The following is a 56,695-nucleotide window of genomic DNA, read 5'->3' as shown; positions in this document are numbered from 1 at the left end:
TCCGTCTCCGGAACGCCGTGCTCCTCGTTGAGGTCGGCGAGGAGGGCGTCGACCCGGGCGGCCACGTCGGAGAGCTTCTCGCCGCCGGGCACGCCGTCGCGCCAGATCAGCCAACCGGGGTGGTCGGTGGCCCGGATGTCGGCGCCGGTGCGGCCCTCGTACCGGCCGTAGTCCCATTCCATGAGCTCCGGACGCTCGACGGCGCGGTCGCCGAAGCCGGCCAGTTCGCAGGTCTCCTTGGCGCGCCCGAGCGGGCTGGTGTAGACGAGCGCGTCCGGCAGTCCGTTCCACGGCGCCTTGGCCAGCCGGGCGCCGAGCGCCCGGGCCATCGCGCGGCCGTCCCCGGTCAGCGGGATGTCGGTGCGGCCGGTGTGTTGGCCGGTGGCCGACCACTCGGTCTCGCCGTGGCGGACCAGCACGATTCGGGCGGGCATGGAGAGCTCCTCGCAACAGGCGGTCAACGGTCGGTCTCACCCTTGAGCACCGGGCCTCCATGATCCCCCACCGGGGCGGCCGCCACGACGCGGGCCCGGGTAGCGCTCGGAAGCGGGCACCACCGGCCGCTCCCCGGGCCGGTCCGCACCGCGTTGTCGGACCCGGATGCGACACTGGGCCGCACCATGAACGTCTCGACGAACGTCCCGCCCGGCGGGTCCGCTGAGCCGCTCGCCCAGCGGCTCGCCGAGCTGCGCGGACCGGCCCCGCAGCGCAGTCTGAACGCCCGCTCCCTCGCCGCGCTGGCGGCCAACCCGGGCTGCCACCGTCGCGCCGTGCTGGACGCGGCCGGGGTGGACAAGACCGTGCTGGCCGCCCGGCTCGGCCGCCCCGCCCCCTTCGGCCAGTCCCCCTTCGCGATCGCCCGCGGCCTGGTCTTCGAGTCCCGGCTGAAGGCGGACGACTACGCCGCCCTGCTGGAACCTCTCCGCGACCACCTCGGCGTGCCCGCGGAGGAGCGCGCCCCGCTGCTGGTGCCCGACCTGCTGCACCGCTCCGGCCCGGCCGTCCGCGCCGACCGGACCGCCGAAGCGCTGGCCCGGGCCGCCGCCGACCCGGACTCCTGGACGCTGCTGGACCACCCGATGCTGCGTCTCGCCGTGGCCGGCAGCACTGCCTACCTGGAGCCGGACGCCCTGGTGGTGCACGGCGGACGGTGCACAGTGGTCGAGATCAAGTCCTTCCCGGTGCTGGACGGCAGCGCGGACCCGGCCAAGGTCGGCGCCGCCGCCCGGCAGGCCGCGGTGTACGTGCTGGCGCTCCAGCACGCCGCCGCCACGGCCGCCGGACTGCCGCTCGCCGATGACCCGTACACCGAGCAGCAGCTGCCGGGCAGCCCCCGCACCAGCGTGCTGCTGGTCTGCCCGAAGGACTTCGGCAACCGGCCGACCGCGGTCGCCGTCGACGTCCGCCGCGAGCTGGCCACCACCCGCCGCCAGCTGAGCCGGATGACCGGCATCGGCCGGCTGCTCGCGGCGCTGCCCCCGGGCACCGACTTCGACCTGGCCACCGACGAGGACGGCGCCCCGGCCCGGAGCACCGAGCAGCTGACCGCCTCCGTCGAAGCGGTGCCCGCCGCCTACAGCCCGGACTGCCTCTCCACCTGCGAACTGGGCTTCCACTGCCGCGCCCAAGCCCGCTGCGACGACCGGGTCGAGCAGCTCGGCCGCGGCGTGCGCGGCGAGCTGGGCAGCATCCGCACCGTCGCCGAGGCACTGGCCGCCGCCTCCGGCACGGGCAGCCCCGGCCCGGACGACCCGGACGACACCGACCACGCGAACGGCACCGACGGCGCACAGGAGGCGGCCGAGCGCCTGGCCTACGCGGCGGCCCTGCGAGCGGAAGCGCTGGGTACGAAGCGGCTGGGTGCGGGCGCATGAGCGAGCGCAGCGAGCGAATCATCGGGCGGTGTGCGTGGGCGAATGCCCCTGCCGAGCGGAGCGAGGTGGGCGCATGAGCGAGCGCAGCGAGCGAATCATCGGGCGGTGTGCGTGGGCGAATGCCCCTGCCGAGCAGAGCGAGGTGGGCGCATGAGCGAGCGCAGCGAGCGAATCATCGGGCGGAGCGAGGCGGGCGCATGAGTTTGCTGACCACCCTCGCCCGGTTGGAGGCCGTCCGCAGCGGGCGGGCCGAGCCGCTGGCCACCGTCCGGCACCGGCACCTCTCCGAGCGCCCGATGGTGCTCGTCCCGCTGACCGCCGCCGGTGAGTCGGGCGCGCCGTTGGCCGTCATGCTGGGCACCGACCGGGACGCACCCCGGCTGCACCTGGTGCCCCAGCCGCTCAACCGCACCCTGCGGTTCGACTTCCTGGCCGAGCTGGCCGCCGATCTGCTCCCCTACCTGGAGTCCTTCGGCGCCGAGGTCGAGCAGATCGAGGGCTCCGAGAAGGACCCGGAGACCGGCGAGAAGACCCAGGTGTTCCGCGAGCTGTGCACCGACGCGCCGCAGCTGATCGTGCCCAACGGCGCGGGTGTGCACCACCTCGCCCTGATCGGCCGGTCGACCCGCTTCCGCCGCACCGTCGAGGACGCCGAGCCGGGCCCCCACCCGGCGCCGCTACGGGTACCGCTGCTCGGTCGCTGGCTGACCCACCTCACCGACCGCGCCCAGGTGCCCGGTTCCAGCCTGCTGCTGCCGATGACCGGCCTGCTCGCCCGGCACTGGGCCACCGGCCAGAGCCATCTGGAGGACCAGCACCTGGCGGCCCGGTTGGCCTGGCACGACCCGCCGCCGGGGCTGACCGGCGCCCGGGCCGCCGAATTGGCCGAGTCCGAGCGCGACGAGCACGGGCAGCTGGTACACCCGCCGGCCGGTCCGGCCACCGACCCGGCCTTCGACACGGGGGTGCTCGCCCCGGCGATCGCCCGCTACGACGCGGCCGTCAACGCCCTGCAGCACAGCACCGAACAGGGCGACGAGGCCGCCGCCGGGCGCGCCCGGGCCGCCGTCCGTTCGGCCGTCGAACAGCTGGAGCAGGTGCTGTGGGCCGTCCTGCTGCCCACCTGGCGGGACGTCTGGCAGGGCCTGGAGCTGCTGCGCGCCCTGCCCCCGGCCGGGCACCTGGAGGAGCGCTGGACCGGTGACCGCTGGTCCTACACCGGTCACCGGGACCGCCTGGCGGCCGGCGAGCCGCCGCAGCCCCGGCAGGACGACGCCGTCACCGCGGCCCGCAAGCTCGCCCAGCGCGAGCGCGAGCAGGCCCGGCTGGACGTCCAGGAGGCGCTGGACGACCCGCTGGCGATGGCCGAACACCGGTTGTCCGGCGAGGCGTTCAGCGGGGTGGTGACCGAGGTGGTGCTGGAGTACGACACCACGGGCCGTTCGCCCAAGCCCCGCCCGCTGATCACCCTGCGCACCGCCGACCGCCCGCACGCCGACCTCGGCCGGGAGGCGCACCGGGTGCACGGGCCGTCCGCGCAGAAGGCGCGGATCGTGGCGGTCGACCCGGTCGAGGGCACCGTCACCCTGCGGGTGCTGTCCGGCATGGGCCGCAAGAAGGAGCCCGAGCCGGGCAGCCTGCCCGAGCCCGGCGAGCCGGTCACCTTCACCCTGTTCGAGTTGACGGTCCGCCAGTCCGCACCGCTGCCGGAGCCGGACGACACCCCGTGGACCCACGGCGGGCCGCCCGGCACCCCGCCCGCTGCCGGCCCGTCCGCCACCGCCGCCGTTGCCGTTGCCGTTGCCACCGAGGATTGGGAATGATGAGCGAGCAGCCCCCGGGCGCGGCGGCCGACGCCGCCGTGGCCCGCATCCTGGCGGCCACCGTCCACCCGTCGGCCGGGGCGCCGCGCGGCGTGGTGGTGGACTCCCCGCCGGGTGCCGGGAAGTCGACCCTGGTGGTGCGGGCCGCCCGCGAGCTGGTGGCGGCCGGCGAGCGGCTGATGATCGTCGCCCAGACCAACGGCCAGGTGGACGACCTGGTCGGCCGACTGGCCGAGAAGGCACCGGAGCTGACGATCGGCCGCCTGCACGCGGCGGACTCCCGGCCCGGGCCGGAGGTGCTGCGGCACGCCAACGTCACACCCTCCGACAAGGTCGCCGACCTGGTCGAGCAGGACGTGGTGATCTCCACCTCCGCCAAGTGGCAGTGGGTCCGGACCGAGGCGCCGTGGCGGCACGCGATCGTCGACGAGGCGTACCAGATGCGCTCGGACGCCCTGCTCGCGGTGGCCCGGCTGTTCGAGCGGGCGCTGTTCGTCGGCGACCCGGGCCAGCTGGACCCGTTCACCGTGGTCGGCACCGAGCAGTGGGCGGGCCTGTCCTACGACCCGTCCAGCAGCGCCGTGGTCACCCTGCTGGCGCACAACCCGCAGATCGAGCCGCACCGGCTGCCGGTCTCCTGGCGGCTGCCGGCCAGCGCGGCGCCGCTGATCTCGCGGGCGTTCTACCCGTACACGCCGTTCCGCTCCGGAACCGGCCCGGCGGACCGCGGGCTGACCCCGGCCGTCCGCCCGGACGGTTCGGCGCTGGACGCGGTGATCGACCGGGCGGCCGAGCACGGCTGGGCGCTGCTGGAGCTGCCCGCCCGGCACACCGTACGGACCGACCCGCAGGCGGTGTCGGCCGTCGCGGCCACCGTCCGGCGGTTGCTGGAGCGCGGGCTGACCGCGCGGTCCGAGCAGGGCGAAGCCCCGCTCACCGCGGACCGGATCGCCGTCGGAACGGCGCACCGGGACCAGGCGGCGGCCGTCCGGGCGGCCCTGCTCAAGGTGGGCGTACCGGTGGACGGCACGACCGGGCCGGCCGTCACGGTGGACACCGCCAACCGGCTGCAGGGCCGGGAGTACGACGTCACCGTGGTGCTCCATCCCCTCTCCGGGCGCCCCGACGCGACGGCCTTCCACCTGGAGACCGGCCGGCTGTGCGTGCTCGCCTCCCGGCACCGGCACGCCTGCATCGTGGTCGCCCGGGCCGGGATCGCCGAGCTGCTGGACGAACACCCCTCCACCGAGCCGGTGCAGTTGGGCGTCCCGGTGGCCTTCCCGGACGGCTGGGAGGCAAGTTTTACCACACTGGAGCACTGGATGCAGCACCGCGTCAGACTGCACTGATCAGGGCGGCCAACAGCACCGGCGCCCCGGCATCCACATGCCGGGGCGCGTCGGCTGATCACCGCTCGTCAGGTCTCTTGAAGACGGCCACGGGCCGCTTCGATCTCGTTTCGGGCTGCAGTACCGAACACGGCTTGGTCCCGCAGAGCGGCGAACACGCGGACGAAGTACGAGATGTTCTCGGGCCTGGCCGTCTGGAACGCCCCCGACCAGAACTCTTGCTTGAGCAAGCTCTCATCGAACAGGTAGAAGCCCTCACCGGGGTAGAGCGACCGTGGCCGACCTTGCGGGATGATCCCGATGGACACGTACGGGAGCCGGGACACTTCCAGGAGGTGGTCAAGTTGCCCGTTCATCACCTCAGCGCCGCCCGTATTGTTAGTTAGCGCCGAGGCTTCCAGGAGGAACGAGAATATCGGCGCCCCGGTGCCGAGGAACCGCTTCCGGGCCATGCGGTTCTGTGCCGCTTCCTCCACGTCATCCAACGGCAGGCCGTGCAGCTTGGCATGGATGGTGAACTGCGCCTTGGCATACTCGACCGTCTGTAGGAAGCCGGGGACGAACAGCGACTCATACACCCGGAGCAGCTTGGTCTTCGCGTACAAGTCCATGGCTTGGAACTGGAGACGCTTCATCCCCGGTCGGTGCCACCGCTTGTAGTCGGTCCACATCTGCTCGATCTCACGACTCATCGCGATGAGTTCGGGAGTCTGCCCCTCGACGGCACAGGCCGTTGCCCATCTCCGGATGTCTTCCTCGGTCGGGATCTGCGTCCCGTGCTCGATCTTCGACACCTTGGTCTTGTGCCAGCCACAGCGCTGCGCGAGCTCGACACCCGAGAGATGGGCATCCCGACGGAGTTCCTTGAGCTGAGTCCCGAAAGCGCGCCTTGCGGACTCGGATGGTTCCTGGTCGGACATGTCGTTACGGCTTGTACTCACCGTTGGGGACGCCGAGCGACCATGCTTGCTCGAACGCCTCGTTGCAGAACCGGACCACGTCCGGATCGGTTGAGAGCTGGATGTCAGTCTGTTGGTTGTCTCCTCCGATGAGGTTGAAGACCACCAGGTCATCCCGGATCAGGCAGTCGTTCCCCGGCAAGGGCAGCGCCGACACGAGCGGGCGCGGAAGCCACCGAAGACGTTCTGCGGGGTCAGCCAACTCGACCGCCATCCGCTGGTAGTCCGAAAGGGGTTCGGAGACGACCCGCACACGCCGGTAGGGGAATCCTGCAGCCGCCTTCCCGGTCAGGAACGCGCGGTGCCCACGCATCGTCTCCTCGACCGTCCCACGGTCGCCTGAGCGCCATGCCTCGAACAACGGGCGGTCCACCTCATAGAAGTCCCGTAGCTCAAGCTTCCGGACCTCTTGGGCGGGCTCACCGAACAGCAGCTCAATTCGGCGCGGTGCCGAGATCAATTCCATATCGCTCCCTGACGTACTTCCGAACGAACACATCCATGGTCCGCCCCGACATCTCCCCGAACGTCTCGTCATCGGCAAGGGCGACGAGCTGATCCCGAACCCTCGGCCCGCGCTTCTTGAGCTGCACGATCCATGAGTCACGATCGGTCTCATAGAACGTCTCGCACTCGACGCCGCCCTGAGAGTTGGGGTCCGTGCAGAAGAACGTAGCGGTCAAGTCGTCTTCGTCGCTGCTGTGTTGCCGCATGTTGCTCCTCCCATGATCCGGCCGCATGTCACCTCCGACCTTCGCCCTCTTACTACCCCAAGGTCAAGCGTTCGACAGTACCGAAGCTCACTCAGACGGGTTCCAGCAACTATGAGCAACTTCGTTGAGTGCTACTGGTCTTGGTTCGTACGGTCTACCCCACGTCCCTACGCGTCGGAGAAGGAGAGGGAGCCAGTATGTCCGCTGCCGTGAAGTCTGCCGGATCGCATCGGAGTAGAGAGCGGGCCAGTCCGCAGAAGATGGCCGCGCTCCTGAAGGAGTACCGGGTGGCACAGTCGGAGTCCCGGCCGGTGCGGTACCCGCTGCCGCCGGGGTGCAGGTGCCCCCGGTGTCGCACCGGGAGCACCGGTGGATGACGCGGTCGCCCTTCCCGCGCCGACCGAAGAGGGCGAGTCCTCGTCGCCCGCCGAGCCGCCCCACACCCCGGAAACGCCAGACCCCGTGAGCGCCGTTGTGGAGCGGCTCAGGGCCCAGCATGCCGAGCGCATGCGCCACCGACACCAGCACTGAACCGGCCGTCAACCGGTTCATGAGCAGAGCGGAGGCACCACTTGAACACCATCGACCTTCTCCGGTCGCCGAACACCGTGCTGGCCAACGCCGTTGACGACGCACTGGACGTGCTCCGGCCCCGCCTCCAGGACGCCGGAACGGAACGGATCGAGTTCACCGTCGGGACGCAGCTCAACGGCCGTCCACACATCGGCACGCACCTGGTGCAAAGCCTGTCGTTCCTGGTCGCTGAGCGGGCCCGCGACGAGTTCGGGGTCGATACGGCCGTGGACTTCGTGGCGCTGGACAACGCCCCGGCGGAGACCATCACCGATGGCGGCCGGATGTACCAGCTCACCTATCACCACCAGCTCGGAGACGACGGCATCCGCGCCCTGGTGACCGAGTACTACGCCCCTCTCCTGGACGCGATGACCAGCCGCACAGGCGTGGAGTACAGGGTCAGCAGCTACACCGACCAGCAGGCGAGCCCGGAGTTCCGGGCCGAGTTCCTGCGAACGCTGGAGTTCCTGGATCAGATCCGGTTCTGGCTGGCTCCGGCCAACGGCACCGCTCACATCCGGCTGCCGTGTCCGGCGTGCGGGTGGGCTCAGAAGTACGCCGACCACACGCGGCTGTTGGAGCTGGACGATTCGGGGGCGCTGTTCGAAGCGATGTGCCACGAGCACGGCCGTTACGAGGCTGACGTCACGCCGCTCGGCGGCGGGTACCTGGACCTCTCCACCTTGTACCGCAACGTGGTCAAGGAACGCTCCTACCGCCCCGACGACGGCACGTTGCACGTGATGGTGAAGGGCGGCGACTGGGCGTTCGGCTGCCAACTGGTGGACGGCGCTCACGTCGCGATCGGGGCGCCGGCCGCTCCGGTGCCGCTGCGCGTCTTCACCCCTCAGATCCTCGGCAACGACGGCGGGAAGCTCTCCAAGAGCCTCCTGCGCGCCTCTGCCGACGCCGGAGACGCGACGGGAGGCAGCACCGCGGAATGGCTGCTCGACCCGGCCGCCTGGCCCGGCACACAAGCGGACTACGTCGAAGCGCTGACGGGTGCCGGTGAGCTGATGCTCAGCAGCCCGAGGCACTTCTTCCGGTCCTACACCACGACCGCATTGGAAGCCCTGATGACCACCCGCCAGCCTGCCAGGAACCAATCCCAGGCGCATGGCCGTCCCCGCAACATCCAGATCTACAAGGAGTACTTCGACCTGATCGCCGACGGCTCCAAGACCGTCGAAGTCCGGGTCGCCTACGCCTCGATGAAGCGAATCAGGGTCGGGGACCTGCTCAACTTCACCTGTCGCGGTGAGGAGTGCCTGACCAAGGTGACCCGCATCGGCACGTACAGGACCTTCAAGGAGATGTTCGGCACCGAGGACGTGAAGGCGGTCAACCCGCACGCGACCGAAGCCGAGCAGTTGCGGGCGATCCACGCGATCTTCCCGCCGGAGAAGGAAGCCCTCGGCGTGATCACGTTCGAGATCGAGCGAGTGAACCCCGGTGAGTAGGCGCAGGCGGGTCCTGGTGGTCTGCAAGGGGAACCACTGCCGTTCCCCGATCGCCGCCCTGATCATCGCGGAGCGGTCCGGGGGCGCGCTGGACGTGCGCTCGGCGGGCACCCGCGACTGGCACGTGGGCAAGCCCGCGCACCCGCTGATGATCGAGGCCGCTTCCGCCTTCGGCTACGACCTGACCGGCCACCGGGGCCGGTTCCTGGACGAGGGGCTGCTCAGGTGGGCTGATGACGTGGTCGCGGTTGACGACGAAACGGCGCTCGCGGTCGAAGCCATCGTCGGCCCGGACCGACCGGTGAGAATCCTCGGTTCGGGCATCACCGACCCGTGGGGCGGCGGTCCCGAGGCCTTCGCCGCTGCCGTCCTGGAGATCCAGGAAGCCACGGCCTTGTTCTACGCGGTCTAACCGCCGTCCCCAGCATCTGAGTAAACGAAAGAACCGCCCCGGCCGAGCAGGCCGGGGCGGTTTGCTTTGCTTCGAGCGTTCAGAGCAGCGCCAGGAACGGGTTCCCGGATGCGACCGGCTGAGGGCGGGGGGCGGGAGCAGGCATGGGAGTCGGGGGCGTGGTCTTGGCCGGGCGGTAGGTGTCCATGCGGACGACCGTGGCCGGGCGTTCGTCACGCTGGGTTCGCGGCCGGCTGAGCGGAGCGTGACCGGCGTCCTCCTCGGCAAGGGTGTAGACCGTGGCCGGGCGGCCGAGGCCGGAGCGGTCGAGAGTGACCTTCACCCCGGGCAGTGCCTTGACCTCATCGGCGGAGGCACCCACGTAGGGCAGCAGTTCGGAGGACTTCGCCTTGCCCCCGTGCATCTCGATCCGGGCCCGGACCTTCTCCGCCAGCGTCGGCACCCGGCGGGCGGGTTTGGCCGTTCCCGCCGCGCCGCCGGTGATGCTCACCGCGCAGCGGACGCTGTAGCGCACGAGGGAGAAGGCGGCGGACAGACAGGCGTGGTCGATCACCTCAGACTGTTCCGAGGCAGCCAGGCAGGCCGCTACCCGGATGGTTTGTTCGGCCGTCCGCTCGACGTACACAGCCTGTGCCTCAGGAAGGTTCTCCGACACGATCCGGGCATACCGCCTCACGGTCTTCCAGAGCGGCCGGGCGTCCTCTCCGAGGCTGATCACGCGCCTAGCATCGGCGGCCCAGTAGTAGGCCTGAGTGAGATCCCAGCCGTTCACGTCCGGCAGGGTCGCGCCGTCGTCATCCAGCATCGGTACGGACGCCAGAGCAAAGGGCATGATCCGGTTGTAGCTGCCTCCGGCCGCTTCGGTCGGGCCGATGTACTTGGTCCAGTCGGAGGGGGTGATGTGCGCGTGGAAGACGACCGCCGGGTCTTCGACGCTCTGAGCCTCGGCCTTGGTCGTGTTCCGGATCGGAGCGCCGTCCCATGCACTCCGAAGCTTGGCGGTGAACGAGGTGTCCCGGCGAACTCGCCTCAGGACCTCCGACCATTCTTCTTCGATCACCAGGGCCCGGACGTCACGTCCGGCCTCGGTCTCCTCCGTGGCCTCCACCTGCTCAGCAAGGTAGTTGACCAGAGATGCACCGGACGTGATGCCGGAGGTGGTGTGCGTCTCCAGGAAGCGGCCAAGGGCAGGCTTCATGATGTGCTGCGCCGACCGGAGCGCAGTGCCCTTACCCTTGCCAGTGCCTCCAATCAACGCACTCCACACGAGTGCCGGACGGGCGTTGCCCCGGCTGGACACCTTCACCGTCTGGCCGATGGCCGCAGACCACATGCTCAGAGCGGCTACGTAGATACCGACCGGATCGCACTCGACGTACGGGCTGACCTTCTCAACGGCCCGACCGATGGGCCCGTACAGGGTGATGGTGCTCAACTTCTCTTCTCCTGAGACTGGTTGGGATCGGGTGGCCGGGCCGACCCCGGCCACCCAGGTTCATACCGCCGGTCACGCCGCTTGGCGGGTAGCGCGCTGGTAGGCCTCGACCACGGAAACAGGTATGCGCCCCTTGGACCGGACGGTCACCCCGTTGGCCGCAGCCCACTCGCGGATGGCCTGAGCCGCCTTGGCCTTGTCCTCCCGGACGGCCTGAGCGTCCTTCCTCACCGGTTCGGGAAGCGGGTCACCGCCCTTGAACCGTCCGGCGCACACGGCATCTCGGAAGGCACCCGGCTTGGTCGCATCGAAGCACGGGATGCTGAACTCAACTGCGTCTTGCAGCTTCTTAGTTGCCCGCTCCGCACCCTCACCGCAGATGATCAGAACGGTGTTGGCGTCCGCCCTTCCGACCACTTCGTAGCCCATGCGGCGGACGGCTTCCCGCGCGTCGTCCCACTCGTACCCGGGAATCTCGCCGGACACCATCACCGTGGGACGGACCTCCGGCTCAGCCTCGGTCACGTCGTCTTCGGTGTCGTCCTGGTCGTAATGCTCGGCCTCCGCCACGGGCGGCTCAGCAGCAACCGGCACGGTCGCAGCCTCACCAGGAACGCCCAGCGCATCCATTAGGTACCGAGTGAAGACAACGCTGTGCTCCAAGCACAGATCCCATGCGTGACCACCAATGGCCAGAGACTCGGTGGCCTCTTCCTCACTGCCATCACGGGCAATGTGGGCATCACAGAACGTCTTCTCAACGGGCACCAAGACAGTCGTGCGCATGGCTTTTTTCGTTCCTTAGTGGAGAGAGTGCCAGTGGTTCAGCCGGAGCGTCGCTTCTTACGGCTGCCATTCCCGCCCACCGGCCCGACCGGCGAACGTCTCCATCCTCCCACTAAAAACCCCGGAGAAGCCCCGTCATGCATCACGGATGCATTTCTTCTATGTAACTGAACGGTAAATACATATGGGGGTAATGCCTTATTCGAAAGAGATAGGACCCACCGGGGGTGCCGTCCTTCGACCGTGTACGGGTTTTGAATCTTCCGGCCGGCCAGCCCCGACAGGGGCAGATTGAGGGCAACTGTGGAATTTACAGGCCACACAGGGCTTCCGAGGGTCGGAAATAGCCCGGATACCCGTCCCCATGTGTGATCTGTACCTCAAATAAGGCTGGGATGTCCGGAATGAAGTTGCTGGACACATACTGTGCCGGTTCTCAAAGCAAAAAAGCGGGCCCCCGCCGAGAAGGCGAGGGCCCGAAAGGAGTAGATCAGGAAGTAGGCCACTCGACGGCGGCCTTGACGATTCCCTTGCTTGGAAGACTCTCGTCAAAGGTGTGGTCCGGCTTCTGCACGTCATGGCCTGGATAGCGGACGATCTTCCCGCCGTACAGATGCAACGTGTCCACATAGTCCGCCCGATAGTGCTCGCTCTGGCCGCTCCTAAAACCGGTGAACTGGGACGCGAATGTAGCGAAGTCCGGGTGCCCGGCAATAATGTCGGCGCCCGCAGGCATGGCCGTGGTGGACAGCACCGTGAACCCTGCCAGGCGAGCCACCACACCGTTGGCGGTGACGCCCGCATCCCCATAGGCCGCAGCGTTGGCAATGGCCGGATGCTCGATCAGGTACCGCTTCACCTTAGGCGAGACGACCACGTAACGGCCGTCAGGAACGTCGTTCTGATCCAGCGCAAGCATCATGTCCAGGATGGCGCCGTAGAGGCCCTGAGCGACGCTTCCAGGGGCCGCCTTTACGTTCGGCAGCGCGGTAGCCCCGGCCGAGACGATCCCTCCCATGAAAGTGTCGGCTGCACGGGCGAGAGAGCGGATCATCTGCTGATTGATCGGCGACGCCATGTCGCCGATCGCCTGCACGTGCTCCGCGTTCTCGATCAAAAGCTGAAGATATTTGCCCTCGGTAATGTAGAGATTTTGGTCAACCATTTCTGGGCGCTGAGCAGTCATGCCATCTGGGAGCTTGTAATCCCCGATGGACGGGCGAACGAGCGAGTTGATGTGGACCACATCGCCAGCCTTCGCGATGGTCCCCTCGTACTTGTTGTTCGAGACAATGGGAGATGCCCACACGAGAAGTGGATCGAACTGGACGAGAAGTTCGGCATCCCAAACCTCTGGCACGAAGGTGTGGGATGCCGGGGCCTGATAGGCGAAAACAGTCAAAGGAATCTCCTCAATTAGTGATGCGTCGAGACGGGGAAGCTCTCGGCCTAGGCCGCGCTGGCGATGTCCTCACGCAGTAGCCCAGCCACGGCTTCGGCCTTACGTCGCTCCTCGGTGTTCTCGTCCTTGATGAGAGACAGCAGCGGAGTGCAGAGGTGGCGACTAGCGATGACGAGCATGCGGAGGCTCGGACAGGTCTCGCCGGACTCCCACCGGCGAATAGTCGATGCCGCAATGACCATCTCATCGGCCAGGTCCTCAACAGACAGGCCCAGAACGATTCGGCGGGCAGTGAAAAAGTGACGATCAAACATGATGACCTCCGATCATCTCGTGCACTCATGCACGGTGATAGGCAACAAAAAAGCCCGGCCACGCAGGCCGGGAGTGACAGTGAGAAGAAACGATTCTCTAGATGCGAGGAGAGATTAGGAGCCCTGACCTCCAAGATGAGAAAGCCAGGGTCGATGCCTGAGCCCGCGCGCCAGACCCACCCGGGTTCAGCCCTCTAAAGCTCAGTTGAAAAAACTTCTTCTCTACTGAAGATGTATGTGTCAAACAGCCCCACTCTCGGACAGTGGGGCCAGAGGAGAGATCTAAGTCACAAGAGACTCTAGAAAGGCCGCCCCTTGAAGGCGGCCCTACTGGAGTAGCTACTAGAAGTTCCTGGGCCTCGCTCACTCGGCCCAGGCAAGAACCCCACTGTTAAGAAGGGCCGTGGTAGTCAGCCTTGGAGTTGAGCGGCCGAGGTATCAGTTTCGTTAAACCGCGGCTGCTCTCGGAGACCCCGGGCCCAGTCTGCAAAACTGAAGGCCGAACCGTCCCGGCTGACGTTGTCCGCCTCGTTCTCTGCCTTTCGCGCCTGCTCTGGCGTCGGGTGCAGCCAGTCGTTGGCCTCGCCGTCCCATGGGATGTTGTGGCCGTGGGTCGCACACTCCTCCCGCTTCCGCCGGGACGGCGCGTCCATGCTGGCCACCGTGTTGGGCACCAGCAGGCACCGAGCCGAGGCAGACGGGGCGAGCAGTCCGGCGTCCTTGAGGGCCGTCAAGGCCTGCGAGTACCGGCCTGCGGTGTACGGCCGGCCATCCTCCCGAGTCAAGATCAGTTGCAGCTCACCAGAGCCCAGTGGGGCGTGCCCACCCCGTTGCATGCGGTCCATCGCTAGGAGGAAGAGCTTGAGGTGGAGCTGAAGCCCCGGATCACCGATGGCCGGGTTTCGACGCTTGGGTCGGTAGAGCTTGGCGAAGTGGTAGCTCATCAATCTCCTAACTAACTCTGGGAAATGAAAAGCCCCCGAGTCGCCTCGGGGGCTGATGCTATGAAGTTATGGGATCGCGCGCGGCCTACTCTCAGTTGGTACTGCTCTCAGGTGCGCCCTCTATGCCCTTGATCTCCGAATCAAGAATCTCGCCGAAGATCTTCAGGGCTGCCAGATCCCAACTCTGCTGGTCAGTTGGCTCGATCGCTGGTCCGTCTCCCGTGTTGGCCTTCAACGCGATGTCCTTCGGCGGGATGACGTACACGGCAGCACCCTGATCCTTCTTCTTCGGGTGACCCCACACAAAGATCCTGAATCCGGCCTGCCGGAGGAAGGGTCCGCGTTCCTTCCAGCCATCCATTCGAGCCCACTTGGCAGCGTAGGTCTGTCCGGTCCCGCGCACCTCCCACCGGCCCGGGACAAAAGGTTCGGCCCTGAGGGTTTCGAGGGTAGCCGCGTGGCGCTCCATGGTCTTGGTGACGGTCTCGATGACAACCGGCGACGTAGCCAGAGCGATGGAGTTGGAGAGGTTTTCAATAGCACCCTCCAGTTCCTTGATCTGCCTCCGGTTGTCCTTTCCCGGCACATATATCCGCTCTGTTATCTCCTCCCCGCCAACTGTGGTCAGGAAGCCGTGCTCCGCGACGCTGTAGAGGAAGCTCTGCGGCCACGAGACCGAGAACGGGCAAGGCGTCCCGTTGGACCACGAGGAGCAGCGGAAGTACTCGTGCCGCTTCGGCTCACCGCTGGCCAGCGTGGTGTTCGAGCTGTTCTCGTACATCTTCTTGCCGCACGGGCAGAAGAAGACTCCTGCCGCTGGGGAAGCATTCGACTTGATCCCGGCCCGGAACTTGCCCAGCTCCGTGACCGTCGCCTGCAACTGGTCGAACTCCTCATCGGTCAGGATCGGATCGGCCCACCGGACCGGGATGCCATCCCTCAGCAGCGGCTCGCCCTTGTGCATCGCGATCCCCTTCAGCACCGGCTTCTTCAGGAGCTTGCTCAAGGTCGAGGTGAGCCACTTCGACCCCTTGATCTCGTACTTCACGCCGGCCTTGCCCTCAGCGGCGTTCACGCTCCGCTGGTGGTCCTGGGAGGTCAGGACCCCACGGCTGTTCCAATCGCTGCACAGTCGCCCCATGGTCCAGCCCTCCCCCACGATCCGCTCGTAGGCCTCCCGGACGAGAGGACCGGTGACGGGGTCGATGATGAGCTTGAAGCGCTGGCGGCCGTTGTGCTCCGCCAGGACCGCGCGGTAGCCGAACGGCCATGTCCCGCCGCCCCAAAGGGATTCGTCACGGTAGTACCGAGTCTGGTCCCGGCGCTTCTGCACGATGGCTTCCCTGTACTCCTGAGCCTGGGTGGCCTTGATGTAGGCGATCATCCGGCCGTTGCCGGGCCTGATGTCCAGTGAGGGGTCATCCAAGCAAATGATGTCCTTCCCGCCCTGGTAGCACTTGTCCGCGAACAGCTCCCAGTGGGTCTGGTTGCGGGTGATGCGGTCGAGCGAGGTCACCATGATGGCGTCCCACTCGTACCAGAGCGGTTCACGCATCCACTTCCCGAGGTTCGGCCGGTCCTCCGGGCTGATGGCACCCGAGACGAACGAGTCCTCTACTTCCCCGGCGGAGACGTACCTACCTGCCGTCATGGCGGCGCCCTGAGCCTCGGCCTGGCGGACCAGGGCAGAGCTGTCCTCGGAGTCCCGGCTGATGCGGCGCATCCTCAGGACCCGCGTGCCCGGGTGCGGCTGGTGTGGCATGTCGTTCTCTCCCTGGTCTCCTGCCCTCGACGCTATCACCATGGTCAAGCTGTTTTCCGAGGGCTGGGAGGCCAACCACCAGGTCCTCCAGCACCTGAGCGGCCACCGGGTGCACCTGCGCTAGCGGTCAGTCCTCGGTCTCGCACACCGCATAGGCGACCACGGACCCGTGCTCGGCCTGGGCGCTCCACCCGGTCGCGTCGGCGGTCGGCCCGCTGGCGCGCACCGGTCCGCTCGCGTCGGGCTGGAGCCGGTAGCCGCCGCCGGTCAGGTGGGTGCCGGCCGGGCAGGTCGCGGTCGAGACGCCGCCCGGGCCGCTCGGCGTCCCGGTGACGACCTTGGCGGTCTCGGCGGCGGAGGCCGGCGCGGCCGCGGCCGTCGAGGTCAGGACAGCGGCGGCCAGCAGGAGGCCGGTGGACAGTGCGCGCATGGAGGTGCTCCCGGTTCGGTGAGGACTGACGGACGACTGCTGCACCCGGCACAACCGCTTCGCATGCGACCGGGAAGCGCGGCGCCCGGAGCACTCCTCGGGCGCGCGCCGGGGAATAGCGCCCGCACGCGCACCGTTCCGCTACCGGCCGCCGCCGCGAGACAATGGACGACGGCCACAACCGGGCGGTGCGGCCCGGAGCAGCCCGCCCGCCTTCCCTCACCCGAGACCCCGGAGGTGTCCGTCCATGCCCGACTCCCCCGCCGAGACGCCCGAGCCCACCAGGCGCCAGCGCCCCGCGCAGCTCCTGTTCGAGCCGCAGTCCGCCGAACCGGAGCCGGAACGATTCTTCGACCTGGAGTCGATCGACGACCCGGCGGAGCTGCTGCGCCGTTCCACCGAACTGGCCCTGGCCTTCCGGGCCGCCGCCGAGCGGGCCACCGACTTCCAGGCCGTCGCCGCCGCCCAGCTCGCGGACCCGCGCCGGTTCGACGCGCTCTCGAACACCGAGATCGCCGAGCGGGCGGAGTGGACCCCGGACTACGCCGCCAAGATGGTCGAGTACGGTCGCGGCCTGCTCCAGCCGCGCCGTCACGAGGACTGACCCCGCCGCGGGGACCGGCCCCTGGCATATGCCAGCGGCGGAGGGTACGCGATCGCCCGCCGCCCTGTCCGGCGAACCCCGCTTTCCGCCCCACCGGGACGGCACACGGCGCAGGCTGCTGGACGTGGACATCTGGACGCAACAGTCGGTGGAGTACGTCTCCGTGGCCGGAGAGGCCTGGCTCGCCTCCGCGAGCGAGTACCCGCGCAGCATGCGCGCCCTCTGGGAGGCCCGGCCGTGGGCACCCTCGGTACTGCCCTGCGGGCGGGCCTTCGACGTGATCAGCATGCCGTCGCTGTTCGGCCGCCGGGTGCTGGACGAACTGTGGGCCTCCGGCCCCGGCTGCGGCCCCGTCGCGGGCTACCTGGGCCGCACCCTGCTGTTCGTCCAGCCCGGCGCGGCGCCCCGGCTGCGCCGGCTGCTGGCCTGGGAGGAGTGGGCCCGGGCCGTGCCGCCGCTGCTCTGCCACGGCCGCGGCGACGCGGTGACGGTGCCGCCGCTGCAGCGGATGGTGCACGGCCCGGACTCCCCCGGTCGGGGCTCGGGCCGCTGGATCGTCGCCCCGGAGGAACGCGACCCCTGGCTGCCCGGGGCCTCGGTGGTGCTCTGGGCCTGCGTGCGGGCGGCGCGCGAGCCCGGCGCGGGCGTCCCGGCCGAGCCGGTCGTCGTGACGGGCGGGTGAACGGGGGGCTACCGGTATTCGATTTTGGCTCGGACGCGGGCCGCTGCTAGAGTCTTCTCTGTCAGCAGGCGCCGCTAGCTCAGTTGGTTAGAGCAGCTGACTCTTAATCAGCGGGTCCGGGGTTCGAGTCCCTGGCGGCGCACAGACAGCCGGAAGGCCCTTCGCGAGAGCGGAGGGCCTTCCGGCGTTTCGCCCGAATGCGTCCGGACTCGTCCGACCGCGTTCGCGTCCGGAACGGACCGGGCCGCCCGCCGGAGCGAACGGCCCGGTCGGCGCTCAGCGGCCGCGCAGCGAGCGGTAGCGGGCGACCAGCTCGGCGGTGGAGCTGTCCAGCTGCTCGCCGCCCTCGCCGGTGAGCAGCACCGGCTCGATCCGCTTGGCGAGCACCTTGCCCAGCTCGACGCCCCACTGGTCGAAGGAGTCGATGTTCCAGACCGCGCCCTGGACGAACACCTTGTGCTCGTACAGCGCGACCAGCTGGCCCAGCACCGAGGGGGTGAGCTCGGCGGCCAGGATGGTGGTGGTCGGGTGGTTGCCCTTGAAGGTCTTGTGCGGGACGAGCTCGGCCGGCACGCCCTCGGCGGCGACCTCCTCCGGGGTCTTGCCGAAGGCCAGTGCCTGGGTCTGGGCGAAGAAGTTGGCCAGCAGCAGGTCGTGCTGGGCGACCAGGCCGGGGAGCAGGTCGGCGACCGGCTTGGCGAAGCCGATGAAGTCGGCCGGGATCACCTTGGTGCCCTGGTGCAGCAGCTGGTAGTAGGCGTGCTGGCCGTTGGTGCCGGGGGTGCCCCAGACCACCGGGCCGGTCTGCCAGCCGACCGGGGTGCCGTCGCGGGTCACCGACTTGCCGTTGGACTCCATGTCCAGCTGCTGGAGGTAGGCGGTGAACTTGGACAGGTAGTGCGAGTAGGGCAGCACCGCGTGCGCCTGGGCGTCGAAGAACGCGCCGTACCAGACGCCCAGCAGGCCGAGCAGCAGCGGGACGTTCCGCTCCGGAGGGGCGGTGCGGAAGTGCTCGTCGACCAGGTGGAAGCCGTCCAGCATCTCGCGGAAGGCGTCCGGGCCGATGGCGATCATCAGCGAGAGACCGATCGCCGAGTCGTAGGAGTAGCGGCCGCCGACCCAGTCCCAGAACTCGAACATGTTGGCGGTGTCGATGCCGAAGTCCTTCACGCCCTGGGCGTTGGTGGACAGCGCGACGAAGTGCTTGGCCACCGCCTCGGTGCCGGCGCCCAGGCCGTCGAGCAGCCAGGACCGCGCGGAGATCGCATTGGTGATGGTCTCGATGGTGGTGAAGGTCTTCGAGGCGACGATGAACAGCGTCTCGGCCGGGTCGAGGTCGCGGACCGCCTCGTGCAGGTCGGCGCCGTCCACGTTGGACACGAAGCGGACGTCCAGGTCGCGCTTGGTGTACGGGCGGAGCACCTCGTAGGCCATCGCCGGGCCGAGGTCCGAGCCGCCGATGCCGATGTTGACCACGGTGCGGATCGGCTTGCCGGTGTGGCCCTTCCACTCGCCGCTGCGGACCCGGTCGGCGAAGGCGGCCATCTTGTCCAGGACCGCGTGCACGCCAGGGACGACGTTGACGCCGTCGACCTCGATCACGGCGTCGCGCGGGGCGCGCAGCGCGGTGTGCAGGACGGCGCGCCGCTCGGTGATGTTGATCTTCTCGCCGCGGAACATGGCGTCCCGCAGCTCGGCGACGCCGGTGGCGGCGGCGAGGTCGCGCAGCAGCTCCAGCGTCTCGTCGGTGACCAGGTGCTTGGCGTAGTCCACGTACAGGTCGCCGACCTGCAGGGTGTGGGTGCGGCCGCGCTCGGGGTCGGCGGCGAACAGCTCGCGCAGGTGGGTCTCGCCCAGCTCGGCCCGGTGCTTGGCCAGCGCGGCCCACTGCGGGGTGCGGTCGAGCGGGGTGCGGGCGTCGGCGCGGGTCTCCGACATCGGTGGGTCCTCGATTCATCTGGGTGCAGAAACCGGCAGGGCCAGGCGTGAGGCCGGTCATCATCGAGCGGCTTCGCGAGGTCGTGGCGGTACTGGTGGTGCGCCGACTCCGTTGACGGCCTGCCCGGGTTCAGCCTATGCAACCCCGGAGGGGGTCGCGCACATTCCGAGCGGCGCGCGCGGACTGCCCGTCACTTCCGCCTGGTCGTCACTCCGGCGTTTCCGCCGCTTCCGGCTGCCCGTCACTTCGTCGTTCCCGTCACTTCCGTTCCGAGCGCAGGTCCAGCCCGCGCAGCACCTGGTCGACCAGTTCCGGGTCGGCGCCGAGTTCGCTGCGGGCGGTGAGCATCTCGCGCCGGGAGGCGGCGATCATCTCCTGCTCGACCTCCGCCGCGGTCCGCCACTGGGCGAGCCGCTGCTTCGCCTCGGCGGCCTCCTCCTCGGCGTAGTTCTCCGGGCAGAGCCGGGCCAGCCGGTCGTGCTGACGGTCCCGCAGGCGGTCGGCGACCTCGGCGGGCAGCCGGTCCTGTTCCTCCAGTTCGCCGAGCCGCTTGAGCCCGGCCTTGGCGGCCCGCCACCAGAGTTCGCGCAGGGCCTGCTCGTGCCGGTCCTGGTCGATGTCCAGCTGGAGGCGCTTGGCCAGCCAGGGCAGGGTCAGGCCCTGGACCAGCAGGGTGAACAGCACCACGCTGAAGGCGATGAAGACCAGCCGGCCGCGCTCCGGGAAGTCCGCGCCGGAGTGCAGGGTGAGCGGGACGGCGAGGGCCAGGGCGACGGTGGCCACGCCGCGCATGCCGGACCACCAGAGGATCACGCTCTCCTTCCAGCTGAACGGGGTGTCCTCTTCGTCGTCCTTGCGCAGCTTCTTCGAGAGCCAGCCGGCCGGCAGCAGCCAGAGCAGCCGGACCAGCACCACGACCGCGATGACCACGGCGGCGTCGCCGAGGAAGCCGGTCCAGCCGCGGCCGGCCTCCTTGAGCACGGTGGCCAGCTCCAGGCCGATCAGGCCGAAGGCGACGCCGGTGATCAGGATCTCGACCACCTCCCAGAAGGCGTTGCCGACCAGCCGGTAGGAGACGGCGTCGGCGTCGGCGGCCCGCTCGGCGAGGTACAGCGCGCAGATCACCACCGCGAGCACGCCGGAGCCGTGGATCTCCTCGGCGAGGGTGTAGGCGGCGAAGGGCAACAGCAGGTTGAGCGCCACCTGCTGGGTCGGGTCGTCCAGGCGTTCGGCGAGCCGGGCGTTCACCCATCCGAGCCCGACGCCGACGACCACGGCGAGCACCGCGGACAGCACGAAGCGCAGGGCGGCGTCGCCGACCGAGAAGTCGCCGCTGAACATCGCCTCGATGGCCAGCGAGTAGATGACGATCGCGGTGACGTCGTTGAACAGGCCCTCGCTCTCCAGGATCGCCACCAGCCGCCGGGGCAGCCCGATGCTGCCGGCCACCGCGACGGCGGCCACCGGGTCGGGCGGGGAGACCAGCGCGCCGACCGCGATCGCGGCAGCCAGCGGCAGCGCGGGCAGCAGCCAGTGCACGGTGGCTGCCACGGCGATCGTGGTGACCACCACCAGGGCGACGGCCAGCAGCAGGATCGAGCGGGCGTTGGCCTTGAAGTAGCGGACGGAGGAACGCCGGGCGACGGCGAAGATCAGCGGCGGCAGGACCAGCGGGAGGATCAGCTCGGGATCGATCTTGACGTCCGGGATCTGCGGGACGAGCGCCATGACGATGCCGAGCAGGGTCATCAGGACCGGTTGCGGCACGCCTGTCCTGCGGGCGAGTGGCATGGTCACCACGGAGGCGAGCAGCACCAGGAAGAACAGGGGCAGCTGGCCCACGGGGAGGTTCCTCTCGACGGCGGATCGGCGGCGGATCGAGGGCGGATCGACGGCGGTTCGACGGCGGAGCCGGCGGTGGACCGGCGACGGTCGGCTGAGCGCCGCCCAGGATAAATCTGACAATGCGCCCATAGGTGAAGACACGCCGAACGGGCGCTTGACCTCAAGCGCACTTCAGGTTCGAGGATCGGGAGCGTTCGAACGGCCGGTGCGGCGGTGCGGCGAGGCGGCGATGCCGCTCAACGGCGATACCGCGAGCCGGCGACACCGCGAGCCGACGAGACGGCGGAGCAGCGAGAGGAGCACCCCATGAAGGCGGTCACCGTACCGAGGCCCGGCGGTCCGGAGGTCCTGCGGGTCACCGAGGTGCCGGACCCCGAGCCCGGCCCGGGCGAGGTCCGGGTGCGGGTGTACGCCGCCGGGGTGCAGCCGGTGGACCTCGCGATCCGGGAGGGCTTCCGTCCGCCGGGGGTGGCGGCCGAGCCGCCGTTCGTCCTCGGCAACGAGTTCGCCGGGGTGGTGGACCGGCTCGGGCCGGGTGTCGACGCGTGGCGGGTCGGCGACGAGGTGCTGGGCTTCCGGGTGCTGGGGTGCCAGGCCGAGCTGGTCACGGTGGACGTCGCCCAGCTGGTGGCCAAGCCCGCCGGGATGCCCTGGGAGCAGGCCGGCGCGCTCTCCGCCTCCGGCCAGACCGCCCACGTGGCGCTCACCCTGCTCGGGGTCGGCCCCGGCGACACCGTGCTGGTGCACGGCGCCGCCGGCGGGGTCGGCACCGTCGCCGTCCAGCTCGCCCGGGCCTGGGGCGCCACCGTGATCGGCACCGCGAGCGAGCGCAACCACGGCTACCTGCGGGAGCTGGGCGCCGTCCCGGTCACGTACGGCGAGGGCCTGGTCGAGCGGGTCCGGGCGGTCGCCCCGCAGGGAGTGGACGCGGCCTTCGACGCGGCCGGGCGGGGCGCCCTGGCGGCCTCCGTCGAACTGGTCGCCGACCGGGACCGGATCGGCACCGTGGTCGACTACCCGGAGGCCGAGCGGCTGGGCGTCCGGGGGCTGCGGGGGCCGCGCACGGCCGGGCGGCTGGCCGAGCTGGTGCGGCTGTGGGAGTCGGGCGGGCTGCGGCTGGAGGTCGCCGAGGCGCTGCCGCTGGAGAAGGCCGAGGAGGCGCACCGACTGGTCGGGACCGGTCACGTCCGGGGCAAGGTGGTGCTCACCGCCTGAGCCCGCCGGGGCCGCCTGGCCGATTGTGTGTTTCGGCCGCTGACCAGGTAATGTTCTCCACGTCAGCAGGCGCCGCTAGCTCAGTTGGTTAGAGCAGCTGACTCTTAATCAGCGGGTCCGGGGTTCGAGTCCCTGGCGGCGCACAGACAGCCGAGAGGCCCTTCGCGAGAGCGAGGGGCCTCTCGGCGTTCCGGCGTTCCCCCGTCACGCGGTGGCAGAAAAGGTGGGAAACAGGTCATTGCTGCCACCCCGGCCCGCTGACAGGCTGACCGCATAAGAGCGCGCAGCGTGGTCGTCGTCCTCTACGACGGCGTGCAGAGCCTGGACGTCACCGGCCCGGTGGAGGTGTTCGCGGGGGCGGGCGCGGCCGCCCGGCAGCCGGGCGCGTACGAGGTGACCACGGCCTCGCCCGGCGGCCGGCCGGTGCGAAGCTGCAGCGGGCTGCGGCTGTTGCCGGACGCGGACCTGGCCGGGGTCGGCCCGGTGCACACCCTGCTGGTTCCCGGCGGGGTGCCGTCGGAGGACCGGGAGGACGTCCTGGTCCGACGGATCCGGGAGCTGGCCGACGGGGCCGAGCGGGTGGTGTCGGTGTGCACCGGGGCCTTCCTGCTCGCCGAGGCCGGACTGCTGTCCGGCCGTCGGGTGACCACCCACTGGGCGTTCTGCGAGGAGCTGGCCCGGCGGTTCCCGGACGTGACCGTCGACCCGGATCCGATCCACGTCCGGGACGGGAACGTCGCCACCTCGGCCGGGGTCACCGCCGGGATCGACCTGGCGCTGGCCCTGGTCGAGGAGGACTTCGGCCGGGAGGCCGCGCTGCTGATCGCCCGTCACCTGGTGGTCTTCCTGCGCCGGCCGGGCAACCAGGCCCAGTTCAGCACCCAGCTGGCCGCCCAGGTGGCGGCCCGGCAGCCGCTGCGCGAGGTCCAGCGGTGGATCGCCGAGCACCCGGAGGCCGACCTGTCGGTCGAGGCGCTGGCCCACCGGTCGGCGCTGTCGCCGCGGCACTTCGCCCGGGCCTTCGCCGCCGAGGTGGGGGTGCCCCCGGGCCGGTACGTGGACGGGGTCCGGCTGGAGGCCGCCCGGCGGCTGCTGGAGGACACCGACGACGGCATCGAGGAGATCGCCCGCTCCTGCGGCTACGGCACCCCGGAGGCGATGCGGCGCGCCTTCGTCCGGTCCCTGGCCGCCCCGCCCGCCGAGTACCGACGCCGCTTCCGTTCCGCACCCGCTGGAGGTCACTGATGCGCATCGCCGTCCTGCTCTACCCCGACTTCACCACCCTGGACGCGGTCGGCCCGTACGAGGTGCTGTCCCGGATCCCCGGCGCCGAGGTGGTGTTCACCGCCGCCGGGCGCGGGCCGGTCCGCAACGACCTGACCAGCCTGGCGATCACCGCGGACGCTGCCCTCGACGAGGTGGACTCGGCCGATCTGCTGCTGGTGCCCGGCGGGCCCGGCACCGGGGCGCAGCTGAGCGACGGGGCGGTGCTCGACTGGGTGCGCCGGATCGACGCGACCACCACCTGGACCACCTCCGTCTGCTCCGGCTCGCTGCTGCTGGGCGCCGCCGGACTGCTCAAGGGCCGCCGGGCCACCAGCCACTGGGGCGTGCTGGACCAGCTGCCCCGGTTCGGCGCCGAGCCGACCGGCACCGAGCGGATCGTGGTCGACGGCAAGTACGCCACCGCGGCCGGGGTCTCGGCCGGGATCGATCTCGCGCTGACGCTGACCGGCCTGATCGCCGGGGACGAGACCGCGCAGGCGATCCAGCTGCTCATCGAGTACGACCCCCAGCCGCCGTACGCGGCCGGTTCGCTGGCGAAGGCGTCCCCGGAGGTCGTCGCGGGGGCGCACCGGCTGCTTCAGGGCTGACGGCGCACGGCCGGGAAACCGTGACGGCGGGCGGCGAGGGCCACCGCGAGGACGGGCAGCAGCAGGGCGAGCACCGTCCAGGGCAGGGCGCCGGTGCCGAGCCGGCCGAGCACCAGGCCGCCGACCAGCCCGCCGCCCGCCATCGCGGCGTTCCACAGGGTGACCAGCATCGCCTGGGCGGCGTCCGCCCGTTCGCCGCCCGCGTCGCCGACGGCGGTCTGCAGCAGGGTCGGCACGCCGCCCCAGCCCAGGCCCCAGAGCAGGGCGGCCGGGTACACCAGCGGCGCGCTGTGCGACCCGAGGCCGAGGAGGGTCGCGGTCACCGCGACCAGCAGCGCGCCGCCGATCGTCAACTGCCGCAGCCGGCGGTGGATGTGGGCGCCGACGAACCAGATGCCCGCGAGCGAGGCCAGTCCGAAGACGAGCAGCACGGAGTCGGCCGAGCCGCCGAGACCGGCCCGGTCGAGGAAGGGCGTGACGTAGGTGAACAGGATGGTGTGGGCGAGTACGAACAGCACCGTCACGGAGAGCACCGGCACCACGCCGGGGACGCCGAGCGCGCCGCGGACCGGGGCGCGCCGGCCCTCCGGCCGTCCCGGCTGCTCGGGAAGCAGGGCCGCTATCCAGCCGATCACGCCGAGCGCCAGTGCCGTCATGGCCAGGAAGGGCACCCACCAGGCGAGCACCTGGCCGAGGAAGGTGCCGATCGGCACTCCCAGGGACAGCGCCACCGGCACGCCCGCCATCGCCACCGCCATGGCCCGGCCCTGCTGCTCGGCCGGCACCAACCGGCGCGCGTACCCGGCCAGCAGCGCCCAGGCCAGGCCGGCCGCGACGCCCGCGAGGAAGCGGGCGGCCAGGGTGAGGGGGTAGCTGGTGGAGGCCGCGGTGACGGTGTTGGCCAGCGCGAAGCCGGCCATCGCGGTGAGCAGCAGCCGCTTGCGGCCCCAGCCCGCGGTGGCGGCGGTGAGCGGGATCGCGGTGGCGGCGGTGCCGATCGCGTAGGCGGTGACGGTCTGCCCGGTGGCGGACTCGCCGACGCCGAGGGCGCCGCTCATCCCGGTCAGGACGCCGGCCGGCAGCGTCTCGGTGAGCGCGGTGATGAAGACCGCGGTGGCCAGGGCGAGCAGGGCCGGGAGCGGAAAGGGCTTGCGGGGTACCGGGGTCGTGAGCCGTGTGGTCGCCATGGGGGCCATGCTCGGACCTCACACAGGTGTCAGGTTCAAGCACGGCCCCCCGGCGGCCGGGTCAGCGGCGGAAGTAGCCGTCGAAGTTCTTGGAGAACTCCCGCCCGCCGAACTGGTCCCAGTTGATCGACCAGGTCATCAGCCCGGCCAGGTTCGGCTGGGCCCCCGAACGCGGCACGTACGTCCCGCAGTTGGCCAGCCTGGTGAGGCAGTCCAGCGCCTTGTCCACCTCGGCCGGAGCGACGTAGCCGTTGCCCGCGTTGGTGGTGGCCGGCATGCCGATGGCGACCTTCGAGGCGGGCAGCGGCGGGAACACGTTGTTGGCGTTGCCCGCCACCGGGAAGCCCTTGAGCAGCAGGTCGGTCATCGCGACGTGGAAGTCGGCGCCTCCCATCGAGTGGTACTGGTTGTCCAGGCCCATGACGGAGCCGGAGTTGTAGTCCTGGACGTGCAGCAGGGTGAGGTCGTCGCGCAGCGCGTAGATGACCGGCAGGTACGCCCCGGCGCGCGGGTCCTGGCCGCCCCAGGGGCCGGATCCGTAGTACTGGTAGCCGAGTTGGACGAAGAAGGTCTCCGGCGCCATGGTCAGCACGAAGCCCGGGCCGTACTTGGCCTTGAGCGTCTTCAGCGCTGAGATCAGGTTGACGATGACCGCGCTCTTCGGGTTCTTGAAGTCGGTGTCGCCGGTGTCCAGGGACAGCGAGTGGCCCTCGAAGTCGATGTCCAGGCCGTCCAGGCCCCACTTGTCGATGATCGCCGAGACCGAGCTGACGAAGGTGTCCCGGGCGGCGGTGGTGGTCAGCTGCACCTGGCCGTTCTGGCCGCCGATCGAGATCAGCACCTTCTTGCCCTGGGCGCGCTTGGCGGCGACGGCGGCCTTGAAGTCGGCGTCGGACTCGACGGTCGGGCAGTCGGTGGCCGAGCAGCGGTTGAAGCGGATGTCGCCGGAGGTCGGGGAGGTGGGCTCGCCGAAGGAGAGGTCGATGATGTCCCAGGAGCTGGGGACGTCGGCCATCCGGGTGTATCCGGCGCCGTTGGCGAAGCCGGCGTGGAGGTAGCCGACCAGGGTGTGGTTGCCGGAGGGGGTGCCGGTCGGGGTCCCCGTGGGGGTCCCTGTCGGGGTGCCGCTGGGCGTGGAGGTCGGGGTGCCGGTCGGTGTCGGCGTGGACGTCGGGGTCGGGGTCGGGCTGGGGGCGCCCGGGCCGTCCAGCGAGACGTCGTCCGCGTAGTAGGTGCCCTGCCCGTACCAGCCATGGGTGTAGACGGTCGCACTGGTCTGGGTGGCTCCGGTGGTGAAGCTGACGCTGAGCTTCTGGTAGGCGCCGCCGGTGCCGGGGGTCCAGGTGCTCGGGCCGCCGCCGTCGACACCCAGGTAGACGTACGAGCCGTTGACCCAGGCGCTGAGCGTGTACGTGGTGCCGGGCGCGACGGCGACGGTCTGGGCGCACTGGGCGGTGTCGCCCGCGGTGGCCGCGGCGGCGAGCGCGTGGCCGCCGCCGTGCACCGGGCCGGTGACGACGCTGCCGGAGCCTCCGGAGCAGTTCCAGGGGCCGAGCGAGCCGGACTCGAAGCCGCCGTTGACCAGGAACTCCCCGGCCGAGGCGGCGGGCGCCAGGCCCAGGGTGACGCCGACCAGGGTGGCGGCGGCGACGGCGGAGGCGGTGCCGGCGGCGAGCGCGGCACGGCCGCGGGGCCGGGTCCGGAGCGCCCGGAGGCGAGGGGGCGGGTAACCGGTTCTGAGCATGTGGGTGCTCCTGCGGTGGCGTGGTCGTGGGGGACGTCCGAGGGCACGCCGGAGCACGCGCCAGTGGGGGAGGAACGGCCCGGCCTGGCACCCAAGTTGGACTAGACCACTGAAGTGGATCGGCCAGTGCGCTGTCAATGGTCCAGACCGGTTCCCGACTTCTCCGGTTGCCAGGGGTGACACCCCGTCGAAGGATGGAGGGGTGACCCCGCCCGGCTACCTCCGCCACCCCCACCTGCACGGCGGCCTGCTCACCTTCACCGCCGAGGACGACGTCTGGCTCGCCCCGCTGGACCCCGACGACGCCACCACCGGCCGGGCCTGGCGGGTCGGCTGCGACCGCACCCGGGTGAGCCACCCCCGGTTCTCCCCCGACGGCACCACCCTCGCCTGGACCAGCTGGCTCGGCCTGAACCCCGAGGTGTGGACCGCCCCGGTCGAGGGCGGCGAGGCCCGCCGGCTCAGCTACTGGGGCAGCCAGGACACCCGGGTGCGCGGCTGGCTGCCGGACGGCGAGGTGCTGGCCGTCACCTCCTACCACGAGCCCTTCGGCCACTACACCTGGGCGCACGCCCTGCCACCCGACGGCTCCCCCGGCCGCCGGATGCCCTGGGGCCCGGTCGGCGACGCCCAGATGAGCCGGCAGCGAACCGTCCTGCTCACCGGCTCCGCCCCGCACGAGCCCGCCGCCTGGAAGCGCTACCGCGGCGGTGCGATCGGCCGGCTCTGGGTGGACGGCGAACTGGTCCTGCCCGAGCACACCGGTCACCTCGCCTCGCCCATGCCGGTCGGCGACCGGGTCGCCTTCCTCTCGGACCACGAGGGCATCGGCAACGTCTACTCCTGCCGCCCCGACGGCACCGACCTGCGCCGGCACACCGACCACGCCTCCTACTACGCCCGCGAGGCCGCCACCGACGGCACCCGGATCGTCTACCAGCACGCCGGCGACCTCTGGCTGCTCGACGACCTGGACGCCCCCGCCCCGCGCCGGCTGCACGTCCCGCTCGGCGGTGCCCGGGCCGGCCGCCGCCCGTTCCAGGTCAGCGCCGCCTCGCAGGTCAAGGACCTCGCCTGCGACCGGACCGGCCGGACCGGGGTGATCACCGTGCGCGGCAGCCAGTACTGGCTCACCCACAAGGACGGCCCGGCCCGCGTGCTCGCCGACACCCCCGGCGTGCGGACCCGGTTGCCGGTGGTGCTCGGGCACACCGGCGAGGCGGCCTGGATCACCGACGCCCGGGGCGCCGACGCGATCGAGGTGATGCCGCTGCCGGGGCACGACGCCCCCTCCGAGGTCACCGGCGGCACCCGGCACCGGCACCGGGTGCTCGCCGCCGGGAAGCTCGGCCGGGTCCTGGAACTCACCGCCTCCCCCGACGGCACCCGGCTCGCCGCCGCCGCCTCGGACGGCCGGCTGCTGCTGGTCTCCGCCGACGACGGCGAGGTCCGCGAGCTCGCCGCCTCCGAGCACGGGCCCGTCGGCAGCGCCCGGTTCTCCCCGGACTCGCACTGGATCGCCTGGTCCCAGCCCGCCGCGGGACGATCGCTGCGCCGGATCCGGCTCACCCGCACGGACGCGCCCGCACCGATCACCGACGTCACCGACGGCCGCTTCGAGGACGAGCAGCCGGTGTTCACCCGGGACGGCCGCTACCTGGCCTTCCTGTCCTGGCGCGGCTTCGACCCGGTCCACGACGTGCACACCGGCGACCTGTCCTTCCCGGTCGGCTGCCGCCCGTACCTCGTCCCGCTCACCGCCGACACGCCCTCCCCGTTCGCCGCGCCCGCAGAGGACGGCGCCCCGCGCGGGGACGGCGGCGGCGACGGCACCGTCCGGGTCGACCCCCGGGGCATCGGCGACCGGCTGCTGCAGTTCCCGGTGATCGCCTCCAAGTACTCGGCCACCGACGCGGTGCGCGGCGGACTGCTCTGGCTGCGCTGGCCGATCTCCGGCACCCTCGGGCAGACCTTCGCCAGCCCCGACGACACCTCCGGCCGCCCCTCGCTGGAGTACTTCGACCTGGCCCGGGGCAGCCGCACCACGCTGGTGGACAAGCTGGACGGCTACGCGGTCTCCGGGGACGGCGGCTCGATCGCGGTCTACTCGGCCGGCACCCTGCGGGTGATCCCGGTCGGCGCCCCCTCCGCCGGGACCGCCGTCGACCTGCGCCGGATCACCCACACCGTGCACCCGGCCGCCGAGTGGCGCCAGGCGTACCACGAGGCGGCCCGGATCGTCCGGGACCAGTTCTGGGACGAGCGGATGTCCGGCCTGGACTGGCCCGCGCTGGTCGCCCAGTACGAACCGCTGCTGGAACGGATCTGCTCACCCGACGACTTCGCCGACCTGCTGCGCGAACTCCTCGGCGAGCTCGGCACCTCGCACGCCTACGTCACCCCGTCCCGGCGCGCCGAGGGCCCCACCCTCGCCCAGCAGCCGCTCGGCCTGCTCGCCGCCAACGCCCACCGCTCCCCCGACGGCCGCTGGCTGGTCGACCGGATCCTGCCCGGCGAGTCCTCCGACCCGCGCGCCCGCGCCCCGCTCGCCGCCCAGGGCGTCCGGGACGGCGACGAACTGCTGGAGGTCGGCGGCCGCCCGGTGGACCCGGTGCGCGGACCGCTGCCGCTGCTGGCCGGCACCGGCGGTACGACCGTCGAACTGGCCCTGCGCAGCGACCCGGACGGCCCGGTGCGGCGGATCATCGTGACCCCGCTGACCGACGAGCGGGCCGTCCGCTACCAGGACTGGGTGACCAAGCGCCGTTCCCTGGTCCGGGAGTTGAGCGACGGCCGGTGCGGCTACCTGCACATCCCGGACCTCGGCGGCTCCGGCTGGGCGCAGTTCAACCGGGACCTGCGGCGCGAGCTCGACAAGCCCGCGCTGGTGCTCGACGTGCGCGGCAACGCCGGCGGCAACGTCTCCGAACTGGTTCTGGAGAAGCTCACCCGGCACGTCCTCGCCTGGGACTTCACCCGTGACCGCCAGCCCGTCCGCTGGCCCCGGCACGCGCTGCGCGGCCCCCTGGTGGCGCTCGCCGACGAGGCCACCAGCTCGGACGGCGACGTGATCATCGCGGCGATCAAGCTGCTCGGCCTCGGCCCGGTGATCGGCAACCGCACCTGGGGCGGCGTGGTCGGCATGACCGGGCGGCACACCCTGGGCGACGGCACCCAGATCTCGGTGCCGAAGAACGCCTCCTGGTTCAGCGGCGGGCTCGGCTGGTCGGTGGAGAACCGGGGCGTCGAGCCGGACGTGCACGTGCTGCGCACCCCGCAGGACTGGGCCCGGGGGCGCCATCCGGAGTTGGTCACCGCCGTCCAGCTGGCCCTGGAGCTGCTGGAGGACGTGCCGGCGGCGGCGCCCCCGCCGGAGTCCACGCCCCGGCCGGACCTGCGGCGCCCGCCGCTGCCGCCGCGGGCCGGGTGACGCGCGGGCGACGCACGGCGGGCGCCGGTCGCGGGCATCGGTCGCGGACATCGGTCCCGGAGGCCGGTCCCGGACGTCAGTCCCAGGGATCGCCCTCGGCGGTCATGTTCTCGGCGGCGCGCCGGTCGGCCTCCTCCTGGGCGCGCCGCTCCTCGGTCTGCCGGGAGCGCTCGACGTCGTCACCGAACGCGTCGGCCGCCTCGTCGTGGGCGAGGGCGGCGCGCTGGGCGGCACCGTCCCCCGTGCTCCCCTGCTGCGGCGGCCGGTGGAACAACCTGTCCATGATGCCCATGGCTCCTCCTTGTACGAACGGAATGCCCTTGCGGACGGACCGACGGAATTTCCGGGCTGCCCCCACTCTCACACCGGCCGCGCACAGCTGCACCTTGAGCCTTTGGTCCCGGTGGAAGGCGTCCAAGGACCGTGGCCGGGCGCGCCGCGCGGGCGCAGGGTGGGCCGTGAAGCGAACGCGTCGGAGGGCCGTGGTCGGGTCGCCCGACCGGCGGAAGGTGGGCGGTGTGAGGAGCTCGACCGAGGAACTGCACGACGGGCCGCGCCGGCGGGTCGGCCCGCTGGCCGCACTGGACGGGCGACTGCCCCGCGCCCATGACCTGCTGCTGATGCAGTGCCCCGGCTCGCTGCGCCCGCTGGCCGGCGGCGGGCTGCCGGACTGGGCCCGGACGGTCCTGCGGGCGCACCCGTGGGTGACGGTCGGCCGGGCGCCCTCGGTGGACGGCACCCCGGTGGACGTCCCCCGGCCGCGGCGCTGCACCCGCGACCCGGAGGCGGCGCCCGAGCACTGGATCCCGGTGACCGTCCGCGGCCCGCGCCCCGGGCAGCGGCTGGACGCCCTGGCCCCCTGGGCGGCGGTGGCCCGCACCCTGCGGCCCGAGCAGCTGGCCGAACGGCGGGCGCGGCTGGCCCCCGATCGGATCACCGACATCCCGGCGCTGGCCCTGCTCTCCGAGGCCGGCCGGCTGGTCGCGGACCACCGCCTCGTCTGGGGCCCGATCGGCGCGGTCGGCTACGAACTCGGCACCGGGATCCCGGTCGCCGGGCCGCTCAGCCCGCTGCGGCTGGTGCTGCGCGCCCCGCACCCGATCAGCCGGCGCGACGCGCTGCAGCTGCGCCGGGCACTGAGCAAGCTGCCGGTGCCGGTGCAGGCCGAGCTGGAGACCCGCTACGGCGCGGTCCAGCTGGCCGAGTACGCGGCAGGGGTGCACACCTTCACCCTGCTGACGCCGTACGGGCCCCGGGAGGTCCACGATCCGTGGTTCCCGCGGGGCCCGTACGGGTGAGCGGGGTCGGCCGCCGCCGTCAGCGGACGCCGGGTGAGCGGGCTCAGCCGCTGACGCTGGGGGCGCCCGTCTCCAGGTGGCCGGTGAAGCGCTGGGTCCAGCTGCTGTCGACGTCCACCGTGACGGTGAAGTCGTACCAGCCGTTGTTGTACGCGACCGCGTTGAAGAAGTCGCTGGTGCTGCCCCCGGCGGGCACCCGGTAGGTCCAGGGGCCGTCCGTCCGGTAGTTGTTGGAGGTGATGGTGAAGGTGATCGGGGTGGTGCCGGAGTTGGCCATCCTGAAGTAGACCGCCGGCTTGCCGCTGCCCGGCTCGACCGCGTAGGAGGCGGTGACGGCGGCGTTCTTCCCCGGCTGGGTGAGGTCGCCGGTGAAGCGGCGCAGGAAGCGGTTCGGGCCGACCACGGTCAGGTCGTACTTGCCGTTGCCGAAGCCGTTGGTTCCGCAGTTGAAGAAGTCGGTGACCGGGCTGCCGGAAGCGACGGTGTACTGCCAGGGGCCGCCGCTGCGGTAGGCGTTGGCGTAGGTGGCGAAGTGCGCGGACCGGGCGGCGCCGTCGTTGGACATCTTCACCCAGACGTGCATGACGCCGCCGGCGTCGGCGTCCCAGTGGTCCAGGTTGGCGTTGGGCTGGTACGGCAGGGCGCGGGCCGGCCGGGTGCCGGGCTCCTGGGCGGGCAGCGCGTTGTCGCCCGGCGAGGGGTTGGGCAGCGGCCCGCAGGTGGACAGGCCGATGGTCCGGGACGTGTCGGGCAGCGCGGGCATGCCGTACACCGGGTTGCCGAAGTCGAAGACCGAGGTGAGGTCGCCGCAGACCTGGCGGCGCCAGGCGCTGATGTTGGGACTGGTGGCCGGCTTGCCGAGGGCGGCGGTCCACACCTCCAGGAAGCGCAGCACCGAGGTGTGGTCGAAGGTCTCGGAGTTGACCCAGCCGCCGCGGCTCCACGGGGAGACGGCGATCAGCGGGACGCGGAAGCCGAGGCCGATGTTGGTCGAGTTGTAGAACTCGCCGGCGGTGCCGACGGGCGCGGCCGGCGGCGGGACGTGGTCGAAGAAGCCGTCGTTCTCGTCGTAGTTGATCAGCAGGATGGTGGAGTTGAACACGTTGGGGTCCGCGTTCAGGGCGTCCATCACCAGGTGGACGAAGTGCGCGCCGTCCTCGGGGGTGGCGTAGGGGTGCTCGGAGGACTGCTGGTCGGCGACGATCCAGGAGACCTGGGGCAGGGTGCCGTTCAGCACGTCGGCCCTGATCGCGGCGGCGATGTCGTCCGGGGTCCGGCCGGTGACGGCGGGGACGGAGCCCATGCCCTTGACGGCGAGCGGGCTGCCGGCCGCGGCGCCGGTGAACTGGCTGAAGTAGGCGAGGGCGTTGTCGCCGAAGTTGTCGTTGGCGTTCTGGTAGACCTTCCAGCTGACGCCCGCCTTCTCCAGCGCCTCGGCGTAGGTCTGCCAGCGCAGGTTGGACTCGGAGCCGCCGTCGTAGGCCGGGCCGCCCGCGGTGCCGGTGGGGTCGATCGTCCCGCTCCAGTGGTAGGTGCGGTTGGGGCCGGTCGCGCTCAGCACCGAGCAGTGGTAGGCGTCGCAGACGGTCCAGTTGTCGGCCAGCGCGTAGTGGAACGGGATGTCGGCGCGCTGCAGGTAGCCGAGGGTGCGGACCGTGCCCTTGGCGGACACCCAGGAGTCCATCTTCCCGCCGTTCCAGGCCTTGTGCTGGTCGGACCAGGCGTGCGAGAGGTCGCCGTTGCACTGTGCCTGGGTCTCCGCGGAGCCGCTCGCGCCCGAGGGGTTGAAGGCCCAGGGGTACTGCCGGGCGAACAGGCCGTTCGGCTGGTTGAAGACGCTGTAGCCGCCGGAGAGCTGGATGGTGGCCTTGTCGGCGAAGCCGCGCACGCCCTTGAGGGTGCCGAAGTAGTGGTCGAAGCTGCGGTTCTCCTGCATCAGGATCACCACGTGCTGCACGTCGGTGATGGTGCCCGTGGTGCTGAGCGCGGTGGTGGAGGCGGTCGCGGCGGCCGCGGACCCCGCGGCGCCGGTGCCGGCCGCCGCGAGACCGGCCGCGGCCGCTCCGGACAGCGTGACGAACTTCCTTCGACTCAACTCGGCCATCAGCCCGGCCCGTCCCTTCGCTGGCGATGTTGTGTACACAAGTCGGCGCTCATCGATCGCGGAGCAGTCTCCACCTCGGCCGGAGCGGGCCACCAGACGTGTGCAGCAGGATTGTCGGACTGTTCGGCCGGGTGTCACCGAGCGACACGGGGCTGAACGCCCGACGGATCCGCCGGGGAGGGACGGTGCAGGCTCAGCGGTCCTTCACCTCGATGCCCAGGGCGTGGGCGAACTGCGGTGCCAGTTCCAGCAGTTGGGTCGAGCTGATGACGGCTCCGCGGAGGCCCTGGTGGCCGTCCGCCAGGCCGAGCCGGGTGGCTCCGCGCAGGTCGGTCCCGCTCAGCACGGCCCCGCGCAGCCGGACCTCCTCCAGCGTCGAGCCGGGGAAGGACACCCCGGTCAGCTTGGCCTCGCCGAAGTCCACGTCGCGCAGCAGGCAGTCCTCGAACACGACGTCCCGCAGCACGGCCGCCCGCAGGTTGACGGCCTCCAGCTTGCAGCCGCGGAACACCACCCGGCGCAGCGCGGAGCCGTACCCGGCGACCCCGGCCAGAACGCCGCCGACGAAGGCGCTGTCCTGCCACTCGGTGTCGCTCAGGTCGCAGGCCACCCAGCGGCCGGCCTGCACCCAGACCTCGTTGAACCGGGCCTGACGCAGCTTGACCCCGCTGAGCGCCACCCCGGTGAAGGCGCACTCCAGGAAGACGGCACCGGCTCCCGACTCGTCGGTGTGCCCGTCGCCGTCGAAGTGCGTGGTGTCGTACCGGGCGTCGCTGCGCAGCGGGCCGGTGTGGGGGTGCAGCAGTTCGGCGTACGGGAGGTCGGCGAGCTGTTCGGGGACGGGGCGGGGCATGGCGGCGGCACCTCACGGGTCGGGGGCGAACGGGTCCGGGGCGAACGGGTCGGGGCGGAGCGAGCGGATCGGTCGAGCGGGTCTCGTCCGCATGCTCGCACGTACCACCGACAGGGCCCCGCCCCGGCGCGCCCCGGCCCGGCCGCTGCGGACGCGGCCGGGCCGGGGCGTTCGGCGGTGGCGGGTCAGCCGCGCGCCCAGAGCGAGTTGACCCGGCTGCGCTCGGTGGCGTTCGGGTACGGGTTGGTGCAGGACGTGCCGGGGCCGCCGCCCGACATCAGCTCGCTGCACGGGCCGGAGTAGTGGTCCGGGAGGCCGAGCACGTGCCCGGTCTCGTGGGCCGTGACCCGGACCGAGTTGTACTGCCGGTTCTGCTGGTAGTCGAGGAAGACGTAGCCGCGCCCGTGCCCGTCGGTGCTGGCGTAGGAGCCGCGACTGTCGTTGCCCTCGTAGTAGCGGAAGTCGGCGGCCGAGCCGGACCGGAGCTGGACGTTGCTGACCGAACTGTTCCAGATCTGGGCGGCGTTGGCGATCTGGGTGCGGAAGGACGGGGCGGAGCTGGCGTCGTAGGTGACCACGACGGTGGCCAGGCCCGGGCTGGCGGCCTGCTTGGCCTTGGCCGAGGCCATCACGGCCTGGAAGAACGCCTGGTTGTCCGCGGCCTCCTGCGCCGAACCGGCGTACGTCGAGGGGGTGTAGCCCTGCACGGCCGGGGCCGCCGGGGCGGCGGCCGCCGCGGTGGTGGGCAGCACGGCGAGGCCGGCCGCGAGGGCGAGACCGAGGGTTGCGGACAGCACGGATCGCTTCATGTGGGGGCTCCTGAAGGGGTCCTGGAAGTGGGGGTTTCCGGTCCCTGGTGCCACGGCCGGGTTGGGGGCCGGCCTCGGGGGGCACCTGGCGACCGGGTGTTCCCAGAGCTTCGGGCAGCCCGGCGGCGGTGCGGATGATGTCAACCCGCGATAGCCCGGTGCAATCCCCCCGGAACCCCCGGATTTGAGTCGCCTTTTACTCGTCTTGACTCGAACATGCCCCTGGCATTCCGTTCCGGGGGCGGCTAGGCTCCCCGTCGGGGAAGTACCCATGCGGCGACCCGCCCGTTTCCGGCCGGGCGGGCCGCCGCACCCGATCCGCCCCAGGGGCGGGTCAGTTGGCCGCTGCCACGCCGTTCGCCCAGAGCGCCTCGACCCGTGCGCTCTCGTTGGCGTCGGGGTGCGCGTTGGTGCAGGACGGGCCGGGGCCGTGGCCCGACATCAGTTCACTGCACGGGCCGGAGTAGTCGTCGGGCAGGCCGAGCACGTGCCCGGTCTCATGGGCGACGATCCGGAGCGAGTAGTACTCCTGGGCCTGCTGGTGGTCGATGAAGATGTAGCCGTGCCCGTGTCCGTCAGTGCTGGCGTACGAGCCGCTGCCGTCGCCCTCGGTGTACGAGAAGTCGCCGGTGCCGCTGGTCTCCTGGAGCTGGACGTTGCGCACCGAGCTGTTCCAGATCTGCGCGGCGTCGGCGATGTCGCCGGTGAAGGAGGGCGCGTTGGTGGTGTCGTAGGTGACGGTGACGGTCTGCAGCCAGGGGTCGGCGGCCTGCCTGGCCCTGGCCGAGGCCATCACGGCCCGGAAGAAGGCCTGGTTGTTCGCGGCCTCCTCCTGCGAACCGGCGTACGCCGGGCCGGCGTCGGCCCGGACGGCGGGGGTCCGCGCGGACGGCACCGCCGGGGCGGCGGGCGCGGCGACGGCGGTGGCGGGCAGGGCCACGAGGACGGCGGCGAGACCCAGGCCCAGGGTCGCGGACAGCACGGATCGCTTCATGCGGAGCTCCGATTCGCGGTGCGCCGGCCGGCCGGGACCGGTGGGGGCCGGGTCCGGCGGCGGTGGCGCGCGTGGGGGCCGTCCCGGCCTGGCCGGGGCGGTGTGGTGCCCCCGAGCTTCGACCCGCCCGGGCCCGTCGCGGATGATGTCAACCGGCGATAGCCCGGCCGCATACGGCGGCGGTCCCCCGGCCGCGTGCCCACCGCGACCGCCCGTGCGCAGGCCCGGGCGGCCGCCGGCGTGCCCGCGATCTCCTGTCATGTCCTTGGCGAGGTGGTGCGCCGACGTCTATGCTCCCGTCGTGGAGCTCGACGTGAGACACCTCCGGGTGCTGTGCGCGATCGCCGACACGGGCAGCCTCCGCAAGGCCGCGCTCCAGCTCGGCATGACCCAGCCCTCCCTCACCACCCAGCTGCACCGCATCGAACGGGCCATCGGCGGGGCCCTGTTCACCCGCGAGCAGACCGGCAGCCGGCCAACCGCGCTCGGCCACTCCGTGCTGTCCCGGGCCCGGCCGGTGATCAGCGAGATGGCCGCCCTGGTCGCGGCCGCCCGCCAGGAGGCCCGGGACACCGCCGGGCCCGGCCGCCACCGCCGGCTGCGGATCGGCAGCGTCGGCAGCCGGGCGGTCGCCGCCTGGCTGCGCCGGGTGCACGAGCGGCTGCCGGACACCGACACCACCATCCACGTCGACATCTCCGCCAGCGCACTGCTGCGGATGGTCGCCGCCGACCAGCTGGACGTGGCCTTCGTGCACGAGTGCGAGGGCTTCCCGCTGCGGGTGCCGCCGGACGCCGAGCACCGGGTGCTGATGGCCCGCGAGCCGCAGTTCGTCGCGCTCGCCGCCGGCCACCCGGCCGCCGCCCGGCCGGTCGTCCACCTGGCCGACCTCGCCGAGGACACCTGGATGGTCGACCCGACCGCCGACCACGAGTACGCCGCGATGCGCCGGGTGTTCAGCGAGGCCGGACTCAACCCCCGGGTGGTGCAGGTGCGGGACAACGCCACCGCCGCCGAGCTGGTCGCCTCCGGCGAGGCCGTCCGCCCCTGCCAGCCGACCTCACTGCCCGGGCCGGGCACGGTGGTCCGCCCGGTGCACGGGGACCCGCTGGCCGTCCGGCTGCTGTTCACCTGGCGCCCCCGGGTGCTCAGCCAGCCCGCCCTGGACGCGCTGTACGGCGAACTGCGCGCCGCCTACCTGGAACTGGCCAAGGTCAACCCGGCCTACCTGGACTGGTTGACCCGGCACGAACCGGTACTGCTGGAGCGGGTTCAGGCCTGCTGAGCCCCGGTGTCCCGGCCGTCCTGGCCCGCCCGGCTCTCCCAACCGTGGATCAGCACCCCCACCGCGACCATCAGCGCGCAGACCAGGCCCGCCGCGAGCACCCCCGAGCCGCCCAGCGCGGTGCAGGCCAGCACCAGCACCGCCCCGGTCGGGGCCACCGACTGGGCGACCGGGCCTCGCTTGGTGTGCCGGGAGTGCAGGTACCAGACGGTGAACAGGTAGACCGCGGTCGGCACGGTGACCGTCGCGGTGGCGGCCGTCCCGGAGATCCCCGCCTTGTGCACGGCCGACTCCACCGCCACCTCCATCCCGGCGCCGATCGCCGCCGCCGAGCCGAACACCAGGTAGTGCCCGTAACCCCAGGCGAAGGCCTGCCGGTTGGAGCGCAGGTGCTCGTGGACGGGCCGGGCGAAGTAGATCCACCAGGCCGCGAAGCAGATCAGCAGCCCGCCGACCGCCAGCGGCACCAGCCGGCCCAGCTCCTCGTGCTCATCCACCGCCGACTGCACCGCGACCGTCGCGGCGGCCACCGTCTCACCGAGCACGATCAGGGTGAACAGCCCGTACCGCTCGGCGATGTGGTGCGGGTGCCAGGCGGTCTGCATCCGCAGTTCGGCGACCACCGGAACGGCCAGCTCGCACAGCACGCCGATCGGGACGACCACCGGCCGGGCGGCGTCCGGCAGCAGCAGCACCACCACCCAGCCGACCTGGCAGAGCGTGATCCCCACCGCGTAGCGCAGGGCGACCCGGCGTGCCCCGCCCTGCTCGGCGCCCGCCGCGCGCAGCCACTGGGTGACCATCGCCAGGCGCATCACCACGTACCCGGTGATCGCCAGCGTCAGGTCCTGGGTGGCGAACAGCCGCGGCACCCCGGCGGCGAGGATCAGCACGCCGGCGATCTGCACCAGCGTGGTCACCCGGTACGGCACGTCGTCGCAGTCGTACGCGGAGGCGAACCAGGTGAAGTTCATCCAGGCCCACCAGATGGCGAAGAAGGCGAGCGCGTAGCCGCGCAGGCCCTCCCCGTAGTGCCCGGCCGCGAGGGAGTGGGCGAGCTCCCGGCCGGCCTGGCCGACCGCGACCACGAAGCAGAGGTCGAAGAAGAGTTCCAGCGGGGTGGCGACCCGGTGCGGTTCGTGGCGGTCGCGCGGGACCATCCGGCGCACCGGGGGCGGGTCGACGTGCTGCGCTCCGGGCGCGGCCGTGGCGGCGGGGTCGCTGGTCATCGGTGCTGCTCCGGGGATCGGGGAGGGGGCCGGGGGGAGGACGGGGCCGGGAAAGGGCTCGCCGTCCCGCATCCTGGCAGCGGCCCGGTCCCCGCGCACGCACCGGCGCGACGTGTGCGCCGCGCGGACACGGTGCGGCCGCCGGTGTCCGCACCGGTGCGGCAACTCCGTTCGATCCCGGGCCGGATGCCCCGCTGTGCCCCTTTTCTCCTTGGCGTCAGCGAGAGTTGACGCTCCGGTGCGCGAAGTGGGTGACAGCGCGGCGGGTTTCCGGGCGCGCCCCGCGCGCTGCACCGCGGCCGACCGCGACGCCCCGCTAGATTCTTCCCCGGTTGGAAGCGAGCACGGGCCCCTGGGGCCCCACGACACGGGCGGCCTGCGGGCAACGCGGAAGGTCAAGGCCGGTGGCAGGACAGCGGGGGCGGCGTAGTCGGCCCACCCGTGTCCGCACCACCGGCCTCGTGATCACCGCGCTGCTCGCCAGCGCCTGCCGTACGGTCGCCCTCGCCGCCTCGACGGCCCGGGTTACTTCTCCCAGCCGATCTTGGCGTAGTCCGTGCTCCCCAGGCCGAACGCGCCCTCGTTGGCCAGGCCCTTGCGGGTCGCCACCACGACCGGCCGCTGGTAGAGCTCGAAGGTGTGGCCGAGCTCCCAGATCTTCGCGTCCGCCTGGTTGTAGAGCTTCGCGGCCTCCACCGGGTCGAGCGTGCCGGCCGCCTTCTTCAGCAGCGCGTCGATCTCGGGCGTGCCGAGCTTCGAGTAGTTGCCGAAGACGTTGTCACCGACCGGCAGACGGAAGTTGCTGAGCGAGGTCGACAGCGGGAACGAGTCGGTGTTCCGCCAACTGGCGATCTCGAACTTGCCCGGGTTCACGTACTTGGTGAAGAAGTCGTTGGCGGGGACCTTGTCCAGGTCGACCTTCACCCCGGCGGCCTGCCACATCGCCGCCGCGGCCGTCGCCAGGTCCAGCTGCGCCTGCGGGGTGGCATCGTTGATCACCCAGTGCAGCTCCAGCTGCTGCCCGTCCTTGGTCCGCGGCTGACCACTGCCCGCGTCCTTCCACCCCGCGTCGTCGAGCAGCTTCCTGGCCGCGGCCAGGTCGAACTTCGCCCACTCACCGGAGTTGTCCTGGTAGCCGGTCTGGTTGGGCATGAAGATGTGGTTGCCGAGCGGCTTGAACTCCACCGGCACGCCGTTGTTCGCGATCTTGATCAACGAGGACCGGTCGAGCGCCTTCCCGAGCGCCTGGCGGACCTTCTCGTCCGCCAGGGCCCCGCCCTGGCCGAACGAGATGTGCACGTCGTCCCACGGACTGGCGGCCCGGATGACGGCGTCCTTGGCGCCCTTGAGCTGCCCGTACGCGGCGGCGGTGCCGGCCGTGGCGAGGTCGATCTCGTTGTTGAGGAACGCCTGCGTCGTCGCCGACTGGGACATCACCCGGAAGGTGACCCGGTCGAGTTTGGCCTTCGTGCCCCACCACGCCGGGTCCGGGACCAGGGTCAGCGTCTGCGCCGTCTTGTCCGCCGTCCCGATCTTCAGCGCCCCCGCCGTGATCGGGATCTTCTCCACCCAGCCCTGGTTGAAGTCCTGGGCCGTACCGATGCCGGCCGCCGGGATCAGCGGGCGGAACAGGTTCTGCCAGTCGGCGTACGGCTCGGAGAAGGTCACCTTGACCTCGGTCGGGTCCGCGCCCTGCTCGACGGAGGAGATCAGCTCGTAGCCGGAGGAGTCGGCGATGTTGTAGCCGTCCTTCTTGCCGTTGCTGGCCTCCCAGTCCGCCTTGAAGTCCAGGTAGCCCAGCGGCTTGCCGTCCGACCACTTCGCCTTGGGGTTGAGCTTGTAGGTGACCACCTGCGGGGAGGTCGAGGTGATCTTCGCCTCCTGGAGGTAGTCGGCGACGGGCTGGAAGTTCCCGGAGGCGTCGGTGGTGAAGAGGTCGGGCTCCAGCGCGCGCATGATCTCGACCGCGTCGCCGTACCGGCCGTCCACCTGGAACGGGTTCCACTGGGTGATCCACTGGTACAGCGGCAGGCGCACCTCCCCGCCGTCCTTGACCTGGTCCAACGGCTTGGCGTTGATGTCCTGGGAGTCCTGTCTCGGCGGCTCGCTCTTGGCCACGTCACCCGCCGGTCCGCCCCCGCCCGAGGTGCACGCGGTGACCGCGAGCGCGACGGCGACGGCGAGGGCGGTCGCCCGGCCGAGACGGCGGGCCGTGGTGGAAGCGTCCATGAGGGTCCCCCTGATGAGGTCTGTCGAACGGGAGTTGGGGCGCAGCAGGCATGACTTGGCTTGAGCATGGGCACTCAATCCGGCACCGAGCCAGAGGAACGTAACAGCGGATCAGATCCGCCACCAGGGGGAGGAGCGCACACCTGATCCAAAAGTCACGGGCCGCAACGCTGCCGCAACACCCCCGCCGTGCCCGGGTGCTTCACTCTGACCTGCGCTTTCCCGATTCGCCCGCTCCGCCCGCCGATTGACGCCCTGACCGGGCCCCGACCGAAGGCCACCACCCGATGCCCACCAGACGCGTCGGCCCCGCCCCCACCCCGGGCGGCCGTTGATGCTCCGCTACCTCACCAAGCGGCTCGGCTACTACGCGGTGCTGCTGATCGCCGCCGTCTTCCTGGCGTACGCGATCTCCGCGACCGCCCTCCAGCCCCGCACCTACTTCGACGCCAAGGTCCCGCGCCCGTCGGCCGAGTCGGTCGAGCACCAGCTCACCGCCCTCAACCTGAACGACCGGACCCCGGTGCTGGTGCGCTTCGGCCACTGGACCGGCGGACTGCTCCACGGTGACCTCGGCCGGACCATCCACGACACCCCGGTCTCCGACGACTTCGGCCGCCGGGTCTGGGTCTCGCTGCGGCTGATGCTGCTGGGCAGCCTGCTGGGCATGGTCCTCGGCGTCGCCGCCGGGGCGTGGAGCGCGGTGCGCCAGTACCGGATCTCCGACCGGCTGCTCACCGTGCTGTCCTTCGTGCTGCTCTCCACCCCGGTCTTCCTCGTCGCGCTGTTCCTCAAGAACGGCGCGATCGCCGCGAAGGACGCGGCCGGCCACGAGGTCGTCCCGTTCACCGGCTACGAGACCCCCGGACTGGCCGGCGGCCTCGGCACCCATCTCGCCGACTGGGCGCTGCACCTGCTGCTGCCCACCGTCTCGCTGGCCCTCGGCGGCCTCGCCACCTACAGCCGCTACCAGCGCGGCACCATGCTCGACGTGCTCGGCTCCGACTACCTGCGCACCGCCGAGGCCAAGGGCCTCACCCGCCGCCGGGCCCTGCTGAAGCACGGGCTGCGCACCGCCGTGATCCCGATGTCGACCATGTTCGCGTACAGCTTCCTGGCCATCTTCACCGGCGCGATCTTCACGGAGACGATCTTCGGCTGGCACGGCATGGGCGAGTGGCTGATCCAGTCCATCAACGAACAGGACGTCAACTCGGTGGTGGCGATCAACCTGTTCACCGCCGTCGTCGTGCTCGCCTCCGGCTTCCTGGCCGACACCCTGCACGCCGCCCTCGACCCGCGCGTGCGGTCCTGACCGGAGGAGACCGAGATGACCGCCATCTCCGTGGAACCCGCCGAACCCTCCGGACCCGTTGGTCCCACCGGTCCAGCCGGTCCCGCCGGTCCCGCCGGTCCCGCCGAGTCGCCCCTGCCGGCCCCCGCCCGGGCGGCCGGCCGCGGACGGCTCGTCCTCGCCCGACTGCTCGCCGCCCGCGGCGCCCTGGTCGGCGCCGTCGTCGTCCTGCTGCTGTTCGCGCTCGCCTTCGGAGGCCCGTACCTGACGCCCTGGGACTACGCCGCCCCCGACTTCACCGCGCTGCACCAACCGCCCTCCGCCGAGCACTGGTTCGGCACCAACGGGATCGGCCAGGACGTGTTCGCGCAGACCGTCCGCGGCCTGCAGAAGTCGCTGGTCATCGGCCTGCTCGTGGCACTGTTCTCCACCGTGCTGGCCTCCGTGGTGGGAGCCTGCGCCGGCTACTTCGGCGGCTGGGCCGACCGGGCGCTGATGTTCCTGGTCGACCTGCTGCTGGTCTTCCCCAGCTTCCTGATCATCACCATCGTCTCGTCGCGGCTGAAGAGCGCCGGCTGGATCGCCTTCGTGCTGCTGCTCGCCCTGTTCAACTGGATGATCACCGCGCGGGTGGTCCGCTCGATGACCCTCTCCCTGCGCGAGCGCGAATTCGTCCGCGCCGCACGGTTCATGGGAGTGCGACCGCTGCGGATCATCAGCCGGCACATCCTTCCGAACGTCGCCTCCTTCCTCATCATCGACGCCACCATCGCGGTCGGCGGCGCGGTGATGAGCGAGACCGCGCTCTCCTACTTCGGCTTCGGGGTCAAGGCGCCGGACGTCTCGCTCGGCACCCTGCTCGCCGCCGGGACCAGCGAGGCCCCGGTGTTCCCGTGGATGTTCTACTTCGCGGCCGGACTGCTGGTGCTGTTCGTGCTCGCCGTCAACCTGGTCGGGGACGGGCTGCGCGACGCCCTCGACCCGACCGCCGGGGACGCTCCCCGTCGGTCCTCCCGCTCTCGCCGTCCGTGGAGGAAGCACAAGTGACCACCGCCGTCGAGACCCCACTGCTCGCCGTCCGGGACCTGCGGGTGGACTTCGCCGGCCCGCACGGCCCGGTGCCCGCCGTGCGCGGGGTCGACCTCACCCTGCGGCGCGGCGAGACCCTCGGCATCGTCGGCGAGTCCGGCTCCGGGAAGTCCGTCACCGCGCTGTCCGTGCTCGGGCTGCTGCCGGGCACCGCCCGGGTCGGCGGCTCGGTGCGGCTCGACGGCCGGGAACTGGTCGGCCTGCCCGGCAGGGAACTCGCCGCGATCCGCGGCCGCAGGGTCGCCATGGTCTTCCAGGACCCGCTGTCCGCCTTCACCCCGGTCTACCGGATCGGCGACCAGATCGCCGAGGCGGTCCGGGTCCACCAGCCGGTCGACCGGGCCACCGCCCGCCGCCGGGCCGCCGAACTGCTCGACCTGGTGGGCATCCCGGCCCCCGACCGGGCCCTGGACAGCTTCCCGCACGAGTTCTCCGGCGGCATGCGCCAGCGCGCGATGATCGCCATGGCCATCGCCAACGAGCCCGACATCCTGCTCGCCGACGAGCCCACCACCGCCCTGGACGTCACCATCCAGGCCCAGGTGCTCGACGTGCTGCGCACCGCCCGGGAGGAGACCGGCGCGGCCCTCGTCCTGGTCAGCCACGACCTCGGGGTGATCGCCGGGGCGGCCGACCGGGTCGCCGTGATGTACGCGGGCCGGGTGGTCGAGACCGCCGGGGTGGACGAGCTGTTCGCGGCCCCGCGCCACCCGTACACGCTCGGCCTGATCGGCGCGCTCCCCCGGCTGGACGGGCGCGGCGGGCCGCTCGTGCCCATCCCCGGCGCCCCGGCGCCGATGGCCGAACTGCCGCCCGGCTGCCCGTTCGCCGCGCGCTGCCCGCTGGCGGAGGAGCGCTGCTCGACGGCGGAGCCCGCCTTGAGCGGGGACGACGCGCACCGGGCCGCCTGCGTGCGCTCGGCGGAGCTGGCAGAACGGCGGCCCGCGCCGAGCGAGGTGTACCCCGTGCCGGGGCTGCCGCCCGGACCGTCCGCCGGGGACCGTGCCGAGCGGACGCCGGTGCTGTCGGTGACCGGGCTCGGAAAAACGTTTCCGCTGCTCAAGGGCACGGTGTTCAAGCGCAAGGTCGGCGAGGTCTACGCGGTGGACGGCGTCGAGCTGGACCTGCGGGAGGGCGAGACCCTCGGCCTGGTCGGGGAGTCCGGCTCGGGCAAGTCCACCACCCTGTTCGAACTGCTGAAACTGGGCGCCCCCGAGACCGGCCGGATCGAACTGCTCGGCCACGACACCTCCCGGCTCACCCGCGCCGAGGCCCAGCGGCTCCGGGCCGAGCTGCAGATCGTGTTCCAGGACCCGATGGCCAGCCTCGACCCACGGATGCCGGTGGGCGACATCGTCGCCGAACCCCTGCGCGCCCAGCGTGCCCCGCGCGAGGAGATCGCCCGCCGGGTGCCCGAACTGCTGCGGCAGGTCGGCCTCGACCCGGAGCACGCCGCCCGCTACCCGCACCAGTTCTCCGGCGGGCAGCGCCAGCGCGTCTCCATCGCCCGGGCGCTCGCCGTCCGTCCGAAGCTGCTGGTCCTGGACGAACCGGTCTCCGCCCTGGACGTCTCGATCCAGGCCGGCGTGCTCAACCTGCTGCAACGGCTCAAGGCCGAACTCGGCCTGTCCTACCTGTTCGTCTCCCACGACCTCTCGGTGATCCGGCACCTCGCCGACCGGGTCAGCGTGATGTACCTCGGACGGACGGTCGAACAGGGCGAGGTCTCCGCCGTCTTCGACCACCCCCGCCACCCCTACACCCGGGCCCTGCTCTCCGCCGTCCCGCTGCCCGACCCGGCCGCGGAGCGCGCCCGCGACCGCATCCTGCTGGCCGGGGACCCGCCCTCCCCCACCGAGCGCCGCACCGGCTGCGCCTTCCGCACCCGCTGCCCGCTCTACGCCGGGCTCCGGGACGCGACGGCCCGGAAGCGGTGCGAGCGGGAGCGTCCGGCACTCGACGGCACCGGCGCGGTGGACCAGCAGGCGGCCTGCCACCACGCGCGGTGACCACGGTGGGTGTTCGGCCGAATACGATTCGGCGGATCGGGCCGGCGGCGTGTACTGTCTTCCAGGTCAGCAAGCGCCGCTAGCTCAGTTGGTTAGAGCAGCTGACTCTTAATCAGCGGGTCCGGGGTTCGAGTCCCTGGCGGCGCACATGGCAAGGTCTCAGGCCGCCCACTCCGGTGGGCGGCCTGAGGCGTTTCCGGAGCGGGTAGACCTTCCCACCATGACCTCCTCCGACCCCCGCCCACTGGCCGAGGAACTGCTGCTGCTCTGCGCCGACCCGGTGTCCGGGCGCCTACGGTCCCCGACCGCTTTCCCGACCGCGGTCGCGGGCGCCGTCCTCGCCGAGATGCAGCTGACGGGCACCATCACCGTGGAGGACCGCCGGATCACCGCCTTCGTGCCGTCGGGCGACCACGACGAACTCACCACCAGGGTGCTGACCGCACTCGAACGAGCGGGTACCGGCCGCCACCGGACCACCCTGGACCATGCGCTGGGCACGCTCCGTTACCGCAGTGGCCACCGGCGGCACCTGGACCGGCTGACCGACCAGGGCGTGCTGACCGTCCGCACCCCCGTCTTCCTCGGACTGCCCCGGCGCCGCTGGACCGCCGTCCGGCCGGACACCGGGGCGCTGATCGCCGAACGGGTGGCGGCGACGCTGGCCCGGACCGCCGGGTCCGGTCCGACCACTCCCTCGGAGCAGCGGGACCACCAGCTCGCCGGGCTGATCGGGGCGGCCCGCCTGGAGCGCCGGCTCTACCGGGGAACGGCGGGCGAGCCGACCCGGCGCGCGGTGCGGCAGCTCGCCCACAGCCTCCCCGTCCCCCAGGCCGTGAACCGGGCGGTGGCCCGGCGCAGGAGGGCGATGAGCAGTTGAGGGGCCGGGCCGAGCCGGGCCGGGGGCCGAATCCGCTCCGGACCTCAGGCGCTCCGGACCTCAGGCGCTCCGGACCTCAGGCGCTCCGGGCCTCAGCCGGTGTCGAGGACGGCGGAGGCCACCGCGTCCGGACGGTCGGACATCACCAGGTGCCCGGCCGGGGCCGTGGTCCGGTAGTCGGCCCCGAGCAGCGCCGCCAGTTCCCGCTGCCGGGCCAGCCAGGACTCTGTGCGGCCGGTCCGGCAGCCGTCGTCGGCGGCCAGCACGGTGACCGGCAGATCCTCGGGCAGCGGCCGGGTGCGGCGCAGCTCGTCCAGTTCGGCGGCCACGTCCAGGTAGCGGACGTTCTCCCGCAGCAGCGCGCGCAGGGACCGGCCGGTGCGGTAGCAGTGCCGGACCAGTGGCGCCGGGGCGAGGTCCTCGCGGCGGACGGTGGACAACCGGGCGGTCACCCGGCGGGCGGTCGGGCCGAGCAGGTACGGCACGGCGAGGGCGGTCGCGGCGCCCGCCACGACCCGGGCCGCGACGTCCCGCGCGGCCGGCGCGGGGTAGGGGCGGGGCTCCGGTTCGACGCTGCCGTCGACCAGGACCAGCCCGGCGGCCCGCTCGGGGTGCAGCCGGGCGAAGGCCTCCACGTGGAAACCGGCGAGCGAGTGGCCGACCAGGGTGCAGGGCCCGGCCAGCCCGAGGCCGTCCAGCACCGCGCGGATCCGCTCGGCCTCCCCGGCCGCCGTCGGGGCGGGGCGCCCGGTGGCGGGCTCGGCGGCGCTCAGCCCGTAACCGGGCCGGTCGAAGCGGACGACGGTGCGGTAGGGGGTGAGGAAGGGGACGACGAGGTCCCAGTCGAACCAGCTGGTGCCCAGACCGCCGGTGAGCAGGCAGACCGGGCCACTGCCCTCGGCGCGGACGTGCAGCGGGACGCCGTGGATGCGCAGGAACTGCACCCGGGGGGTGCGGTGCGGAGGACCGGCGGGGCCTGTCGGGCCGCTGGCGCCGGTGGGGCCCTGGGGGTTGCTCGGGCCGGTCGGGCCGGTCGGGCCGTTGGGGGTGGTCATGTCGGCCTCCGGTCGACGGTCGGCTCGCCGGGGGCGCCCGCTTCGCCCGGGCAAAGACGCCGCGGCACTCAGCTGCAGCAGCGCGGCGACCGTCGTCCGCGCGCGGTGGTGCCGGGGGTGGGGGCGTCGGGATCGAGGATGTCCGGGCTGCGGGCTGGGCGCCTTTCCAGCCTAGCCGTCGGCCGAAAGCCTCCCCAACCGGGAGGAATCGGGCGCGAGGGGAACCGGGCGGGGCGGGAGCGGTTCGAGGCACCCTCCGGAACCGTGTATTGTTTTCCAGGTCAGCAGGCGCCGCTAGCTCAGTTGGTTAGAGCAGCTGACTCTTAATCAGCGGGTCCGGGGTTCGAGTCCCTGGCGGCGCACAGACAGTTGGGGAGCCTCTCGCAGCAGCGAGGGGCTCCCCGATTTTTTGGCCTTCGATGTCCGTTTTATGTGTGATGTCGGTCTCGATTGCCGTTCCGGTGGAGCCATTGGGCCCGCCCGGCTCGTCCAGGGCAGTGAACCGGAATCGGGACGAAGGTCCCTAACCGCCGAAGTCCCCGTCTGTGCAGGCCGGCTCGGTCCGCCCGCAGGAAAGGCCGCGCCTTGTTCCGAAACGCCCAGAGCGGCCGGTCGCCGATCGGTCTCCGGCCGGTCAAGCGGCTCAAGCGCCCCACCACCACGGTGCCCGGCGGCAAGAAGCCGCGCCGCCCCAAGCGCACCGGCTGGCGCCGGCTGATACCCACCTGGCGGATGACCCTGCTGGGCTTCGCCGCGGCACTGCTGCTCGGCGTCGGCCTGTTCGCGCTGGGGGTCGCGTTGGTGAAGGTCCCGGACGCGCACGCCGCGGCGACGGCCCAGAGCAACACCTGGCTCTACGCCGACGGCTCGGTGATCACCCGCACCGGCCAGACCAACCGGCAGAACGTCGGCCTGGACAAGGTCTCCCCCGCCGCCCAGCACGCCGCGCTGGCCGCCGAGGACCGCAACTTCTACAACGAGGGCGCCGTCAACGTGCAGGGCCTGGTCCGGGCCGCCCTCAACACCGCCAAGGGCGAGGGCACCCAGGGCGGCTCCACCATCACCCAGCAGTACGTGAAGAACACGTACCTGAACCAGAAGCAGTCGATCACCCGCAAGGTGAAGGAACTCTTCATCGCGATCAAGGTGGACGCCACCGAGAGCAAGGACGACGTCCTCTCCGGCTACCTCAACACCTCCTACTACGGTCGCGGCGCGTACGGCATCCAGGCCGCCGCCCAGGCGTACTTCGGCGTCGACGCCTCCGCGCTCAACCCGGCCCAGGGCGCCTACCTGGCCACCCTGCTGAACGCCCCGAGCGCCTACGACGTCGCCACGGCGACCCCGGCGGGCAAGCAGAACGCCGTCAACCGCTGGAACTACGTCATGGACGGCATGGTCAAGGAGGGCTGGCTCCCCGCCGACGAGCGGGCCAGGACCACCTTCCCGGACGTCAAGGACCCGCAGCCCAACCCGGGTCTGTCCGGCCAGTCCGGCTACCTGGTGGACGCCGCCACCCAGTACCTCACCTCGAACAACGTCATCAGCGAGACCGAGCTGGCCAAGGGCGGCTACACGATCAAGCTGAGCATCGACCCGAACCGCCAGCAGGCCCTGCAGGACTCCGTCCAGGCCCAGCTGCACGACACCCTGAACCCCGACAAGCGGAAGAAGGACGCGGCCGCCCAGGCCGGCGCCGTCTCGGTGGACCCGAAGACCGGTGCGGTCGTCGCCCTGTACGGCGGCGTCGACTACGTGAAGCACTACGTCGACAACGCCACCCGGCGCGACTACCAGGCCGGTTCGACCTTCAAGGCGATCGCCCTGGCCGCCGCCTTCGAGAACAACGCCAAGACCCAGGACGGCCGGACCGTCACCCCGCACACGATCTACGACGGCACCAGCGGCCGCAAGGTCCGCGGCGGCAAGGGCACCCCGTACGCGCCGCCGAACGAGGGCGACCGGAGCTACGGCCAGATCAGCCTCCAGCAGGCCACCGACTGGTCGGTCAACTCGGCCTTCGCCCAGCTCGCCCAGGACACCGGGCTGCAGAAGGTCAAGGACACCGGCGTCGCGCTGGGCCTGCCGGCCAACACCCCCGGCCTGGACCCGGTGCCGTCCATCCCGCTGGGCGCGGCCACCCCGAGCGTGTTCGACATGGCCGGGGTGTACGCCACCCTGGACAACGGCGGCAAGCAGATCACCCCGTGGCTGGTGCAGTCGGTGGACCGCGGCGGCGAGTCCGTGGCCCTGCCCCCGCACAAGACCACCCAGGCCATCAGCGCGGACACCGCCAACCAGGTCACCTCGATGCTCCAGGGCGTGGTGAGCGACCCGGGCGGCACCGGCTGGCGAGCGAAGGCACTGGGCCGTCCGGTGGCCGGCAAGACCGGCACCACGGACGACCAGAAGTCCGTCTGGTTCGTCGGCTACACCCCCGAGCTGGTCACCTCGGTCGCACTGTTCGGCCAGGACCCGGGCACCGGCGCGCAGGTCAGCCTCAGCGGCGTCGGCGGGATCGACGGCGCGGCGGGCGGCCAGTACCCGGCGCAGATCTGGACCAGCTACATGAAGGCCGCGCTCAAGGGCCAGCCGGTGAGCGACTTCCCGACCCCGGCGGACGGCGGCGACTCCTCGGGCGCCACCGACCTGCCGACCGTCCCGAGCACGCCGAGCAGCACCCCGTCGGCCGGCAGCGCCACGCCGAGCACCGGCGCCGGCAACCAGCAGGGCGACGGCTCCGGCGCGAACTCCTCGGGCGGCTCGGGACCGGGTTCCGGCTCGGGAGCCGGATCCGGCTCGGGCTCCGGCTCCGGTTCCGGTTCCAGCTCCGGCTCCGGCTCCGGTGGGGGCGGCACCGGGACGGGCACCGACCCGGGCGGTCAGCCCACCAGCCAGCCCACCTCGCGGCCCACCGGCCGGCCGACCACCCGGCCGACGCCGACCACCCAGCCGACGACCGGACCGACCGGGCAGCCGACCAACCAGCCCACCGGCGGGACGAACGCGCTCACCGGGGCCGGGGCCGGGGGCTGATCGCCCCTCCGGGCGACGTCGTTCCACGCGGGCCGGATCACCGACAGGGGTCGGTGATCCGGCCCGTCGGCCATCACGCCGTTGCGGACAGTTGAGACCAGGACCAAATGACGAAATGGCGCCTTACCGAAGCGCTGGTAGGACTGCCACAATGCGCCAGTGCACAGATCAACGGCCTCGCCCACCCACCCTTCGGGCAGAACCCTCGGCCTCGGCCTCGCTCTGGTCTCCGCCATCGCGTTCGGCGGTTCAGGTACTGCGGCCAAACCGCTGATCGAGGCCGGACTCTCCCCGCTGCACGTGGTCTGGCTCCGGGTGACCGGAGCGGCCGTGGCCCTGCTCCCGATCGCCTACCGGCACCGTGACGCCGTCCTGCGCCGCCCCGGCCTGCTGCTCGGCTTCGGTCTGCTCGCCGTGGCCGGCGTCCAGGCCTGCTACTTCGCCGCGATCTCCCGCATCCCGGTCGGGGTCGCCCTGCTCATCGAGTACCTCGGACCGCCGCTGCTGATCGGCTACGTCAGGTTCGTGCAGCGCAAGCCGATCTCCCGCGGCGCGGCCATCGGCGCCGGCGTCGCGGTGGCCGGACTGGCCTGCGTGGTGGAGGTCTGGAACGGCCTCAGCTTCGACGCGCTGGGCGTGCTGTTCGCCCTCGGCGCGGCCTTCTGCCAGGTCGGCTACTTCCTGCTCGCCGATGCCGGCCGCCGCGGTGACCGGCCGGTCGACCCGCTGGCCGTCAGCGCGTACGGACTGCTGATCGGCGCCGTCCTGCTCACCGTGTTCACCCGGCCCTGGCAGGCCGACTGGGGCCTGCTCGGCGGGTCCGTGGTGATGAACGGGCACAGCCTGCCCGCCCTGATCCCGGCCGCCTGGATGGTGCTCATCGCGACCGTGCTCGCCTACCTGACCGGGGTCGTCTCCGTCGGTTACCTCTCACCGCCGGTGGCCGGAGTGGTCGCCAACCTGGAGGCCGTGGTCGCCACCGTGCTGGCCTGGGTCCTGCTCGGCGAGCACCTGGGGCTGCCGCAGGTCACGGGCGGTCTGCTGGTGCTGGCGGGCGCGTTCGCGGCCCAGACCAGCAAGCCGCCGGTGGTGGAGGCCGGTGTCGGCGATGGGGCCAGGGATGGGGATGGGGCCGGGGCCGGTGTCGCGGCCGGGGGTGGGGCGGGTTCCGGCGCGGGTGGTGCCGGCGGTTCCGCCCCTACCGGGGCCACCGCTTCCCGGGCCACCGCGGCTGCCCGGGGTGCCCGGGAGCGGGTGGCAGCCGCCGGCCGCGGGGTCAGCGACCGGTCCAGCCGAACCAGTCGAGGTGACTGACCGGCCACACCACGGCCGACACCGGGCCGACCACGTTGCCCACCGGCACGGCGCCGCCACCCGGCCCCTGCCGGTGCCAGCGGGAGTCCGCCGAGTCGCTGCGGTGGTCGCCCTCGACCCAGATGTAGCCCGAGGGGACCTTCACCGGGCCGAAGTCCATGCCCGCGCAGGAGTCGTCGCCGGGGTGCAGGTAGGGCTCGTCGACCTTCTTGCCGTCGACGGTCAGCGTGGTTCCCGCGCACTGGACGGTCTGGCCGCCGGTCGCGATCACCCGCTTGACCAGGTAGTTGTCGTCCTTCGGCGGCACCAGCCCGACGAAGCTCAGCACCGAGCTCACGGTGTTGGTGACCGGGTTCGAGTCGACCGGCTGCGGCGGCAGCCAGTTCCCCGGGTCCTTGAACACCACCGGCTGCCCCTGCTGCGGCGTCCAGCCGGTCAGCGGCGCGAGCTTGTTCACGCCGACCCGGTCACCGACCCGCAGGGTGTTCTCCATCGACCCGGACGGGATGGTGAAGACCTGGAACAGGCAGGTCTTGATCAGCAGCGCGACCGCCAGTCCGACCACCACCATCACCGGCAGCTCGACCCACCACGGCCGGGGACGGCGCGCCGACCGGCGGGCCTTGCGCCCGCGCGGTCCGCCGGCCCGACCCCGGGCCCCGGGCCGGGCCCCGGGCTCGTCCCCCGCCACAGGCCGGTCGTACGGGCCCTGCTGGTCGTGCCCGCCCCGCTGGGAGTGCTGGGCCTGCTGGGCGTACGGGTCGTACACGGCCTGCTGGTCGTACGGGCCCTGCTGGGCCTGCTGGGCGTACGGGCCCTGCTGGACCTGCTGGGCGTAGTGGGCGTCCCCGGCGGCTGGTTCGCCGGGCTCGGCGGGTTCACTGGGAGCTCCGCCGGGCGTTTCGGGCAGGTTCACCGCCATCGTCGCTGCTCCACCTCTCCGGCTGGGGAAAGTTGCACGCTACGCCAACCGGGAGGCCTCACGAAATCCGGCGTTTAGCCGCGCCCGACATCGCCGCCCGCGGGTTCCGATGCCGGGCGCCGCCTCAGCGCCCTCAGCGCCTTCAGGCGCGGGCGATGGCCTCGTGGTGGCGGATCACCTCGGCGATGATGAAGTTCAGGAACTTCTCGGCGAAGACCGGGTCGAGCTTGGCGCCGGCGGCCAGTTCCCGCAGCCGCTTGATCTGGTCCCGCTCCCGTGCCGGGTCGGCCGGCGGCAGCTTGTGCTCGGCCTTGAGCCGACCGACCCGCTGGGTCGCCTTGAAGCGCTCGGCCAGCATGTGGACCACCGCGGCATCGATGTTGTCGATGCTCTCGCGCAGGCTGGTCAGCTCCGCCCGTACCGCGTCGTCGATGCCCTCCGGCACGCCGGCGTCGGGGGTCGTGGGCTGGTCCGTCATCGGGTCGGCTCCCGGTGTCTGGGGTGGGCGCCCGGCAGTACGACGGCCGGGCTCGGGCCCGGGCAAATCTAACAGGGCACCCGCTCCGGACCGGCACCGTTCGGGGGAACCGTCCAGCATCCGGACAGCCCTGCGGACCGTCCGGCGCCCGGCTCCAGGGCGGCCCTGCCCGTAGGCTGGTGCGTGCATGACCGGAAGTGACGACACAGCAGTCCCTCAGCACTGGAGGAACCGATCGTGGCAACCACCCGCACCGCCCGCACCGCCTGGGAGGGAGACCTCCTCCACGGCAAGGGGCAGGTGACCTTCGCCTCCTCCGGGATCGGCGAGTACCCCGTCTCCTGGCCGGCCCGCGCCGAGGAGCCCAACGGCAAGACCAGCCCCGAGGAACTCATCGCGGCCGCCCACTCCGCCTGCTTCTCGATGGCCCTCAGCAACGGTCTGGCCAAGGCCGGCAATCCGCCCACCAAGCTGGACACCCGGGCCGACGTCACCTTCCAGCCCGGCACCGGCATCACCGGCATCCACCTGACCGTCACGGGTGAGGTCCCCGGGCTGGACGAGGCCGGCTTCGCGAAGGCCGCCGAGGACGCCAAGGCCAACTGCCCGGTCAGTCAGGCCCTGACCGGCACCACCATCACCCTCACGGCCGAACTCGCCTGACCACCCATGGGCCGTCCGCCCCCCGGCACCTCCGGGGGGCGCACCACGGTCCTGGCCCCGCCCCCGGCGCGCAACCAGCGCCCGGGGGCGCAGCTTCGGCGCACGCGCTCCTGGCGCACCTCATGTGATGTGCACCGAAGGCAGCCGAACGTTCCGCCATGCATAATCCCAAACAGGGCGAATCACTCTGGCGGCGGTCACCGCGCGTTGTCACCGCGGCCTATGATCGGCCGAAGCGCCCTGTTCTTCACCCGGGTCCCCGCGCGACAGCGCCCCACGGCGGACGCCCCGCAGCGGACCGACTCCGAGGACCCCGACAGAGTGCGGAGCCGGCCGCCGGAATCCCGACCGGCCAGGCAGACCATCGTCAAGCGTCAGCAGCGGACGGGAGCATGCCGTGCCGGGCCAGAACGAGGGGGCCGACGCACACCACCCAGGCGTGCGGCACAAGGAATCGTCACACCACCGCCACCTCGCCGCGCCGTTCCTCGATCCGGCGGGCCCGGCCGGATCGGCCGCACCTGCGGCCTGCGGCACGCTGGAGGATCCGGGGGTGCTGCTCTGCCCCACCTGCTCGGCCCCGTTGACCGGCGGTGCGCACCCGGGCGCCGGTGGGTCCCCGGGCCGGGAGGGCGACGACGACCGGCTGCTGGCGGCGCTCCGGGCCAGCGAGTCCCGCTTCCGGGCCGCCTTCTGCGACGCCGTCATCGGCATGGCCCTGATCGACCCCGAGGACCGGATCATCGAGGTCAACCCCGCCTTCGCCGCCCTGATCGGCCGTGGCGTCGGCGAACTGGTCCGCACCCACCTGCACGAGATCATCGACCCGGAGGGCATGCCTCCCCGGCTGTTCACCGCGCTCGTCCACGGCGAGCGGGAACGGTTCCGCGTGGAGAAGCAGCTCAAGCACCGTGAGGGCCACACGGTCTGGAGCAAGGTGACCGTCTCGCTCATCCGGAACCCCGCCGGGCAACCGCTCTACACCCTTGCGCTGGTCGAGGACATCACCGAACAGCGCCGGCTCGGCGACCGCCTGGAGTACCAGGCCCTGCACGATCCGCTGACCCGGCTGCCCAACCGGACCTTCTTCTTCGAACGGCTCGACGCCGCCTGTCTCCCGGGCGCCGACGACCGCGGGGAGCGCGCGGACCGCGGGGGCTCCGGTCGGCCGGTGGCGGTCGCGGAGGAACGGCGGGTGGGCGTCTGCTACCTCGATCTCGACGGCTTCGCGGCGATCAACGAGACCCTCGGCCACCACATCGGCGACGAGCTGCTGATCGCCGTCGCCGCCAGGCTGCGGCGCGGACTCTCCGAACGGGACGCCCACCTGGTCGCCCGGATGGGCGGCGACGAGTTCGCCGTCCTGGTCACCGACAGCGTCGGCAGCGAGCAGCTGACCTCGCTGGCCGGGCGGATCCTGGAGGTGCTGGAACGTCCCTTCGACATCGCGGGGCACCGGTTGGTGGTCACCGCCAGCGTCGGCGTCGTCGAGCGGTCGGTGCACGAGACCACCCCGGCGGACCTGGTCAAGGACGCCGACGCCACCCTCTACTGGTCCAAAGCCGACGGCCGGGCCCGCTGGACCCTCTACGACCCCGACCGGGGCGCCCACCAGCTCACCCGCCAGCTGCTCGCGACCGCGCTTCGGCCGGCCCTGGAGCGTGGCGAGTTCACCATCGAGTACCAGCCCCTGGTCGGCCTGGCCGACGGCGCGGTGCACGGCGCGGAAGCCCTGGTCCGCTGGCGGCACCCCCGCTACGGGACACTCTCCCCCGACCGCTTCATCCCGCTCGCCGAGGAGTCCGGCGCCATCGTGCCGCTCGGCAAGTGGGTGCTGGAGGAGTCCTGCCGTCAGGCCCGGCAGTGGCTCACCGAGTTCCCGGACACCGAGACCTTCGTGAGCGTCAACCTGGCGGCCCGCCAGATCTGGGACTCCGACGTGGTGGCCGACGTAGCCCGGGCCCTCGAAAGCACCGGTCTGCCCGCCCGGCTGCTGCAGCTGGAGATCACCGAGAGCGCCCTGCTCGGGCCCGGCGGCCGCCCGCTGCAGGCCCTCCAGGCGCTCGCCGACATGGGCGTGCGGATCGCCATCGACGACTTCGGAACCGGCTACTCCAACCTGGCCTACCTCTCCCGGCTGCCGGTGCACGTACTGAAGCTCGACGGGACGTTCATCGAGGGTTTCCGCGACCCGGCCCCGGCGACGACCGGCCACTCCGTCGCGGGCACGGCCACGGCCTCGACCGCCCCGTCGGCACCGGGATCCGGATCGGCTTCGGCTTCGGCTTCGGCTTCGGCGTCGGCGTCGGCGTCGGCGTCGGCGGAGCGTCCGGGTCTCCCGGCACTCCAGTCCCGCCGACGGGACGCGGACGAGCAGATCGTGGGCGCTATGGTC

Annotated in this window: 47 protein-coding genes and 4 tRNA genes (2 of these 51 only partly in view); 26 read left to right on the top strand and 25 right to left on the bottom strand. The window is 71.9% G+C overall.

The features are described 5' to 3' along the window. Positions 1-434: the 5' portion of a histidine phosphatase family protein gene (locus tag ACIRVF_RS21915; RefSeq protein WP_402820131.1), read on the bottom strand. Its footprint begins 223 nt before the window's first position; the window shows 434 of its 657 coding nt (coding positions 1-434); its start codon is at positions 432-434; its stop codon lies beyond the left edge, outside the window. Between the two features lie 186 nt (positions 435-620). On the opposite strand from ACIRVF_RS21915, the gene ACIRVF_RS21910 reads away from it, so the two are divergent. The 3 genes from ACIRVF_RS21910 (at position 621) to ACIRVF_RS21900 (ending at position 5,046) form a co-directional block, all read left to right on the top strand. Further along, positions 621-1,874 (top strand): hypothetical protein, encoded by a 1,254-nt coding sequence (locus tag ACIRVF_RS21910; RefSeq protein WP_402820128.1) that lies wholly within the window; start codon positions 621-623, stop codon positions 1,872-1,874. Positions 1,875-2,071: 197 nt separating this feature from the next. Continuing rightward, entirely contained in the window at positions 2,072-3,697 is a 1,626-nt protein-coding gene (locus ACIRVF_RS21905) for a hypothetical protein (RefSeq protein WP_402820126.1), read from the top strand. Continuing rightward, on the top strand, positions 3,694-5,046 hold the full coding sequence (locus tag ACIRVF_RS21900) for an AAA family ATPase (RefSeq protein ID WP_402820123.1): 1,353 nt from the start codon (positions 3,694-3,696) through the stop codon (positions 5,044-5,046). Before ACIRVF_RS21905 ends, ACIRVF_RS21900 begins: the two co-directional genes overlap by 4 nt. Before the next feature lie 68 nt (positions 5,047-5,114). On the opposite strand, the gene ACIRVF_RS21895 is transcribed toward ACIRVF_RS21900, so the two are convergent. The 3 genes from ACIRVF_RS21895 to ACIRVF_RS21885 are packed head-to-tail and all read right to left on the bottom strand — an operon-like array spanning position 5,115 to position 6,718. Next, complete coding sequence (locus ACIRVF_RS21895) at positions 5,115-5,966, bottom strand: helix-turn-helix domain-containing protein (RefSeq protein WP_402820120.1); 852 nt, start codon at positions 5,964-5,966, stop codon at positions 5,115-5,117. A 4-nt stretch (positions 5,967-5,970) separates the two neighbouring features. Continuing rightward, a complete protein-coding gene (locus tag ACIRVF_RS21890) occupies positions 5,971-6,471 on the bottom strand; it encodes a DUF6879 family protein (protein ID WP_402820118.1) in 501 nt (166 codons plus the stop codon). Next, complete coding sequence (locus ACIRVF_RS21885) at positions 6,440-6,718, bottom strand: hypothetical protein (protein ID WP_402820115.1); 279 nt, start codon at positions 6,716-6,718, stop codon at positions 6,440-6,442. Before ACIRVF_RS21885 ends, ACIRVF_RS21890 begins: the two co-directional genes overlap by 32 nt. Before the next feature lie 572 nt (positions 6,719-7,290). Here ACIRVF_RS21885 and ACIRVF_RS21880 point away from each other — a divergent pair. Both ACIRVF_RS21880 and ACIRVF_RS21875 read left to right on the top strand, forming a co-directional pair. Beyond that, the gene (locus tag ACIRVF_RS21880) at positions 7,291-8,754 is read left to right on the top strand and encodes an ASCH domain-containing protein (protein ID WP_402820112.1); all 1,464 of its coding nucleotides are present in this window, start codon (positions 7,291-7,293) and stop codon (positions 8,752-8,754) included. Beyond that, positions 8,747-9,166 carry a low molecular weight phosphatase family protein gene (locus ACIRVF_RS21875; protein ID WP_402820109.1) on the top strand — a complete coding sequence of 140 codons (420 nt, stop codon included), beginning with the start codon at positions 8,747-8,749 and terminating at the stop codon, positions 9,164-9,166. Before ACIRVF_RS21880 ends, ACIRVF_RS21875 begins: the two co-directional genes overlap by 8 nt. A gap of 79 nt (positions 9,167-9,245) precedes the next feature. On the opposite strand, the gene ACIRVF_RS21870 is transcribed toward ACIRVF_RS21875, so the two are convergent. The 6 genes from ACIRVF_RS21870 to ACIRVF_RS21845 form a co-directional block, all read right to left on the bottom strand. Then, positions 9,246-10,601 (bottom strand): DUF3987 domain-containing protein, encoded by a 1,356-nt coding sequence (locus ACIRVF_RS21870; RefSeq protein ID WP_402820106.1) that lies wholly within the window; start codon positions 10,599-10,601, stop codon positions 9,246-9,248. Between the two features lie 72 nt (positions 10,602-10,673). After that, positions 10,674-11,387 carry a histone-like nucleoid-structuring protein Lsr2 gene (locus ACIRVF_RS21865; protein ID WP_402820103.1) on the bottom strand — a complete coding sequence of 238 codons (714 nt, stop codon included), beginning with the start codon at positions 11,385-11,387 and terminating at the stop codon, positions 10,674-10,676. Between the two features lie 490 nt (positions 11,388-11,877). Then, entirely contained in the window at positions 11,878-12,789 is a 912-nt protein-coding gene (locus tag ACIRVF_RS21860) for a hypothetical protein (protein WP_402820100.1), read from the bottom strand. Between the two features lie 47 nt (positions 12,790-12,836). Further along, the gene (locus ACIRVF_RS21855; RefSeq protein WP_402820097.1) at positions 12,837-13,103 is read right to left on the bottom strand and encodes a helix-turn-helix domain-containing protein; all 267 of its coding nucleotides are present in this window, start codon (positions 13,101-13,103) and stop codon (positions 12,837-12,839) included. 410 nt (positions 13,104-13,513) lie between these two features. Further along, a complete protein-coding gene (locus ACIRVF_RS21850; RefSeq protein ID WP_402820094.1) occupies positions 13,514-14,047 on the bottom strand; it encodes a hypothetical protein in 534 nt (177 codons plus the stop codon). 91 nt (positions 14,048-14,138) lie between these two features. Beyond that, positions 14,139-15,809 (bottom strand): recombinase family protein, encoded by a 1,671-nt coding sequence (locus ACIRVF_RS21845; protein WP_402820091.1) that lies wholly within the window; start codon positions 15,807-15,809, stop codon positions 14,139-14,141. On the opposite strand from ACIRVF_RS21845, the gene ACIRVF_RS21840 reads away from it, so the two are divergent. Continuing rightward, positions 15,808-15,933: a hypothetical protein gene (locus ACIRVF_RS21840; protein WP_402820088.1), complete on the top strand. Its 126-nt coding sequence runs from the start codon at positions 15,808-15,810 to the stop codon at positions 15,931-15,933. The two genes, ACIRVF_RS21845 and ACIRVF_RS21840, sit on opposite strands and share 2 nt — an antisense overlap. Before the next feature lie 3 nt (positions 15,934-15,936). Here ACIRVF_RS21840 and ACIRVF_RS21835 read toward each other — a convergent pair whose 3' ends face one another. Beyond that, positions 15,937-16,239 (bottom strand): hypothetical protein, encoded by a 303-nt coding sequence (locus ACIRVF_RS21835; protein ID WP_402820085.1) that lies wholly within the window; start codon positions 16,237-16,239, stop codon positions 15,937-15,939. A 247-nt stretch (positions 16,240-16,486) separates the two neighbouring features. Here ACIRVF_RS21835 and ACIRVF_RS21830 point away from each other — a divergent pair, with 247 nt between their 5' ends. From ACIRVF_RS21830 to ACIRVF_RS21820, 3 genes are all read left to right on the top strand, one after another. After that, positions 16,487-16,843, top strand: coding sequence for a hypothetical protein (locus ACIRVF_RS21830; RefSeq protein WP_402820082.1), 357 nt, complete (start codon positions 16,487-16,489; stop codon positions 16,841-16,843). A gap of 124 nt (positions 16,844-16,967) precedes the next feature. Continuing rightward, positions 16,968-17,525, top strand: coding sequence for a bifunctional DNA primase/polymerase (locus ACIRVF_RS21825; RefSeq protein WP_402820079.1), 558 nt, complete (start codon positions 16,968-16,970; stop codon positions 17,523-17,525). A gap of 68 nt (positions 17,526-17,593) precedes the next feature. Beyond that, positions 17,594-17,667 (top strand) — tRNA-Lys (locus ACIRVF_RS21820). 134 nt (positions 17,668-17,801) lie between these two features. Here the strand turns inward: ACIRVF_RS21820 and pgi are convergent. Beyond that, entirely contained in the window at positions 17,802-19,463 is a 1,662-nt protein-coding gene (gene pgi, locus ACIRVF_RS21815; protein ID WP_402820077.1) for a glucose-6-phosphate isomerase, read from the bottom strand. A gap of 259 nt (positions 19,464-19,722) precedes the next feature. Then, positions 19,723-21,306 (bottom strand): Na+/H+ antiporter, encoded by a 1,584-nt coding sequence (locus ACIRVF_RS21810; RefSeq protein ID WP_402820074.1) that lies wholly within the window; start codon positions 21,304-21,306, stop codon positions 19,723-19,725. Positions 21,307-21,615: 309 nt separating this feature from the next. Between ACIRVF_RS21810 and ACIRVF_RS21805 the strand changes: the two genes are divergently transcribed. The 4 genes from ACIRVF_RS21805 to ACIRVF_RS21790 all read left to right on the top strand — a co-directional run bounded on the left by ACIRVF_RS21805 (position 21,616) and on the right by ACIRVF_RS21790 (position 24,398). Beyond that, the gene (locus ACIRVF_RS21805) at positions 21,616-22,524 is read left to right on the top strand and encodes an NADP-dependent oxidoreductase (RefSeq protein WP_402820071.1); all 909 of its coding nucleotides are present in this window, start codon (positions 21,616-21,618) and stop codon (positions 22,522-22,524) included. Positions 22,525-22,593: 69 nt separating this feature from the next. Then, positions 22,594-22,667, top strand: a tRNA-Lys gene (locus ACIRVF_RS21800). Positions 22,668-22,797: 130 nt separating this feature from the next. Continuing rightward, positions 22,798-23,769: a GlxA family transcriptional regulator gene (locus ACIRVF_RS21795; RefSeq protein ID WP_402820245.1), complete on the top strand. Its 972-nt coding sequence runs from the start codon at positions 22,798-22,800 to the stop codon at positions 23,767-23,769. Next, positions 23,769-24,398, top strand: a complete 630-nt coding sequence (locus tag ACIRVF_RS21790) for a DJ-1/PfpI family protein (protein ID WP_402820068.1) — start codon at positions 23,769-23,771, stop codon at positions 24,396-24,398. The genes ACIRVF_RS21795 and ACIRVF_RS21790 overlap by 1 nt, the downstream gene beginning before the upstream one ends. On the opposite strand, the gene ACIRVF_RS21785 is transcribed toward ACIRVF_RS21790, so the two are convergent. Both ACIRVF_RS21785 and ACIRVF_RS21780 read right to left on the bottom strand, forming a co-directional pair. Then, the gene (locus ACIRVF_RS21785; RefSeq protein WP_402820065.1) at positions 24,389-25,585 is read right to left on the bottom strand and encodes an MFS transporter; all 1,197 of its coding nucleotides are present in this window, start codon (positions 25,583-25,585) and stop codon (positions 24,389-24,391) included. The genes ACIRVF_RS21790 and ACIRVF_RS21785 overlap by 10 nt on opposite strands. 61 nt (positions 25,586-25,646) lie before the next feature. After that, positions 25,647-27,329, bottom strand: coding sequence for a chitinase (locus ACIRVF_RS21780; protein ID WP_402820062.1), 1,683 nt, complete (start codon positions 27,327-27,329; stop codon positions 25,647-25,649). 202 nt (positions 27,330-27,531) lie between these two features. Between ACIRVF_RS21780 and ACIRVF_RS21775 the strand changes: the two genes are divergently transcribed. Continuing rightward, entirely contained in the window at positions 27,532-30,759 is a 3,228-nt protein-coding gene (locus tag ACIRVF_RS21775; protein ID WP_402820059.1) for a S41 family peptidase, read from the top strand. A 76-nt stretch (positions 30,760-30,835) separates the two neighbouring features. On the opposite strand, the gene ACIRVF_RS21770 is transcribed toward ACIRVF_RS21775, so the two are convergent. Beyond that, positions 30,836-31,051 (bottom strand): hypothetical protein, encoded by a 216-nt coding sequence (locus tag ACIRVF_RS21770; protein WP_402820056.1) that lies wholly within the window; start codon positions 31,049-31,051, stop codon positions 30,836-30,838. A 226-nt stretch (positions 31,052-31,277) separates the two neighbouring features. On the opposite strand from ACIRVF_RS21770, the gene ACIRVF_RS21765 reads away from it, so the two are divergent. After that, entirely contained in the window at positions 31,278-32,057 is a 780-nt protein-coding gene (locus tag ACIRVF_RS21765) for a phosphoribosyl-dephospho-CoA transferase MdcG domain-containing protein (protein WP_402820053.1), read from the top strand. 43 nt (positions 32,058-32,100) lie between these two features. Here the strand turns inward: ACIRVF_RS21765 and ACIRVF_RS21760 are convergent, their stop codons facing one another. The 4 genes from ACIRVF_RS21760 to snpA (ACIRVF_RS21745) all read right to left on the bottom strand — a co-directional run bounded on the left by ACIRVF_RS21760 (position 32,101) and on the right by snpA (ACIRVF_RS21745) (position 36,817). Then, positions 32,101-34,161, bottom strand: coding sequence for a phosphocholine-specific phospholipase C (locus tag ACIRVF_RS21760; RefSeq protein WP_402820050.1), 2,061 nt, complete (start codon positions 34,159-34,161; stop codon positions 32,101-32,103). Between the two features lie 193 nt (positions 34,162-34,354). Next, a complete protein-coding gene (locus tag ACIRVF_RS21755; protein WP_402820047.1) occupies positions 34,355-35,014 on the bottom strand; it encodes a pentapeptide repeat-containing protein in 660 nt (219 codons plus the stop codon). 185 nt (positions 35,015-35,199) lie between these two features. Next, positions 35,200-35,823, bottom strand: coding sequence for a snapalysin (snpA, locus tag ACIRVF_RS21750; protein WP_402820045.1), 624 nt, complete (start codon positions 35,821-35,823; stop codon positions 35,200-35,202). Positions 35,824-36,157: 334 nt separating this feature from the next. Beyond that, positions 36,158-36,817 (bottom strand): snapalysin, encoded by a 660-nt coding sequence (gene snpA, locus ACIRVF_RS21745; protein WP_402820043.1) that lies wholly within the window; start codon positions 36,815-36,817, stop codon positions 36,158-36,160. A gap of 313 nt (positions 36,818-37,130) precedes the next feature. On the opposite strand from snpA (ACIRVF_RS21745), the gene ACIRVF_RS21740 reads away from it, so the two are divergent. Then, complete coding sequence (locus ACIRVF_RS21740) at positions 37,131-38,102, top strand: LysR family transcriptional regulator (RefSeq protein ID WP_402820242.1); 972 nt, start codon at positions 37,131-37,133, stop codon at positions 38,100-38,102. On the opposite strand, the gene ACIRVF_RS21735 is transcribed toward ACIRVF_RS21740, so the two are convergent. After that, positions 38,090-39,331: a low temperature requirement protein A gene (locus ACIRVF_RS21735; RefSeq protein WP_402820041.1), complete on the bottom strand. Its 1,242-nt coding sequence runs from the start codon at positions 39,329-39,331 to the stop codon at positions 38,090-38,092. The genes ACIRVF_RS21740 and ACIRVF_RS21735 overlap by 13 nt on opposite strands. 525 nt (positions 39,332-39,856) lie before the next feature. Further along, positions 39,857-41,560: an ABC transporter family substrate-binding protein gene (locus ACIRVF_RS21730; RefSeq protein ID WP_402820038.1), complete on the bottom strand. Its 1,704-nt coding sequence runs from the start codon at positions 41,558-41,560 to the stop codon at positions 39,857-39,859. A 334-nt stretch (positions 41,561-41,894) separates the two neighbouring features. Here ACIRVF_RS21730 and ACIRVF_RS21725 point away from each other — a divergent pair, with 334 nt between their 5' ends. The 5 genes from ACIRVF_RS21725 to ACIRVF_RS21705 all read left to right on the top strand — a co-directional run bounded on the left by ACIRVF_RS21725 (position 41,895) and on the right by ACIRVF_RS21705 (position 46,832). Next, the gene (locus ACIRVF_RS21725; protein WP_402820035.1) at positions 41,895-42,875 is read left to right on the top strand and encodes an ABC transporter permease; all 981 of its coding nucleotides are present in this window, start codon (positions 41,895-41,897) and stop codon (positions 42,873-42,875) included. 15 nt (positions 42,876-42,890) lie between these two features. Next, a complete protein-coding gene (locus tag ACIRVF_RS21720; RefSeq protein ID WP_402820033.1) occupies positions 42,891-43,901 on the top strand; it encodes an ABC transporter permease in 1,011 nt (336 codons plus the stop codon). After that, entirely contained in the window at positions 43,898-45,952 is a 2,055-nt protein-coding gene (locus tag ACIRVF_RS21715; RefSeq protein WP_402820030.1) for a dipeptide ABC transporter ATP-binding protein, read from the top strand. The genes ACIRVF_RS21720 and ACIRVF_RS21715 overlap by 4 nt, the downstream gene beginning before the upstream one ends. Before the next feature lie 73 nt (positions 45,953-46,025). Next, positions 46,026-46,099: transfer RNA gene (locus ACIRVF_RS21710), tRNA-Lys, on the top strand. 73 nt (positions 46,100-46,172) lie between these two features. Beyond that, positions 46,173-46,832 carry a GPP34 family phosphoprotein gene (locus ACIRVF_RS21705; RefSeq protein ID WP_402820027.1) on the top strand — a complete coding sequence of 220 codons (660 nt, stop codon included), beginning with the start codon at positions 46,173-46,175 and terminating at the stop codon, positions 46,830-46,832. Between the two features lie 92 nt (positions 46,833-46,924). On the opposite strand, the gene ACIRVF_RS21700 is transcribed toward ACIRVF_RS21705, so the two are convergent. Further along, a complete protein-coding gene (locus ACIRVF_RS21700; protein WP_402820239.1) occupies positions 46,925-47,776 on the bottom strand; it encodes an alpha/beta fold hydrolase in 852 nt (283 codons plus the stop codon). A gap of 399 nt (positions 47,777-48,175) precedes the next feature. Here ACIRVF_RS21700 and ACIRVF_RS21695 point away from each other — a divergent pair. From ACIRVF_RS21695 to ACIRVF_RS21685, 3 genes are all read left to right on the top strand, one after another. Further along, positions 48,176-48,249: transfer RNA gene (locus ACIRVF_RS21695), tRNA-Lys, on the top strand. A 223-nt stretch (positions 48,250-48,472) separates the two neighbouring features. Further along, positions 48,473-50,923, top strand: a complete 2,451-nt coding sequence (locus ACIRVF_RS21690) for a transglycosylase domain-containing protein (RefSeq protein WP_402820024.1) — start codon at positions 48,473-48,475, stop codon at positions 50,921-50,923. 159 nt (positions 50,924-51,082) lie between these two features. Continuing rightward, the gene (locus ACIRVF_RS21685) at positions 51,083-52,237 is read left to right on the top strand and encodes an EamA family transporter (RefSeq protein WP_402820021.1); all 1,155 of its coding nucleotides are present in this window, start codon (positions 51,083-51,085) and stop codon (positions 52,235-52,237) included. Here ACIRVF_RS21685 and lepB read toward each other — a convergent pair. Together lepB and ACIRVF_RS21675 are read right to left on the bottom strand one after the other, a co-directional pair. Further along, positions 52,200-53,159 carry a signal peptidase I gene (lepB, locus tag ACIRVF_RS21680; RefSeq protein ID WP_402820018.1) on the bottom strand — a complete coding sequence of 320 codons (960 nt, stop codon included), beginning with the start codon at positions 53,157-53,159 and terminating at the stop codon, positions 52,200-52,202. The genes ACIRVF_RS21685 and lepB overlap by 38 nt on opposite strands. Before the next feature lie 142 nt (positions 53,160-53,301). After that, positions 53,302-53,637, bottom strand: coding sequence for a chorismate mutase (locus tag ACIRVF_RS21675; protein ID WP_402820015.1), 336 nt, complete (start codon positions 53,635-53,637; stop codon positions 53,302-53,304). A gap of 237 nt (positions 53,638-53,874) precedes the next feature. On the opposite strand from ACIRVF_RS21675, the gene ACIRVF_RS21670 reads away from it, so the two are divergent. Both ACIRVF_RS21670 and ACIRVF_RS21665 read left to right on the top strand, forming a co-directional pair. Beyond that, positions 53,875-54,300 carry an OsmC family protein gene (locus ACIRVF_RS21670; protein WP_402820012.1) on the top strand — a complete coding sequence of 142 codons (426 nt, stop codon included), beginning with the start codon at positions 53,875-53,877 and terminating at the stop codon, positions 54,298-54,300. Between the two features lie 439 nt (positions 54,301-54,739). Continuing rightward, positions 54,740-56,695, top strand: the 5' portion of a protein-coding gene (locus ACIRVF_RS21665; protein ID WP_402820009.1) for a putative bifunctional diguanylate cyclase/phosphodiesterase. The gene runs 183 nt beyond the window's last position; only the first 1,956 of its 2,139 coding nucleotides appear in the window; it begins with the start codon at positions 54,740-54,742; the stop codon falls past the right edge of the window.

The sequence above is a fragment of the Kitasatospora sp. NPDC101157 genome (genome assembly GCF_044768255.1).
Classification (GTDB): domain Bacteria; phylum Actinomycetota; class Actinomycetes; order Streptomycetales; family Streptomycetaceae; genus Kitasatospora.
This window is presented reverse-complemented; position numbering and strand designations above follow the sequence as displayed.

Bases quoted from the DNA above. Each gene is read 5' to 3' on its own strand.
- ACIRVF_RS21890 (WP_402820118.1), bottom strand. From the start codon at position 6,471: ATGGAATTGATCTCGGCACCGCGCCGAATTGAGCTGCTGTTCGGTGAG.
- ACIRVF_RS21725 (WP_402820035.1), top strand. From the start codon at position 41,895: ATGCTCCGCTACCTCACCAAGCGGCTCGGCTACTACGCGGTGCTGCTG.
- ACIRVF_RS21895 (WP_402820120.1), bottom strand. From the start codon at position 5,966: ATGTCCGACCAGGAACCATCCGAGTCCGCAAGGCGCGCTTTCGGGACT.
- ACIRVF_RS21830 (WP_402820082.1), top strand. From the start codon at position 16,487: ATGCCCGACTCCCCCGCCGAGACGCCCGAGCCCACCAGGCGCCAGCGC.
- ACIRVF_RS21755 (WP_402820047.1), bottom strand. From the start codon at position 35,014: ATGCCCCGCCCCGTCCCCGAACAGCTCGCCGACCTCCCGTACGCCGAA.
- ACIRVF_RS21785 (WP_402820065.1), bottom strand. From the start codon at position 25,585: ATGGCGACCACACGGCTCACGACCCCGGTACCCCGCAAGCCCTTTCCG.
- ACIRVF_RS21780 (WP_402820062.1), bottom strand. From the start codon at position 27,329: ATGCTCAGAACCGGTTACCCGCCCCCTCGCCTCCGGGCGCTCCGGACC.
- ACIRVF_RS21840 (WP_402820088.1), top strand. From the start codon at position 15,808: ATGTCGTTCTCTCCCTGGTCTCCTGCCCTCGACGCTATCACCATGGTC.
- ACIRVF_RS21760 (WP_402820050.1), bottom strand. From the start codon at position 34,161: ATGGCCGAGTTGAGTCGAAGGAAGTTCGTCACGCTGTCCGGAGCGGCC.
- ACIRVF_RS21770 (WP_402820056.1), bottom strand. From the start codon at position 31,051: ATGGGCATCATGGACAGGTTGTTCCACCGGCCGCCGCAGCAGGGGAGC.
- snpA (WP_402820045.1), bottom strand. From the start codon at position 35,823: ATGAAGCGATCCGTGCTGTCCGCAACCCTCGGTCTCGCCCTCGCGGCC.
- ACIRVF_RS21850 (WP_402820094.1), bottom strand. From the start codon at position 14,047: ATGAGCTACCACTTCGCCAAGCTCTACCGACCCAAGCGTCGAAACCCG.
- ACIRVF_RS21730 (WP_402820038.1), bottom strand. From the start codon at position 41,560: ATGGACGCTTCCACCACGGCCCGCCGTCTCGGCCGGGCGACCGCCCTC.
- ACIRVF_RS21900 (WP_402820123.1), top strand. From the start codon at position 3,694: ATGATGAGCGAGCAGCCCCCGGGCGCGGCGGCCGACGCCGCCGTGGCC.
- ACIRVF_RS21855 (WP_402820097.1), bottom strand. From the start codon at position 13,103: ATGTTTGATCGTCACTTTTTCACTGCCCGCCGAATCGTTCTGGGCCTG.
- ACIRVF_RS21905 (WP_402820126.1), top strand. From the start codon at position 2,072: ATGAGTTTGCTGACCACCCTCGCCCGGTTGGAGGCCGTCCGCAGCGGG.
- ACIRVF_RS21720 (WP_402820033.1), top strand. From the start codon at position 42,891: ATGACCGCCATCTCCGTGGAACCCGCCGAACCCTCCGGACCCGTTGGT.
- ACIRVF_RS21910 (WP_402820128.1), top strand. From the start codon at position 621: ATGAACGTCTCGACGAACGTCCCGCCCGGCGGGTCCGCTGAGCCGCTC.
- ACIRVF_RS21805 (WP_402820071.1), top strand. From the start codon at position 21,616: ATGAAGGCGGTCACCGTACCGAGGCCCGGCGGTCCGGAGGTCCTGCGG.
- pgi (WP_402820077.1), bottom strand. From the start codon at position 19,463: ATGTCGGAGACCCGCGCCGACGCCCGCACCCCGCTCGACCGCACCCCG.
- ACIRVF_RS21845 (WP_402820091.1), bottom strand. From the start codon at position 15,809: ATGCCACACCAGCCGCACCCGGGCACGCGGGTCCTGAGGATGCGCCGC.
- ACIRVF_RS21675 (WP_402820015.1), bottom strand. From the start codon at position 53,637: ATGACGGACCAGCCCACGACCCCCGACGCCGGCGTGCCGGAGGGCATC.
- snpA (WP_402820043.1), bottom strand. From the start codon at position 36,817: ATGAAGCGATCCGTGCTGTCCGCGACCCTGGGCCTGGGTCTCGCCGCC.
- ACIRVF_RS21705 (WP_402820027.1), top strand. From the start codon at position 46,173: ATGACCTCCTCCGACCCCCGCCCACTGGCCGAGGAACTGCTGCTGCTC.
- ACIRVF_RS21790 (WP_402820068.1), top strand. From the start codon at position 23,769: ATGCGCATCGCCGTCCTGCTCTACCCCGACTTCACCACCCTGGACGCG.
- lepB (WP_402820018.1), bottom strand. From the start codon at position 53,159: ATGGCGGTGAACCTGCCCGAAACGCCCGGCGGAGCTCCCAGTGAACCC.
- ACIRVF_RS21735 (WP_402820041.1), bottom strand. From the start codon at position 39,331: ATGACCAGCGACCCCGCCGCCACGGCCGCGCCCGGAGCGCAGCACGTC.
- ACIRVF_RS21885 (WP_402820115.1), bottom strand. From the start codon at position 6,718: ATGCGGCAACACAGCAGCGACGAAGACGACTTGACCGCTACGTTCTTC.
- ACIRVF_RS21865 (WP_402820103.1), bottom strand. From the start codon at position 11,387: ATGCGCACGACTGTCTTGGTGCCCGTTGAGAAGACGTTCTGTGATGCC.
- ACIRVF_RS21835 (WP_402820085.1), bottom strand. From the start codon at position 16,239: ATGCGCGCACTGTCCACCGGCCTCCTGCTGGCCGCCGCTGTCCTGACC.